53 protein-coding genes and 1 pseudogene (2 of these 54 only partly in view) are annotated in these 55,114 nt (G+C 67.8%); 29 read left to right on the top strand and 25 right to left on the bottom strand.

The features are described from left to right. From OEZ60_RS05385 to OEZ60_RS05360, 6 genes are all read left to right on the top strand, one after another. Window positions 1-183, top strand: the final stretch of a protein-coding gene (locus tag OEZ60_RS05385; RefSeq protein ID WP_263333964.1) for a DUF6638 family protein. It extends 1,194 nt beyond the left edge of the window; only the last 183 of its 1,377 coding nucleotides appear in the window; its start codon lies off the left edge, out of view; it ends in the stop codon at window positions 181-183. After that, entirely contained in the window at window positions 180-452 is a 273-nt protein-coding gene (locus OEZ60_RS05380; protein WP_263333962.1) for a hypothetical protein, read from the top strand. Before OEZ60_RS05385 ends, OEZ60_RS05380 begins: the two co-directional genes overlap by 4 nt. 7 nt (window positions 453-459) lie before the next feature. Further along, window positions 460-1,134, top strand: coding sequence for a DUF1523 family protein (locus OEZ60_RS05375; protein ID WP_263333960.1), 675 nt, complete (start codon window positions 460-462; stop codon window positions 1,132-1,134). 105 nt (window positions 1,135-1,239) lie between these two features. Beyond that, a complete protein-coding gene (deoC, locus tag OEZ60_RS05370; RefSeq protein WP_263333959.1) occupies window positions 1,240-2,208 on the top strand; it encodes a deoxyribose-phosphate aldolase in 969 nt (322 codons plus the stop codon). A 7-nt stretch (window positions 2,209-2,215) separates the two neighbouring features. Next, window positions 2,216-4,573, top strand: a complete 2,358-nt coding sequence (locus OEZ60_RS05365) for an aldehyde dehydrogenase family protein (RefSeq protein WP_263333957.1) — start codon at window positions 2,216-2,218, stop codon at window positions 4,571-4,573. Continuing rightward, window positions 4,570-5,268, top strand: coding sequence for a fumarylacetoacetate hydrolase family protein (locus OEZ60_RS05360; protein ID WP_263333955.1), 699 nt, complete (start codon window positions 4,570-4,572; stop codon window positions 5,266-5,268). Before OEZ60_RS05365 ends, OEZ60_RS05360 begins: the two co-directional genes overlap by 4 nt. Window position 5,269: 1 nt before the next feature. Here OEZ60_RS05360 and OEZ60_RS05355 read toward each other — a convergent pair whose 3' ends face one another. Further along, on the bottom strand, window positions 5,270-5,563 hold the full coding sequence (locus OEZ60_RS05355) for a hypothetical protein (protein ID WP_263333953.1): 294 nt from the start codon (window positions 5,561-5,563) through the stop codon (window positions 5,270-5,272). A 185-nt stretch (window positions 5,564-5,748) separates the two neighbouring features. Here OEZ60_RS05355 and OEZ60_RS05350 point away from each other — a divergent pair, with 185 nt between their 5' ends. The 12 genes and pseudogenes from OEZ60_RS05350 (at window position 5,749) to OEZ60_RS05295 (ending at window position 18,298) form a co-directional block, all read left to right on the top strand. After that, window positions 5,749-6,330 carry an amino acid synthesis family protein gene (locus OEZ60_RS05350; RefSeq protein WP_263333951.1) on the top strand — a complete coding sequence of 194 codons (582 nt, stop codon included), beginning with the start codon at window positions 5,749-5,751 and terminating at the stop codon, window positions 6,328-6,330. Then, window positions 6,330-7,688, top strand: coding sequence for a hypothetical protein (locus tag OEZ60_RS05345; RefSeq protein WP_263333950.1), 1,359 nt, complete (start codon window positions 6,330-6,332; stop codon window positions 7,686-7,688). The genes OEZ60_RS05350 and OEZ60_RS05345 overlap by 1 nt, the downstream gene beginning before the upstream one ends. A gap of 96 nt (window positions 7,689-7,784) precedes the next feature. Next, window positions 7,785-9,068, top strand: a pseudogene (locus OEZ60_RS05340) (ABC transporter substrate-binding protein). A 40-nt stretch (window positions 9,069-9,108) separates the two neighbouring features. Next, a complete protein-coding gene (locus OEZ60_RS05335; protein WP_263333948.1) occupies window positions 9,109-9,990 on the top strand; it encodes a branched-chain amino acid ABC transporter permease in 882 nt (293 codons plus the stop codon). Further along, a complete protein-coding gene (locus tag OEZ60_RS05330; RefSeq protein WP_263333946.1) occupies window positions 9,987-10,928 on the top strand; it encodes a branched-chain amino acid ABC transporter permease in 942 nt (313 codons plus the stop codon). Before OEZ60_RS05335 ends, OEZ60_RS05330 begins: the two co-directional genes overlap by 4 nt. Beyond that, the gene (locus OEZ60_RS05325; RefSeq protein ID WP_263334210.1) at window positions 10,925-11,641 is read left to right on the top strand and encodes an ABC transporter ATP-binding protein; all 717 of its coding nucleotides are present in this window, start codon (window positions 10,925-10,927) and stop codon (window positions 11,639-11,641) included. Before OEZ60_RS05330 ends, OEZ60_RS05325 begins: the two co-directional genes overlap by 4 nt. Then, window positions 11,628-12,323 (top strand): ABC transporter ATP-binding protein, encoded by a 696-nt coding sequence (locus OEZ60_RS05320; RefSeq protein ID WP_263333945.1) that lies wholly within the window; start codon window positions 11,628-11,630, stop codon window positions 12,321-12,323. Before OEZ60_RS05325 ends, OEZ60_RS05320 begins: the two co-directional genes overlap by 14 nt. A gap of 156 nt (window positions 12,324-12,479) precedes the next feature. Beyond that, window positions 12,480-13,505 carry a BMP family protein gene (locus OEZ60_RS05315; RefSeq protein WP_263333943.1) on the top strand — a complete coding sequence of 342 codons (1,026 nt, stop codon included), beginning with the start codon at window positions 12,480-12,482 and terminating at the stop codon, window positions 13,503-13,505. Continuing rightward, the gene (locus tag OEZ60_RS05310) at window positions 13,505-15,049 is read left to right on the top strand and encodes an ABC transporter ATP-binding protein (protein WP_263333941.1); all 1,545 of its coding nucleotides are present in this window, start codon (window positions 13,505-13,507) and stop codon (window positions 15,047-15,049) included. The genes OEZ60_RS05315 and OEZ60_RS05310 overlap by 1 nt, the downstream gene beginning before the upstream one ends. Further along, the gene (locus OEZ60_RS05305; RefSeq protein ID WP_263333939.1) at window positions 15,039-16,088 is read left to right on the top strand and encodes an ABC transporter permease; all 1,050 of its coding nucleotides are present in this window, start codon (window positions 15,039-15,041) and stop codon (window positions 16,086-16,088) included. Before OEZ60_RS05310 ends, OEZ60_RS05305 begins: the two co-directional genes overlap by 11 nt. Then, the gene (locus OEZ60_RS05300; protein ID WP_263333937.1) at window positions 16,088-17,032 is read left to right on the top strand and encodes an ABC transporter permease; all 945 of its coding nucleotides are present in this window, start codon (window positions 16,088-16,090) and stop codon (window positions 17,030-17,032) included. Before OEZ60_RS05305 ends, OEZ60_RS05300 begins: the two co-directional genes overlap by 1 nt. Then, window positions 17,033-18,298 (top strand): amidohydrolase family protein, encoded by a 1,266-nt coding sequence (locus OEZ60_RS05295; RefSeq protein ID WP_263333935.1) that lies wholly within the window; start codon window positions 17,033-17,035, stop codon window positions 18,296-18,298. It begins immediately after the preceding gene. Window positions 18,299-18,415: 117 nt separating this feature from the next. On the opposite strand, the gene OEZ60_RS05290 is transcribed toward OEZ60_RS05295, so the two are convergent. Continuing rightward, complete coding sequence (locus tag OEZ60_RS05290) at window positions 18,416-19,786, bottom strand: FAD-binding oxidoreductase (protein ID WP_263333934.1); 1,371 nt, start codon at window positions 19,784-19,786, stop codon at window positions 18,416-18,418. Window positions 19,787-20,092: 306 nt separating this feature from the next. Beyond that, on the bottom strand, window positions 20,093-20,722 hold the full coding sequence (locus OEZ60_RS05285; RefSeq protein WP_263333932.1) for a ribonuclease T2: 630 nt from the start codon (window positions 20,720-20,722) through the stop codon (window positions 20,093-20,095). 124 nt (window positions 20,723-20,846) lie between these two features. On the opposite strand from OEZ60_RS05285, the gene OEZ60_RS05280 reads away from it, so the two are divergent. Continuing rightward, complete coding sequence (locus tag OEZ60_RS05280) at window positions 20,847-21,605, top strand: DUF1013 domain-containing protein (protein WP_263333930.1); 759 nt, start codon at window positions 20,847-20,849, stop codon at window positions 21,603-21,605. 110 nt (window positions 21,606-21,715) lie between these two features. Here OEZ60_RS05280 and OEZ60_RS05275 read toward each other — a convergent pair whose 3' ends face one another. From OEZ60_RS05275 to OEZ60_RS05265, 3 genes are all read right to left on the bottom strand, one after another. Beyond that, on the bottom strand, window positions 21,716-22,108 hold the full coding sequence (locus tag OEZ60_RS05275; RefSeq protein ID WP_263333929.1) for a cupin domain-containing protein: 393 nt from the start codon (window positions 22,106-22,108) through the stop codon (window positions 21,716-21,718). A 204-nt stretch (window positions 22,109-22,312) separates the two neighbouring features. After that, the gene (locus tag OEZ60_RS05270) at window positions 22,313-22,636 is read right to left on the bottom strand and encodes a DUF1330 domain-containing protein (protein WP_263333927.1); all 324 of its coding nucleotides are present in this window, start codon (window positions 22,634-22,636) and stop codon (window positions 22,313-22,315) included. Window positions 22,637-22,758: 122 nt separating this feature from the next. Beyond that, a complete protein-coding gene (locus OEZ60_RS05265; RefSeq protein WP_263333925.1) occupies window positions 22,759-23,691 on the bottom strand; it encodes a zinc ABC transporter substrate-binding protein in 933 nt (310 codons plus the stop codon). 80 nt (window positions 23,692-23,771) lie between these two features. Between OEZ60_RS05265 and OEZ60_RS05260 the strand changes: the two genes are divergently transcribed. From OEZ60_RS05260 to OEZ60_RS05245, 4 genes are read left to right on the top strand one after another with little or no spacing between them, the layout of a single operon-like run. Next, window positions 23,772-24,275, top strand: a complete 504-nt coding sequence (locus OEZ60_RS05260; protein ID WP_263333924.1) for a transcriptional repressor — start codon at window positions 23,772-23,774, stop codon at window positions 24,273-24,275. Next, window positions 24,272-25,042 (top strand): metal ABC transporter ATP-binding protein, encoded by a 771-nt coding sequence (locus OEZ60_RS05255; RefSeq protein WP_263333922.1) that lies wholly within the window; start codon window positions 24,272-24,274, stop codon window positions 25,040-25,042. The genes OEZ60_RS05260 and OEZ60_RS05255 overlap by 4 nt, the downstream gene beginning before the upstream one ends. After that, a complete protein-coding gene (locus OEZ60_RS05250; RefSeq protein WP_411709785.1) occupies window positions 24,957-25,823 on the top strand; it encodes a metal ABC transporter permease in 867 nt (288 codons plus the stop codon). The genes OEZ60_RS05255 and OEZ60_RS05250 overlap by 86 nt, the downstream gene beginning before the upstream one ends. Before the next feature lie 54 nt (window positions 25,824-25,877). Further along, window positions 25,878-27,392, top strand: a complete 1,515-nt coding sequence (locus OEZ60_RS05245; protein WP_263334207.1) for a malonate--CoA ligase — start codon at window positions 25,878-25,880, stop codon at window positions 27,390-27,392. Window positions 27,393-27,407: 15 nt separating this feature from the next. On the opposite strand, the gene OEZ60_RS05240 is transcribed toward OEZ60_RS05245, so the two are convergent. After that, a complete protein-coding gene (locus OEZ60_RS05240; RefSeq protein WP_263333921.1) occupies window positions 27,408-28,814 on the bottom strand; it encodes an aminotransferase-like domain-containing protein in 1,407 nt (468 codons plus the stop codon). A 72-nt stretch (window positions 28,815-28,886) separates the two neighbouring features. Between OEZ60_RS05240 and OEZ60_RS05235 the strand changes: the two genes are divergently transcribed. Further along, window positions 28,887-29,537 (top strand): pyridoxamine 5'-phosphate oxidase family protein, encoded by a 651-nt coding sequence (locus OEZ60_RS05235; protein ID WP_263333919.1) that lies wholly within the window; start codon window positions 28,887-28,889, stop codon window positions 29,535-29,537. 9 nt (window positions 29,538-29,546) lie between these two features. Here OEZ60_RS05235 and OEZ60_RS05230 read toward each other — a convergent pair whose 3' ends face one another. The 8 genes from OEZ60_RS05230 to OEZ60_RS05195 form a co-directional block, all read right to left on the bottom strand. Continuing rightward, window positions 29,547-30,851: a UDP-glucose dehydrogenase family protein gene (locus OEZ60_RS05230; protein ID WP_263333917.1), complete on the bottom strand. Its 1,305-nt coding sequence runs from the start codon at window positions 30,849-30,851 to the stop codon at window positions 29,547-29,549. A gap of 239 nt (window positions 30,852-31,090) precedes the next feature. Beyond that, window positions 31,091-32,239 carry an iron-containing alcohol dehydrogenase gene (locus OEZ60_RS05225; protein WP_263333916.1) on the bottom strand — a complete coding sequence of 383 codons (1,149 nt, stop codon included), beginning with the start codon at window positions 32,237-32,239 and terminating at the stop codon, window positions 31,091-31,093. After that, window positions 32,236-33,624, bottom strand: coding sequence for an aldehyde dehydrogenase family protein (locus OEZ60_RS05220; protein WP_263333914.1), 1,389 nt, complete (start codon window positions 33,622-33,624; stop codon window positions 32,236-32,238). Before OEZ60_RS05220 ends, OEZ60_RS05225 begins: the two co-directional genes overlap by 4 nt. A 38-nt stretch (window positions 33,625-33,662) precedes the next feature. After that, window positions 33,663-35,027 (bottom strand): glutamine synthetase family protein, encoded by a 1,365-nt coding sequence (locus OEZ60_RS05215; protein ID WP_263333912.1) that lies wholly within the window; start codon window positions 35,025-35,027, stop codon window positions 33,663-33,665. A gap of 73 nt (window positions 35,028-35,100) precedes the next feature. Further along, window positions 35,101-36,135: a TRAP transporter substrate-binding protein gene (locus OEZ60_RS05210; RefSeq protein ID WP_263333910.1), complete on the bottom strand. Its 1,035-nt coding sequence runs from the start codon at window positions 36,133-36,135 to the stop codon at window positions 35,101-35,103. Window positions 36,136-36,181: 46 nt separating this feature from the next. Next, entirely contained in the window at window positions 36,182-37,510 is a 1,329-nt protein-coding gene (locus tag OEZ60_RS05205) for a TRAP transporter large permease (protein ID WP_263333907.1), read from the bottom strand. Then, window positions 37,507-38,016 (bottom strand): TRAP transporter small permease subunit, encoded by a 510-nt coding sequence (locus tag OEZ60_RS05200; protein WP_263333905.1) that lies wholly within the window; start codon window positions 38,014-38,016, stop codon window positions 37,507-37,509. Before OEZ60_RS05200 ends, OEZ60_RS05205 begins: the two co-directional genes overlap by 4 nt. Window position 38,017: 1 nt before the next feature. Then, on the bottom strand, window positions 38,018-38,806 hold the full coding sequence (locus OEZ60_RS05195; protein ID WP_263333904.1) for an N-formylglutamate amidohydrolase: 789 nt from the start codon (window positions 38,804-38,806) through the stop codon (window positions 38,018-38,020). 145 nt (window positions 38,807-38,951) lie between these two features. On the opposite strand from OEZ60_RS05195, the gene OEZ60_RS05190 reads away from it, so the two are divergent. After that, complete coding sequence (locus tag OEZ60_RS05190; protein ID WP_263333901.1) at window positions 38,952-39,824, top strand: MurR/RpiR family transcriptional regulator; 873 nt, start codon at window positions 38,952-38,954, stop codon at window positions 39,822-39,824. Between the two features lie 46 nt (window positions 39,825-39,870). Here the strand turns inward: OEZ60_RS05190 and OEZ60_RS05185 are convergent, their stop codons facing one another. The 4 genes from OEZ60_RS05185 to OEZ60_RS05170 form a co-directional block, all read right to left on the bottom strand. Beyond that, window positions 39,871-40,638 carry an SDR family NAD(P)-dependent oxidoreductase gene (locus OEZ60_RS05185; RefSeq protein ID WP_263333900.1) on the bottom strand — a complete coding sequence of 256 codons (768 nt, stop codon included), beginning with the start codon at window positions 40,636-40,638 and terminating at the stop codon, window positions 39,871-39,873. 141 nt (window positions 40,639-40,779) lie between these two features. Continuing rightward, complete coding sequence (locus OEZ60_RS05180) at window positions 40,780-41,673, bottom strand: DMT family transporter (RefSeq protein WP_263333899.1); 894 nt, start codon at window positions 41,671-41,673, stop codon at window positions 40,780-40,782. Window positions 41,674-41,763: 90 nt separating this feature from the next. Next, window positions 41,764-42,969, bottom strand: a complete 1,206-nt coding sequence (locus OEZ60_RS05175) for a winged helix-turn-helix domain-containing protein (RefSeq protein WP_263333897.1) — start codon at window positions 42,967-42,969, stop codon at window positions 41,764-41,766. After that, the gene (locus OEZ60_RS05170) at window positions 42,966-44,018 is read right to left on the bottom strand and encodes a dipeptidase (RefSeq protein WP_263333895.1); all 1,053 of its coding nucleotides are present in this window, start codon (window positions 44,016-44,018) and stop codon (window positions 42,966-42,968) included. Before OEZ60_RS05170 ends, OEZ60_RS05175 begins: the two co-directional genes overlap by 4 nt. Window positions 44,019-44,164: 146 nt before the next feature. On the opposite strand from OEZ60_RS05170, the gene OEZ60_RS05165 reads away from it, so the two are divergent. Together OEZ60_RS05165 and OEZ60_RS05160 are read left to right on the top strand one after the other, a co-directional pair. Further along, window positions 44,165-45,019, top strand: a complete 855-nt coding sequence (locus OEZ60_RS05165; protein ID WP_263333893.1) for a fumarylacetoacetate hydrolase family protein — start codon at window positions 44,165-44,167, stop codon at window positions 45,017-45,019. Window positions 45,020-45,134: 115 nt separating this feature from the next. Then, entirely contained in the window at window positions 45,135-46,457 is a 1,323-nt protein-coding gene (locus tag OEZ60_RS05160; protein WP_263333891.1) for a c-type cytochrome, read from the top strand. 18 nt (window positions 46,458-46,475) lie between these two features. On the opposite strand, the gene OEZ60_RS05155 is transcribed toward OEZ60_RS05160, so the two are convergent. From OEZ60_RS05155 to OEZ60_RS05135, 5 genes are all read right to left on the bottom strand, one after another. Continuing rightward, a complete protein-coding gene (locus OEZ60_RS05155; RefSeq protein ID WP_263333889.1) occupies window positions 46,476-47,489 on the bottom strand; it encodes an oligopeptide/dipeptide ABC transporter ATP-binding protein in 1,014 nt (337 codons plus the stop codon). Further along, window positions 47,486-48,454 (bottom strand): oligopeptide/dipeptide ABC transporter ATP-binding protein, encoded by a 969-nt coding sequence (locus OEZ60_RS05150; protein ID WP_263333887.1) that lies wholly within the window; start codon window positions 48,452-48,454, stop codon window positions 47,486-47,488. The genes OEZ60_RS05155 and OEZ60_RS05150 overlap by 4 nt, the downstream gene beginning before the upstream one ends. Before the next feature lies 1 nt (window position 48,455). Then, window positions 48,456-49,382: an ABC transporter permease subunit gene (locus tag OEZ60_RS05145; RefSeq protein WP_263333885.1), complete on the bottom strand. Its 927-nt coding sequence runs from the start codon at window positions 49,380-49,382 to the stop codon at window positions 48,456-48,458. Window positions 49,383-49,385: 3 nt separating this feature from the next. Beyond that, complete coding sequence (gene oppB, locus OEZ60_RS05140) at window positions 49,386-50,309, bottom strand: oligopeptide ABC transporter permease OppB (RefSeq protein ID WP_263333884.1); 924 nt, start codon at window positions 50,307-50,309, stop codon at window positions 49,386-49,388. Window positions 50,310-50,371: 62 nt separating this feature from the next. Then, window positions 50,372-51,982, bottom strand: coding sequence for a peptide ABC transporter substrate-binding protein (locus OEZ60_RS05135; RefSeq protein WP_263333882.1), 1,611 nt, complete (start codon window positions 51,980-51,982; stop codon window positions 50,372-50,374). Between the two features lie 335 nt (window positions 51,983-52,317). Between OEZ60_RS05135 and OEZ60_RS05130 the strand changes: the two genes are divergently transcribed. Beyond that, complete coding sequence (locus OEZ60_RS05130) at window positions 52,318-53,184, top strand: urea carboxylase-associated family protein (RefSeq protein ID WP_263333880.1); 867 nt, start codon at window positions 52,318-52,320, stop codon at window positions 53,182-53,184. An 86-nt stretch (window positions 53,185-53,270) separates the two neighbouring features. Here the strand turns inward: OEZ60_RS05130 and OEZ60_RS05125 are convergent, their stop codons facing one another. Then, window positions 53,271-54,590, bottom strand: a complete 1,320-nt coding sequence (locus OEZ60_RS05125) for a serine hydroxymethyltransferase (RefSeq protein ID WP_263333878.1) — start codon at window positions 54,588-54,590, stop codon at window positions 53,271-53,273. A gap of 97 nt (window positions 54,591-54,687) precedes the next feature. Here OEZ60_RS05125 and OEZ60_RS05120 point away from each other — a divergent pair, with 97 nt between their 5' ends. Next, a protein-coding gene (locus OEZ60_RS05120; RefSeq protein WP_263333877.1) for a LysR substrate-binding domain-containing protein crosses the window boundary here: on the top strand, window positions 54,688-55,114 show its start. The gene runs 452 nt beyond the window's last position; only the first 427 of its 879 coding nucleotides appear in the window; the start codon lies at window positions 54,688-54,690; its stop codon lies beyond the right edge, outside the window.

Here is a 55,114-nt window from a genome sequence, read left to right as displayed (position 1 = left end):
GCCGACTATCTCGAACGCGAATACCAGATCGACAAGGCCGGTGCGCGCGAGGCTCTGTTCGGCCCCGAGCCCGGCATGCACGAGCCGGGACCCTGGAGCCGCTCCGGTGCGCCCGAGAGCCGCAAACCCGACATTCTCGACATCGTCGGCCCCTGGGGCGCGGTGAGAAAGGAGCGCCGATGATCGCCTTCCTCCGCCTTGCCGTCTTCGGCTTCATCGCGATGACGGTGATGTATCTGCTCCTGTCGATCTATTCCCGCTCGGTCGAGCGCGAGCGGCTGGAGAAGGAATGGGACGGCGAGCACGACGGGGGTGAATCCCCGGCCCGAGACGCCTATATCGAGGCGGGCATGCGGGATTACGAGAAAAGCCTGAGGCGCAAGCTGATCTGGCTCGTCTACGTGATCCCGACGCTCGGCGTGCTGTTACTGATCTACCTGACCAATTACTGAGGCGAAGATGAAATACGCGAAATGGACCGTGCTGACGCTGATTGCGCTCATCGTCTTCGGCTTCTTCCACTACACGCTGCCGCAGCATGACATCGTGCGGGTGGTCAACACCTATCAGGAGCGGCAGGACCTCAACGACTGGACGCGGATCTTCTGGGCGAAGCCCGACGACCAGTCGACCGGGCTCATCAACCGCGACGTGCAGTTCATCCAGACGGTGAAGGCCAACAACAAGCCAATGGTCTATCGCAACGAGGATACCGGCTGGTCCTGGCCGCCCTATTTCAAGTTCGACACCGCGAACCTGCAGACCGAGGCGGAAGATGCGAAATCCACCGCCGCGGCGCCGGAATGGGTCTCGGTCACCCATTACGGCTGGCGGATCGAGTATTTCTCGGCCTTCCCGAACGCGATCTCGATCAAGCGGGTCGAGGGGCCGGACGTGACGATCATCCCCTGGTTCAACATCTTCTTCTTCGTCTTCCTCGGCTTCGTTCTCCTGATGCTGCGCCGGATGTGGCTGCAGTTCCGCGAACGCTCGATCGACCCGGTGCTCGCCGATGTCGAGGAGGCCTGGGACAGCGTCGACCAGCGCGCCGACGAGGCGGCGGAGCGGGCGCGCGGCGTCTGGGGCCGGTTCCGCGCCTGGCTCGGCACCTGGAAGGGCAAGCCGCGGCGGTGAACGTCTGAAATTTGACCCTGTGGTCAAAATTGGATTGCCGAGACCGGAGACAGGCGTTAGCGTCAGGCGCTATGATCGGTTGACGCCGCCAGCCAGGACAGTCCGATGCCCGAGATTCATGCCCTTCCCAACATCGCGCGGAATCCAGGCGTTCCCCTGCAGCTCGACTGGTTCGACCAGATCGCGGTGAACACGCCCGCGGCCGAGCGCCGGGCCGCGACGCTGACCACGCGTCGCACCGTTAAGAAGGAATGGCAGGCCGCCTGGCTCGTCAACGCGGTCCGCTGCATGGACCTCACCACGCTCGCCGGCGACGATACGCCCGAGCGGGTGCGCCGACTCTGCGCCAAGGCGCGGAGCCCCTTGGCCGACCACATCCTCGACGGGCTCGGGCTCGCCGGGCTGACGACCGGCGCGGTCTGCGTCTATCCGACGCTTGTATCGACCGCGGTCAAGGCGCTCGACGGCACCGGCGTCCCCGTCGCCTCGGTCGCCACCGGCTTCCCGGCGGGTCTCATGCCCCTCAACCTCCGCCTCGCCGAGATCCTCTACGCCGTCGACCACGGCGCGGATGAGATCGACATCGTCATCACCCGCGCCCATGTCCTCGACGGCAACTGGTCCGCGCTCTACGACGAGGTCGCGGAGATGCGCGAGGCCTGCGGGGCCGCGCATCTCAAGGCGATCCTCGCGACCGGTGACCTCAAGACGCTGCGCAACGTCTACAAGGCCTCGATGGTGGCGATGCAGGCGGGCGCGGATTTCATCAAGACCTCGACCGGCAAGGAGGGCGTGAACGCGACGCTGCCCGTGAGTCTCGTCATGGCCCGGGCACTCCGGGATTACGGCGCGCGCACCGGCCAGAAGATCGGCTTCAAGCCGGCGGGGGGCATGAAGACCGCGAAAGACGCGATCGCCTGGCAGATCCTGATGAAGGAGGAGCTCGGCGACGACTGGCTGAAACCCGATCTCTTCCGGCTCGGCGCCTCCTCGATGCTCGCCGATATCGAGCGCCAGCTCGAACACCACCTGACCGGACGCTATGCCGCGTCCTCGCGCCACGCCATTGCCTGAGGGACCGATGCCGACAGTGACCGAGATACTGGAGACGATGGACTACGGCCCGGCGCCTGAGGCCTCGGGCGAGGTCATGGGCTGGCTGAAGGCAAGGGGGACGTTCGGCCACTACATCGACGGCGCCTTCACGAAGCCCGCGAAGACCTTCCCGAGCGCCGATCCCGCGACCGGCGCGGAGCTCGCGAAGGTGGCGCAGGGCTCGGAAAAGGACGTGGCCGCGGCGGTGAAGGCCGCCCGCGCCGCCTTACCCGGCTGGTCGAAGCTGCCCGGCCACGAGCGCGCGAAATGGCTCTACGCCATCGCCCGCCACGTCCAGAAACGCGAACGCTTCCTTTCCGTGCTGGAGACGCTCGACAACGGCAAGCCGATCCGCGAGAGCCGCGACATCGACATCCCCCTCGTCGCGCGCCACTTCTACCACCACGCCGGCTGGGCCGAGATGCTGGAGGAGGAGTTTCCCGGCGCCGTGCCCGTCGGCGTCTGCGGCCAGATCATCCCGTGGAACTTTCCCCTCCTGATGCTCGCCTGGAAGATCGCGCCGGCGCTCGCCGCCGGCAACACCGTGGTCCTGAAACCTGCCGAATACACGCCGCTGACCGCGCTTGCCTTCGCCGAGATCTGCGCCGAGATCGGCCTGCCGAAGGGCGTCGTCAACATCGTCACCGGCGATGGCGAGACCGGGGCGGCGCTGGTCGGCGCGGAGGTCGACAAGGTCGCCTTCACCGGCTCGACCGAGGTCGGCCGCGCGATCCGCAAGGCGACGGCGGGCACGGGCAAGAAGCTGACGCTGGAACTGGGCGGCAAATCGCCCTTCGTGGTCTTCGCCGATGCCGATCTCGACGGCGCGGTCGAGGGCGTGGTCGATGCGATCTGGTTCAACCAGGGCCAGGTCTGCTGCGCGGGGAGCCGTATCCTCGTGCAGGAGGGCATCGCCGAGACCTTCGTGACACGCCTCCGCGCCCGGCTCGCCAAGCTCCGCACCGGCGACCCCCTCGACAAGTCCACCGATATCGGCGCCATCGTCGATCCGGTCCAGCTCGCCCGCATCCGCGACCTCGTCGCGAAGGGCGAGGCCGAGGGCGCGGTGCTGCACCAGGCCGAGGGTCAGCTTCCCGCGACGGGCTGCTTCTTTGCGCCCGGCTTCATGACCAATGTCGCCCCCGCCAACATCGTCTCCGAGGTGGAGATCTTCGGCCCGGTGGCCACGCTCACCACCTTCCGCACCCCCGACGAGGCGGTCGAGTTGGCCAACAACACCCGCTACGGGCTTGCCGCCTCGATCTGGTCGGAGAACATCAACCTCGCGCTCGACATCGCCGCGAAGGTCAAGGCCGGCGTCGTCTGGGTGAACGCGACCAACATCTTCGATGCCGGGGCGGGCTTCGGCGGCTACCGCGAGAGCGGCTTCGGTCGCGAGGGTGGCCGCGAGGGCATGCGCGAATACCTCTCGGGTCCGGTCCCTCGGGCGAAGCCCGAGACGGCACCGGCGCGGCTCGATGCCGCGCCGGTGCCGGGCGCGCCATCCACCGGCACGGCCCCCATCGACCGCACCGCGAAACTCTATATCGGCGGCGCCCAGAAACGCCCCGACGGCGGCTATTCCTACGCCGTCACCGGCAAGTCGGGCCAGATCGGCCTCGCCGGCCTCGGCAACCGCAAGGACATCCGCAACGCGGTCGAGGCCGCGCACAAGGCGGGCGGATGGGGCAGGGCGACCGGCCACAACCGCGCCCAGGTGCTCTACTACCTCGCCGAGAACCTCGCCGCGCGCGAGGCCGAGTTCACCCGGCGCCTGAAGTCCGCCGGCACCCCGAAACCGGCCGAGGAGGTGGCGGCCTCGATCCGCCGCGCCTTCTACTACGCCGCCCAGGCCGACAAGTTCGACGGCGCGGTGCATGCGACGAAATCGGCGCATGTCACGCTCGCGATGCCCGAACCCTTCGGCGTGATCGGCATCGCCTGCCCGAACGACGCGCCGCTCCTCGGCTTTCTCAGCCTCGTCCTGCCGGCGATCGCGATGGGCAACCGCGTCGTCGCGATCCCGGCGCAGGCGATGCCCTTGGCCGCGACCGACCTCTATCAGGTCTTCGACACGTCCGACCTCCCCGGCGGGGTGGTCAACATCGTCACCGGCGCCCGCGACGAACTGGCGAAGACCCTCGCCGGACACGACGACGTCGCCGCGATGTGGTATTGCGGCTCGGAGGAGGGCGCGAGGATGGTCGAGTCCGAAAGTGCGGGCAACCTCAAGCTCACCTGGTGCCCGCCGAACCGCGACTGGTCCGGGCCCGGCGGCCAGGGCCGCGACTTCCTGCTGCGCGCGACGCAGGTGAAGAACATCTGGGTCCCTTACGGCGAATGACCAGGCTCGTGTTCCCCGCCTCCGACCCCGTCACCGTGCCCCTGCACGGCGAGGACGCCGCCTTTCCGGTCACCCGGATCTTCTGCGTCGGGCGCAACTACGCCGACCACGCGAAGGAGATGGGCGCCGAGGTCGACCGCGAGGCGCCGTTCTACTTCACCAAGGCGCCCGCGCATCTGACCCTTTCAGGTGCCACGATCCCCTATCCGCCGGGCACCGCCGATTTCCACCACGAGATGGAATTCGTCGTCGCCCTCGGCGCCCCAGCCTTCCGGATCCCGCAGGAGAAGGCGCTCGACGCCATCTTCGGCTATGCCGCCGGGCTCGACATGACCCGCCGCGATCTTCAGGCCGCGGCCAAGGACAAGCGCCGGCCCTGGGACACCGGCAAGGATTTCGAGAACGCGGCCGTGATCGGCCCGATCACCCGCGCCGCGGCCTTCGGCGAGCCCGGCCCGCAGGGGATCTCGCTGCTCCTGAATGGCACGCCCGTCCAGCGCGCCCGTCTCGCCGACATGGTCTGGTCGGTGGCCGGGATCGTGGCCCATCTCTCGACGCTCTATCACCTGCGCGCGGGCGACCTTATCTTCACCGGCACGCCGGCCGGGGTAGGACCGGTTCGCCCTGGTGATATCCTGCACGGAGAGATCGACGGGCTTGCGCCCGTGGACCTCGAGATTGCGCCCGCCGATTGAGCTAGAACGAGTTCTCCCGGCTGTGACGTGCCTTGATCTGGCACGGATTGTGCCGGTGATGCGCGTCGAGATGGTTGAGCCGGTGGCAGGCCGGGCACAGCGCGATCGGCGTGAGTACGCGTTCCCCGCTCATGATGTCGGACGCAAATTCCTCGGCGCAGATTTCAAGATGCTCGCCGTTTTCCAGCAGTGCCGCCGCCGAGACCCGGCAATGCCGGCACTCAGCTTCCGACAAGGCAGTCGTCAGTTCGCGCGCAGTCATCTTGCGCTGATAATTGCACTCCGTTCCCGCCATTCCGGCCGCCGCCCCTCATTGCTTGCCCGGGCTGGTCGGATCCCGGGTCGGCGTCGGCAGGATAGCCTCAACCGGCCCGCGTAGCCAGTAACAGTCCCGCGCGCAGACCGACACATGGAACGCGGTCATTGCCGCCTCGCCCCGATTGCGGCATGGTTCCCCGAGCCGAGAAGGGAGCATCATCCGTGCCCGATTTCCGCCTGCGCAAGCTGAGCCTCATCACCGACGAGATCCACCACGACGGCGGCGCGGATGCCGCAACCCCGCGCCGCCGCGCGGCGGTGCTCGCGGTGGTGTCGAATCCCTTCGCGGGGCGCTTCGAGCCCGACCTGCAGCCGGCGATGGAGGATCTCAAGCCGCTCGCCCTGATGATGGGCGAACGGCTGATCGCCGCCCTCGGCGGGGCCGAGGGGATCGACGCCTATGGCAAGGGCGCGCTCGTCGGCCTGATGGGTGAGCTGGAACACGGCGCGCTCTGGCATGCGCCCGGCGGCTACGGCATGCGCGCGCTTCTTGGCGAGACCAAGGCCATCGTGCCCTCGGGCAAGAAGGTCGGCCCGGCAGGCTCGACGCTCGACCTGCCGCTCGCCCATGTCAACGCCGCCTATGTGCGCAGCCATTTCGACACGATGACAGTGATGGTGCCGGACGGGCCGAAACCCGACGAGATCGTCTTCGCGCTCTGCATGGCGAAGGGGCCGCGCATCCATTCCCGTATGGGCGGGCTCGAGGCGCACCAGATAAAGGGCGAGGATGGCCTGCGCTGATGCGCGGCCTCGCGGTCCTGCTGGCGCTCCTGCCGGGTCCGGCCCTCGCGCATGCCTCCGAGCGCATGGTGATCCTCACCCTGCCGACCGGCTGGTACATGGCCGGCGCCGCCGTCGCAGTCGTGCTGACCGCGCTCGCCGGGCTCGACGCGCGCCGGCTGCCCCGGTTCGCGGCGCACCAGCTCTTCGAGCGGCCACGCCTCGTGCCGCGCGCGCTAGCCGGATGGCTCGCCACGGCGGGCTTCTGGGGGCTCGTGGCCGTCGGCCTCTTCGGCACCCGTGACCCGCTGGAGAACCTGCTGCCGCTCATGCTCTGGACCGTGCTCTGGGTCGGCCTCACCCTCGCATCCGTCCTCTTCGGCAACCTTTGGCGCGACATCGAGCCGTGGTCGGCCCCGGCCCGCGCCCTTCGCCGCCTCTTCGGCATCAGCGGCAGCATCGGCCTCTCCCGGCTCGGCCACTGGCCGGCTGTCGCGGGCTATATCGGCTTTGCCTGGTTCGAGATCGTCTCGCTCGCCCCCGGAGATCCCGCCGTCCTCGCCCGCGTGGCGGCGGGCTACTACCTCGTCATCCTTCTTCTGGCCGTTGCCGAGGGCGAGGACTGGCTCGATCGGGGCGAGTTCCTGACCGTCTATTTCGGCTTCGTCGCCAAGATCGCGCCCTTCTGGGCCGAGCCGGCGGGCGACAGGCTCCGGGTCTTCGCCGGTCTGCCCGGCGCGCAGGTGCTGCGCCTCGCGCCGCTCTCGGCCTCGGCCGTCGCCTTCGTTACCCTCGTCCTCGCCTCGGTCAGCTTCGACGGCCTGACCGAGACCTTCTGGTGGCTCGTGCGCCTCGGCATCAATCCCCTCGAGTTTCCCGGCCGCTCGGCGGTGCTCGTCGCGAACAGCATCGCGCTGCCCCTCTTCTGGCTGCTCAGCGCCGCGCTCATCCTCGGCGCGATCCGTGCCGGCCTGCCCGCCGGGCGGTTTCGCGACGCGGCGGGGCCGATGATGCTCGCCTTCCTGCCGATCGCGGCGGGCTACCACGTCGCGCATTACCTCATCGCTCTCCTTACGAACGGCCAATATGCGATCGCGGCGCTGAACGACCCCTTCGCGCGGGGCTGGCAGCTTCTCGGCCTCTCAGAGCACTGGGTCTCCTTCGGTTTCCTCGCGACCCGCGCCGGGGTCCGCATGATCTGGATCGCCCAGTTCGCGACGATCCTCGGCGCGCATCTCCTCGCCGTCCTCATCGGCATGAAACTCTCCGAACGGATTGCCGGCGGGCACTCGTTTCGCGCCCACCTGCCGATGACGGCACTGATGGTCGGCTACACCGTCTTTGGCCTCTGGCTGCTCTCCGCCCCGGCGGTCGGATGAGAAATCCTTGCATTCGGGGCACTTCCCGTGTTCCGATCTCGCACGAGACCCGGGCGCGCGGCCAGAACGCGCCAGATCCAACAGCGGAGATGTCCCATGACCGGAAGACCGTTCACCACGACCCCGACCCGCCGCACGATCCTCAAGGGCATGGCCGGCGCCGGCGCGCTCGCCGCCGTCCCGCGCTTCGTCCTGGCGCAGTCCTCCGAGCCGATCCGCATCGGCTTCCAACTTCACCGCACCGGCATCGGCGCCTCCTACGGCCGCTGGTACGAGCGCACCGCCTCGGCCGCCCTGAAGGTGCTGAACGAGGCCGGCGGCATCAATGGCCGCCCGGTCGAGATCCTCTTCGAGGATGACGGCACCGACCCCAAGCGCGGCGCGGAAGTGGTGGAGAAACTCACCACCCAGTCGAACTGCGATCTGGTGATGTGAACGCTCTTTTCCCACGTCGTGATCGGCTCGGCCCCGCGCGCGGGCGAGCTGAAGGTGCCCTATCTCGTCTGCTCCGAGGGCCATCATGTGGCGAGCGGCATGCTCAACCGCTGGACGCTCCAGCCCGGCATCACCGACGTGAAGAGCCAGGTCCAGGGCATGGCGCCCTTCGTCTCCTCGAACCTCGGCAAGAAGGTCACGATGATCTTCCCCGACTTCGCCTTCGGCCACGATCACCGCGACTTCTTCACCGCCGCGATGGCCGCGCAGGGCGGCGAGGTGATCCAGCAGATCGCGATCCCGCCGACCGAGACCTCCTTCACCCGCTACTTCCCGCAGATCCCCTCCGAAACCGAGGTGATCTATCACGTCATGGTCGGCCCCGCCGTCCTGACCTTCGTGAAGGAACTGGGCGAATTCTACGGCTCGGGCGACCGGCCGCAGCTTTTCGGCTTCATCGACTCGCTTGAGGCCGTCGACATCAACTCCCCCGGCCTCGAATTCCTCGACGGTTCGCATTTCTGGGAAGGCCATCCGCGCTACAAGCAGGCCGATGCCTCCGAGCACGAGACCTTCTACCGCGAGGCGGTGGGCGTCGACGACAACGGCGCCTCGGTTTCCGACCCCGCCGATATCGCGACCTACGCCCACATGTTCTCGACCTGGGAGACCTTGTTCGTCATCAAGCATGCGATGGAGGCGGCGGGATACACCGGCCCCGCCGACCGGCAGAAGATCGTGGAAGCCATCGAGGCAATGACCGATTTCGCCGAAGGACAGGCGCATCCGCAGGGGCCGAAGGTCTTCAACGGCAAGACCCACCAGGCCTTCGGGCTCCAGTCCATCACCAAGGTCGAGGGCGGCAAGCTCGTGCGCGTCCACCAGACCTCGATGGAGGACGGGTTCTATCCCGACGAGGTCGACTACACGACGATGAGCTTCTGATACCGGGACGGGCGGGGCGTAATCCCCGCCCGATTTGTGCGTGGATTTCGGACCCTTCCTGCTTCTCGCCCTGATGGAGGGCCTCGTCACCGCCGCGGTCCTCGCGCTGACGGCCTCCGGCCTGTCATTGGTGTTCGGCATCATGCGGGTGGTGAACGTCGCCCATGGCGCCTTTTTCATGCTGGGCGCGGTGCTCGCGTGGTTCGTGTCGCAATGGGTGCCGGGGCCGGCGGCTCTGTCCTTCGCGGTGGCGATCGTCCTCTGCCCGCTGATCGTCGGCGCGATCGCGGCGGCCGCCGATACCGCCGTCCTGAAACGGCTGAACTACGAGCCCGAGGCGACCATCGTCGCGACGATCGGGCTCCTCTACATCCTCGAACAGGCGGCCTTGAGCTTTTTCGGCCCCGACGCGCGCCCGGTCCCGGCACCGCTGAACTTCCGCATCCAGCTGCCGTGGTTCGGCTATTCCGGCTACAAGCTCGCGGTTGTCGCCGCGGCGGCATTGGTGCTCTTGGCGGTCTGGCTGATCCTCAGGCACACGCGCGCCGGGCTGATCATGCGGGCCACCCAGATCGACCGCGACACCGCGCGGGCCTTCGGCATCAATGTCGACAGGGTCTATGCCGGGGTCTTCGCGATGGGGGCGGGGCTCGCCGCCATCGCCGCCGTCCTCATCGTGCCGATCCAGCAGGCGCATTACCTGATGGGCGGCGATCCTCTGCTCCTGTCCTTCATCGTCGTCATCATCGGCGGCTTGGGCAGCTTGCGCGGCACGCTTGTCGCGGCCCTTGTCATCGGGCTTTCGGACGGCGTCATCTCCACCTTCTTCGCGCCGACGCTCGCCAAGATCGTGGCCACGCTCGCCGTCGCGCTGATCCTCGTCCTGCGTCCGCAGGGCCTCTTCGGAAAGCGCGCGGCATGAAGCTCGACCGGGCGCTTCTCCTCCACCTCGGCCTCCTCGCCGCACTTCTCGCGTTCCATGTCGCGGCACCCGCCTATCACCACACCAACATCGCCCGGATCATGGTGCTCGCGATCTACGCGATGGGCTACAACATCGCCTTCGGCTACACCGGCCTCCTGAGCCTCGGCCACGCGCTCTTCTTCGGCGCCGGGCTCTATGCCGCCGGGCTTCTCGCCTATCATGCCGACGGGACGGCGGCGACGGGCCTGATCGCCGGGCTCGCCGCCGGGGGGCTCGTCGCCTTCGCGCTCGGCCTCTTCGCGCTCCGCACCGCCGGGGTCGCCTTCATGATCGTGACCCTGATGTTCGCGCAAGCGGGCTACCTGACGGTGCTCTACTTCGGCAGCTACACCCGCGGCGACGAGGGGATCGTGATCCCCAAGGCCGGCCGCATGCTCGGGAGCCTCGATCTCTCCGACGACAACACCCGCTACCTCGTGGCCTTCGCGCTCTTCGCGGCCGCCCTTCTCGTCAACCTCTGGCTCGCCCGCTCGCCGCGCGGCCGGATCATGGTGGCGATGCGCGAGAACGAGGAGCGAAGCCGCATGCTCGGCTACAACCCGTTCACGGTGAAGCTCGCGGCGCTGACGATCTCCGGCCTCTATTCCGGCCTCTCCGGCGCGGCCTACGCGCTGATGTTCGGCTATGCCGGGGCGAGCCTCGCCTCGGTGCAATACTCGATCCTGCCGCTTCTCTACGTCCTTCTCGGCGGCGCGGGCACGGTGATCGGCCCGTTCCTCGGCGCGCTCCTGATGTTCTACCTCATCGACTACGCCTCCTCGGTGACCGACGCCCACCAGTTCGTCACCGGCGCGGCTCTGGTCCTGCTCATCCTCTTCGCGCCGAAGGGCATCCTCGGCACGCTCCGCGAACGGGGGCTCAGATGGCTGCCGTGACGCTTCTGGAGGCGCGCGGGCTCACCCGCCATTTCGACGGGCTGAAGGCCGTCGACGGGGTGGATTTCGACCTTGAGGAGGGCGAGATCCACGCCCTCATTGGCCCGAACGGCGCCGGCAAGACCACCTTCGTGAGCCTCCTTTCGGGCCGCATCCCGGTCCAGTCCGGCACGATCCGCTTCGCCGGGCGCGACATCACCCGCACCCCCGCCCATGCCCGCGTCCGCGCGGGCATCGCCTATACGTTCCAGATCACCCAAGTCTACGGCGCGCTCACGGTCTTCGACAACGTCGCCCTCGCGGTCCAGAGCCGCCATTCCCGCCGTCTTGCCGAGGACACGACCGAGGCGCTGACCCGCGTCGGGCTCGAGGCGCGCGCCGACCAGATCGCGGGCACCCTCAGCTACGGCCACCAGCGGCTTCTCGAAGTGGCGATGGGCCTCGCGCTGAAGCCAAAGCTCCTGATCCTCGACGAGCCGACGCAGGGCCTCGCGCAAGGCGAGATCGAGACCTTCAAGGACATCGTGCGCGGCGTGGTGCCGGAGGCGACGGTGCTCCTCATCGAGCACAACATGGACGTGGTCATGGACCTCGCTCACCGTATCACTGTGCTGAACTTCGGCGAGGTCTTGGCGACCGGCACGCCGAAGACGATCCGCGCCGACAAGGCGGTGCAGGCGGCCTACCTGGGGGATCCTCATGCTGCGGCTTGAGGGGATCGAGGCGGGCTACGGCGCCGTCCAGGTGCTGCGCGGGCTTTCCCTCTCCGTCGCGGCGGGCGAGGTCCTCTGCCTGATGGGCCGGAACGGTGCGGGAAAGTCCACCACGCTCAAGACCATCATCGGTCAGCTCCGCGCCAGCGCCGGGACCATCGTGCTTGACGGCGCCCGGCTCGAAACCCTGCCCGCGCACGAGGTGCCGCGCCAGGGCGTCGGCTATGTGCCGCAGGGGCGGCGGCTCTTTGGCGACCTGACGGTGGCCGAGAACATCGAGATCGGCCTGATGACCCGCAAGCGCGACGCCCGCACCCGCGACCGGGTGCTGGCGCTCTTTCCCCGGCTCCGCGAGCGAATGGGGCAAGTCTCGCGCACGCTCTCGGGCGGCGAGCAGCAGATGCTCGCCATTGCCCGCGCGCTCTGCCTCGAGCCAAAGGTCCTCCTTCTCGACGAGCCGACCGAGGGGCTGCAGCCCTCGATGATCGCGCTGATCCGAGACACCGTGGTGGCGCTCAAGAAAACCGGCGTCGCGACGATCCTCGTCGAGCAGCGCGTCGATGCGGCCCTGTCGGTCGCCGACCGCATCGCCTTCATGACGGGCGGCAGCGTCGCCGAAACCGTCCCGGCGGCCGGCCTTCGCGCCGATGCGCCGCAATTCGCCGCCTATGTCGGCGTCTGAGCGGGCAGGCCGGTCGCGGCCCGGAATGCGCGGCCCAAGACCGGCATTCCCTTTTGCCGCCGCTGGCTTAGAATTTTCTTGCGCGAATCTGAAAAAACTTTACCAATTGATAAAAATTTTCGCGAGGGAGTGCAACAAACCGACAGGGAGTTGAACATGACTGGAAGGATCAAGCCGGCCGGGCTGAGCCGGCGGCACCTCATGGCGAGTGCGGGCGCCGTCGCCGCGACCGGGATCGTCGGACTGCCGAAACGACTTCTCGCCGCCGACCCGATCAAGGTCGCGGGCATCTACACCGTGCCGGTCGAACAGCAATGGGTGAGCCGCATCCATGTCGCCGCCGAGGCCGCCGTCGCGGCCGGTGGCGCCGAATACACCTTCACCGAGAACGTCACCAACACCGACTATCCCCGCGTCATGCGCGAATATGCCGAGCAGGGCGCAAAGCTCATCATCGGCGAGATTTTCGGCGTCGAGCAGGAGGCGCGCGAGGTCGTCGACGAATATCCCGAGACGGCGTTTCTCCTCGGCTCGTCGTTCCTCCATGACGAGGCGCATCCGAACCTCGCCGTCTTCGACAACTACATCCAGGATGCTTCCTATCTCTCCGGCATCATCGCCGGCGCGATGACGCAGTCGGGAAATATCGGCGTCGTCGGCGGCTTCCCGATCCCCGAGGTGAACCGGCTGATCCATGCCTTCATCGCCGGCGTGCGCGAGACGAAGCCCGACGCCACCTTCCAGGTGAGCTTCATCGGCTCGTGGTTCGACCCGCCGAAGGCCAAGGAGACCGCCTTCGCGATGATCGATAACGGCGCGGACCTCATGTATGCCGAACGCTTCGGCGTCTCGGACGCGGCTCAGGAACGCGGCATCCTCGCCGTTGGCAACGTGATCGACACCCAAGGGGACTACCCCGAGACCGTCGTCGCCTCCGCGCTCTGGCATTTCGAACCGACGCTGAACGCCGCCCTCGCCGCCGTCGCCGGCGGCAGCTTCAAGGCCGACAACTACGGCACCTATTCCTTCCTCAAGGAAGGCGGCTGCTCGCTCGCCCCCCTCGGCACGTTCGAGGGCAAGGTGCCCGCCGAGGCAATGGCGCTGGTGGCCGAGCGCGAGGCCGCGATCAGGGACGGCAGCTTCACCGTCGAGATCAACGACGAAGAGCCGAAGTCCTCCTGATGGCTGGGGGCGAGGGGGCGGAGGTCGTCCTCCGCCTCGACGGCATCACCAAAAGGTTCGGGGCGCTTCTCGCCAACGACGCGATCTCGTTCGAGCTGCGGAAGGGCGAGGTCGTCGCCCTTCTCGGCGAGAACGGCGCCGGCAAGACCACGCTGATGAACATCCTCTTCGGCCACTACACCGCCGATGCGGGAACCGTCGAGGTGTTCGGGCGGCGGTTGCCGCCCGGCCATCCCCGCGCCGCCCTCGCGGCGGGGGTGGGCATGGTGCACCAGCACTTCACGCTCGCCGACAATATGACGGTGCTGGAGAACATCCTCCTCGGCACCGGCTCGCTGCTCTCGCCTCGGCTCGACACCGGGGCGGCACGGGCGAAGGTCGCCAAGCTCTCCGCCGATTTCGGCCTCGCCGTCCACCCCGACGCCCGCGTCGGCGCGCTCTCGGTCGGCGAACGCCAGCGGGTGGAGATCCTCAAGGCGCTCTACCGCGATGCCCGCATCCTGATCCTCGACGAGCCCACAGCGGTGCTGACCCCGCAGGAGACGGCGGCGCTTTTCGAGACGCTGCGGAAAGCCGTTGAACTCGGCCTCTCGGTCATCTTCATCTCGCACAAGCTGAACGAGGTGATGGCGATCTCCTCGCGCGTCCTCGTGCTGCGCCACGGCCGCCTCGCGGGCGAGGTCGCGACCGCCGACACCGACCGCCACAGGTTGGCCGAGATGATGGTCGGCGCCGAGATCACCGCGCCGAAACTCGCAGAGCGTGACCCGGGCGCCCCGCTCCTGACGTTGCGGCGGGTGACGACGGCCCGGCGCGGCAATGCGCCGGGGCTCGCGGGCATCGACCTGACGCTCCGCGCGGGCCAGATCACCGGCCTCGCGGGCGTCTCCGGCAACGGTCAGGCCGCGCTTGCGGATCTCATCGGCGGGCTCGACGAACCCGCCAGCGGTACGATGGACCTGACCCCGCCGCATCATGGCGACTGGTCGCCGCGCGCCGCCCTTGCCGCCGGCATCGCCCGCATCCCCGAGGACCGCCACCGCACCGGCACCGTCGCCGATTTCTCGCTGACCGAGAACGCGGTTCTCGAAAGCTACGAGGCCGCCCCCTACAGCCGGAAGGGCTGGATGGACTGGGCCGCCGCCGAGGGCTTCGCGCGGAAGATCATCGACACCTACGACGTCCGCTGCCCCGGACCCTCGGCGCGGATCCGGCTCCTCTCCGGCGGCAACATGCAAAAGCTGATCCTCGGCCGCGCGCTCGAAGCGGGCCCGAAGATCATCCTCGCCAACCAGCCGGTCCGGGGCCTCGACATCGGTGCCGTCACCTTCGTCCACGGCCAGCTCATCGCCGCCCGCGACCGAGGGGCGGCGGTCCTCCTGATCTCCGAGGACCTCGACGAGATCATGGCGCTTTCCGACAGCATCCATGTGATCTACGAGGGCCGGCTCTCGCCCGCCTTCCCGCGCGGCACCAAGACCCCGGCCGAGCTCGGGATCTGGATGGCGGGGCAGGGCTTCGACGGAGGCGCCGATGCGGCTTGAGCCGATCGCCAATCCCACGGCGCTCCGCCGCTTCGGCCTGCCCGCCACCGCGCTGGCGCTCACCGTGCTGGTCGCCTCGCTCCTCGCGCTCCTTGCAGGTGCTAATCCTTTTGCAACATTGGGGCTGATCCTGAAGGGCGCTGCGGGGTCGAAATTTGCACTTCTCGAAACTTTGAGCCGCGCGACGCCGCTCATCTTCACCGGCCTCGCCGTCGCCGTGGCGTTCCGAGCGAAGCTCTGGAACATCGGCGCTGAGGCCCAGCTCTACGCGGGCGCCATCGTCACCGTGCTCCTCGGTACCGGGGCGCTGCCGCTGCCCTCGGCGCTCCTCCTCCCCGTTATCGCGCTCGCCGCGATGCTCGCAGGCGCGCTCGTCCTCCTCGGCCCGGTGCTCCTCAAGACCCGCCTCGGCGTCGACGAGGTCGTGACCACGCTCCTCTTCAACTTCATCATGCTCCTCTTCGTCTCCTACCTCCTCGAAGGGCCGATGAAGGACCCGATGGGCATGGGCTGGCCGAAATCCCCCGCGCTCGAGAAAGCCGCCCGCCTGCCGCGCATCGTCGACGGGCTGCGCCTGCACTGGGGCTTCGCGCTGGCGATCCTCGCGGCCATCGCGGTCTGGGTGATCCAGACCCGCACCACGCTCGGCTACGAGATCCGCGCCGTCGGCCTCAACGCCGAGGCCGCGCGCTTCGCCGGCATCCCGGTCGGCCGCGTCATGGTCAAGACCGCGCTCCTCTCCGGCGGGCTGGCGGCACTTGCGGGCTTCTCCGAGGTCGCGGGGCTGAAGGGCAACCTCACCTTGGACCTCTCGCCGGGCTTCGGCTACACCGGCATCATCGTCGCGATGCTGGCGCTCCTCAATCCGCTCGGGGTGGTGCTCTCCGCGCTCTTCGTCGCCGGCGTCTTCGTCGGCGCCGACAGCATGAGCCGCGCCGCAGGCGTGCCGACCTACATCGCCGACATCCTGACGGCGACCGCGCTCCTGACCATGGTGCTGGCGCTCCGCCTCACCCGCGCCCGGATCAGGTGGCGCTGATGGAGATCCTCGACATCCTCCTCACCGCGAGCTTCTGGGCCGCCGCCGTCCGCATCGCCTCGCCCTTGATCTTCGCCACGCTGGGCGAGCTGATCTGCGAGCGCGCCGGGGTGCTCAACCTCGGCATCGAGGGGATCATGGTGATCGGCGCCTTCGCCGGCTGGATGGCGGTCTATCTCGGCGCGGGGCTCTGGGCGGGCGTCCTCGTCGCGATGCTGGCGGGCATGCTCTTCGGCCTCCTCCACGCGACGCTCACCGTGCCCTTCGGCCTCAGCCAGCATGTCGTCGGCCTCGGCGTCACGCTTCTGGCCACCGCGAGCGCGAGCTTCGCCTACCGGATATCGCTTCCCGAAGTCACCTCGCCGCCGAAGATCACGCCCTTCCAGCCCTTCGCGATCCCCTACCTTTCGGAGATCCCGCTCATCGGCCCGGCCGTCTTCGCCCAGACCCCGCTCACCTACCTCGCCTTCGCCCTCATCGCCGTCGTCGCCTTCACCCTCTACCGCACGCCGCTCGGCCTCGCCCTGCGCGCCGCGGGCGAAAACCCGGCCTCGGTCGAGGCGCAGGGCCTCTCCGTCACCGCGATCCGCATGGGCGCGGTGATCGTCGGCTCCGGCCTGATGGCGGTGGGCGGCGCGTTCCTCACCATGTCGGCCTTCTCGTCCTTCTTCTTCGAGATGGTCAACGGCCGCGGCTGGATCTGCATCGCGCTCGTCGTCTTCGGCGCCTGGCGGCCCGGCAAGGCAGCCCTCGGCGCGCTCCTCTTCGCCGCCTTCGACGCGCTGCAGGTCAGGCTCCAGCAGACGCCGATGGGCGCGGTCGTGCCCTACCAGGTGTTCCTGATGGTGCCTTACGTCCTATCGATCCTCGCCCTCATCCTGATGTCGCGCCGCGCCGAGGTGCCGGCCGCGCTGATGGTCCCGTTCAACAAGGGGGAACGCTAGATGTTCGACCTTCTGATCAAGGGGGGCACGCTCCCCGACGGCACGGTCTCCGACATCGCCATCGCCGGCGACCGCATCGCCGCCACCGGCCGGGTGGAGGCCGGGGCGAAGGAGGTGATCGACGCCACCGGCGACCTCGTCTCACCGCCCTTCGTCGATCCGCATTTCCACATGGACGCGACGCTTTCCTACGGCATCCCGCGGGTGAACGCCTCCGGCACGCTCCTTGAGGGCATAGCACTCTGGGGCGAACTCCGCGCGATCGCGACGGTCGAGGAGATGGTCGCCCGCGCGCTCACCTATTGCGACTGGGCGGCCTCGATGGGGCTTCTCGCGATCCGCTCCCATGTCGACACCACGCCCGATCATCTGCGCGGCGTCGAGTCGCTCCTGGAGGTGAAGAAGAAGGTCGCCCCCTATATCGACCTCCAGCTCGTCGCCTTTCCCCAGGACGGGCTCTACCGCACCAAGACGGGCCGCGAGAACCTGATCCGCGCGCTCGGCCGCGGCGTCGACGTCGTCGGCGGCATCCCGCATTTCGAACGCACGATGGAGGAGGGCCGCGAGAGCGTCGCCGACCTCGCCCGCATCGCCGCCGAGCGCGGTCTTATGCTCGATCTCCACTGCGACGAGACCGACGACCCGATGAGCCGCCATGTCGAGACGCTGGCGCGCGAGGTCACCCGCCACGGGCTGAAGGGCAGGGCGGCCGGCTCGCATCTCACCTCGATGCATTCGATGGACAATTACTACGTCTCGAAGCTCCTGCCCCTGATGGCCGAAAGCGGCATGGCGGCGATCCCCAATCCGCTGATCAACATCACCCTTCAGGGCCGCCACGACACCTATCCGAAGCGCCGGGGCCTCACGCGGGTGAAGGAGATGCAGGCCCACGGCATCACCGTCGGCTGGGGTCAGGACTGCGTCATGGACCCATGGTATTCGCTCGGCACCGCCGACATGCTCGACGTCGCCTTCATGGGGCTCCACGTCACGCAGATGACCCATCCGGATGAGATGGCGCGCTGCTTCGACATGGTGACCAATGCCAACGCCCGGATCATGGGGCTTCAGGGCTACGGGCTGAAGAAGGGCGACGTCGCCTCGCTCGTCATCCTTGACGCCGCCAGCCCGACCGAGGCGCTGAGACTCCGCGCCGCCCGCCTCGCGGTGATCGCCAAGGGCAAGGTGATCGCCCGGAGCGCGCGCGGCGACGCCCGTTTGTCACTCCCCGGCCGCCCGGAAACCCTGCGCCGCCGCCACTGAGGCGAGCGGGGCGCCGACCGCGACAGTCGATGCCCTCGCGATCGAAAGAAACGCTTCCCTCCCGGGGCTCCGCGAACGGAGCTCCGGGGGCAGGGCGCGTACCGGAAGCGCCCCCGGTCAGGGCGCGATGTTCTGGTTGATCCGGAACAGGTTGTCGGGGTCGTAGCGGCGCTTGATCTGGACCAGCCGCTCGTAGTTGCCGCCATAGTTGTCCTGCACCCGCCCGCTGTCGTCGTCGTCCATGAAGTTGATATAGCCGCCGGGCTCGGAATGCGGCGCCACGGCGTCCGAGTAATCCCGCACCCACTTGGTATGCGCGGCATCATGCGCCGGATCGTCCGAGGCGGCGATGATGACCATGGAGAAGTTCGCGTCGCGGTGGCCGAAGGCCGTAGCATCGGCGGCCACATCCTGGCAGGCGCCGTCGATCGGGTAGAGGTGCATGGTCGAGCTGACGGTCGGCGCGTTCGGCCCGTGCTTCACATGGGCGGCGATCGCCTCGTCGGTCAACTCCTTGACGAAGTTGCCCTTCCAGTACTGGCGGATGCCGGTCGGGAACAGCCCGTCGAAGGCGCCGTTGATCGCCGGGTAGGGCAACGGGCCGACCATCTCGGCCTTGACCTCGGCGACTTCGTGGAACGCCTTGAACTGGCGCTCACCCTCCGCCGGGTCACCGGACCAGCAGGCCACGATGGCGGCGAACATGTCGCCGTGCCGGTTCTCCGGGATGAAGGGCAGCGGCGGCGCGATCTGGAACGCCGGGAAGCAGCCCATCTCGCGCGGGGCCGTCTTGATGTAGTCTCGGTAGAACTTGAAGATGTTCTCGGTCTCCTCGATCTCGTAGAACATCGGCCCCCAGTAGACGTTCTGGAGCGGCTGCAGCTTGTATTCGAGCGAGGTGCAGACCCCGAAGTTTCCGCCGCCGCCGCGCAGCGCCCAGAAGAGGTCGGCATTCTCGTTCTCGCTCGCGATCACCATCCTGCCATCGGCGGTCACCACGTCGGCGGAGATCAGGTTGTCGAGCGACAGCCCGTGCCCGCGCGACAGATAGCCGATGCCGCCTCCGAGCGTCAGCCCGGCGATGCCGGTTGTCGAGATCACGCCGCCGGTCGTGGCCAGCCCGAAGGCATGCGTCGCGGCGTTGAAATCGCCCCAGGTCGTGCCGCCCTCCGCCCGGACGGTCCGGGCGACCGGATCGACCCGGACCCCGCGCATGCGGGAAAAGTCCAGCACGACCCCGCCGTCATTGGTGCCGAACCCCGGTCCGCTGTGCCCGCCGCCGCGAACCGACAGGTCCAGGCGATTGTCGCGGGCAAAGTTGACGGTCGTCATCGCGTCGCCGGCATTCGCCACGCGCACGACGACCGCCGGACGCTTGTCGATCATGCCATTGTGAACCTTGCGGGCCGCTTCGAACTCCGCGTCGTCCGGAACGATCACGTCGCCCCTGATGAGTTCGCGCAGCTCGCTCGCTGTCCTAGCGGTCATGATATCCCCCCCGAGGATGAATCCTCTTATTCCTGCGCCGGGACCGTCCCGGAGCAATTTTCAATTTTACCATAAATACTTGGGTGAATGGGACGCTTCGACTCAACCCTAAGGCAGACATGTCGAACTCGACGGAGCAGCCTCTTGAGGGTGGCCCTGACGACACCCGCGCCCGTTACCGCAGGCCGATCGAAAGCGCCCTACGCTTCTGTCTCTCCTCATCGCTGCCATGAAGAATCGGAATCGGACCTCAGGTCTCTTGGGAGCCCCAGAGGTTCACATGAGCATCGTCCCGCACCAGATGCCTTAACGCACCGCCTCCAGCAGCGCGCCGGGCATCCGGCAGTCACGCGCCGCGTCGGCGCCACAGGGCCGGAAGCCGAGATCGCGCGTGAGACAGATCCGCGCCTCCTGGATCCGCCCGGCCTTGCAGGTGATCGTGATCATCGGCGGCGCGAGTCCGGGATTGGCCTCGATGAAGGCCTCCTCGACGACCTCCGCCGGCAGGCGCAGGTCGCGGTCGAGCCGGGCCAGCAGCTCTGGGATCCGGACCTGCCCGTAGGCCCGTCGCGCGGTGTCGAAGTAGGCGTCCGGGGCGAGGCCCGAGCAGCGGCCATGTTTCTTCCACTGATACCAGGCGAGCCCGGCCGAGCCCATGATGTCGGCCATCGCTCGCGTCTCGCGGCGCGAGGGATCGCGCTCGGCGGTGCGGCAGTAGCTCGGCCAGCCGCTCTCGAACTGCGGCCAGAGCCCGTGCAGGGTGAAGCTGAAAGCTTGGCCCGGATCACACTGCTTGTCGCCGCGCGCGTCACCCTCCAGCGCGCAATAGCCTGGCGACCAGGAGAGCGACAGGATGTAGTAGTCGAACGCGCCCGCCGGCTCGCCCTCGGCGAGGGCTGGTGCGGCCAGCAGGGCAAGGGCGGCAAGCCAGCGCATTTTCTCTTTCCTCCTTTGCCCGGAAGGACTATATAGCCGCTGAACTTCCCCGAAAACGAGGAAAGGCGGCCCGAGGGTCGCGGCCGTTTTCCCGGCGCGGGAGAGATTTGTAAAGGAGACGCCTATGACCAAACCGCTCATGGCCAAGGCCACGGCCGTCTGGCTGGTGGACAACACGACGCTGAGCTTCAAGCAGATCGCCGATTTCTGCGGCCTGCACGAGCTCGAGGTGCAGGGCATCGCCGATGGCGACGTGGCCGCGGGCGTCAAGGGATTCGACCCGATCGCCAACAGCCAGCTCGACGCGTCCGAGATCGAGAAGGGCGAGAAGAACCCGCTGCACAAGCTGAAGCTGAAGTTCAACCCCGCCTCGGTGGGCGAGGAGAAGCGTCGGGGTCCGCGCTACACGCCCTTGTCGAAGCGGCAGGACCGGCCGGCGGCGATCCTGTGGCTGGTGAAGTTCCACCCCGAGCTCGCGGATGCCCAGATCGGCAAGCTCGTCGGCACCACCAAGCCGACCATCGCCTCGATCCGCGACCGGACGCACTGGAACATCAACCACATCACGCCGATCGACCCGGTAGCGCTCGGCCTCTGCCGCCAGTCGGAACTGGACGCCGCCGTCCAGAAGGCCGCGAAGAAGCGCGCCGCCGAGGGCTCGGTGATGACCGACGACGAGCGTCGCAAGCTGGTATCGACCGAGCAGTCGCTCGGCATGTCGACCGAGCCGAAGATCCCCTCGTCGATCGCGGGGCTCGAGAACTTCTCGCTGTCAAAGTCCGAAGAGGACGACGAGGAGAAGAACCCGGCAGACTATTCCAATGCCGACAGCTTCTTCAACCTGCCGCATGGCGATGACGACGACGAAGACGACGACAAGTGATCCGCTGAAAACCCCGGCCCCGCGCCGGGGTTTGTCTTGGCCGTTCGGCGTATTGGTCCGCAATGGGACGCGTTCCGTCCCATTGTCCGCCCGGTCTCGGCTGGCGCGGCTTACACCTCGCTTCCCGGCATCCAGCGACGTGTGACCTCTGTGCTTCCATCAAATTGCGCTTCGAATATGGGCGAAGCGAGAACGGCCAACATGTGCAGTTCGCCGTCGCCGCAATTGCGGAACCCGTGGCGTCGTTTCGCAGGTATCAGCGCTGAGTAACCTGCATTCGCACGAACCCGTTCGCCGTCGATCCAGATCTCGGCCACGCCGGACAACACCGTCAGAACCTCTTCGGCCGGATGCCAATGGGTGGGGGCGCCGAGTCCTGGCTCACACCACTGTTCAAAGATTGAAAGCGCCGAGGCGTCCGTCAGCGCCGAGACGCGCATGCGCGTCAAAACGCCTGGACGCCATTCGCGGCGGGGCTGGCTGCAATGATTGATCAGCTCCATAGCAAGTCTCCCCTTTTCAGCGGTTGGTACATGCGGAAGACGACGTGGCCTTGAACGCGCTCGGCAATCTTGGACAGGTGATTGCCTCTGCAATGCCCCGCATGTCGTACACTGCGCGGCCTCGCACGAAGATCGGTTGCGCGTTGGTTCGAAGCCAGGCTTGACCGCTAGCGTTTCGATCCGCAGCCGTGTCGCACTTCCCGATCAGGCAACTGTACCGGCCGAACCGGCATCGAGCGCGACCAAAGTGCTTGTGGCCGAGCGGAAGCGAATGTCCCGAACCGGCGCGTAGTCGGCGCAGTTGTACCATTCCTTGAGCGCCGCCATGCTGGGAAACTCAATAATGACCATGCGATCGGGCGTCCAATCTCTCCCCGCCTCCAGTACTTCCAGATCTCCTCCACGAGAAAGGAAGCGCCCGCCGTATTTGCTGATCAAAGGCAAAACCGCCCGCTTATACTCTTCGAAGACGGCCGGGTCCGTGATTGTCTCGTCGGCGATAAGATATGCAGGCATGCGGTCACCCATTCCCGAACACATTCGCAAGCCAAGCGTAGCCTTGGGGTTCGCGCCGCGCAAATTCCGAATATCACAATGGGCAGAAGACCGAACGGCTAACTGCCCGGAGCCAACGACCCGTCCCAGCCGCCTCAGTCGGCATCCAGGCAGTCGGCGATGGCGGTGCCGAGGTTTTGCAGCAGCGCCGGGTAGAGTTCCGCCCCGGTCGCCTCGCCGCGCCCTTCGGGGTCGAGCGGTGCGCCGATCCGGACCGGCGTGCCCTCGGCGAGTGTCTCGACCGGGGCCGGGTCGCGCCCGATCTCGGCGAAGATGCAGTCCGCCACGCCGGCTTCGAGGTGGCCGCGCACCTCGGACAGATGCGCGGCGCCCGGTTCGTGCGCGTCGCCCGACGCGAGGCTCGCGGTGACCGTCAGCCCGTAGTGCTCGGCGAAGTAACCGTAGGCGTCATGGGCAACCACGAAGCCCGCGTCGCCATGCGGGGCGAGGCGCTTGGCGAGCGCCTGGTCGATGGTCTTGATCCGCATCAGCGCCAGCGAGGCATTGGCCCGGTACGCGACCGAATTGCCGGGATCACGGGCCACGAGCGCGTCTGTGATCAGACCGATCCAGAGCGCGGCGTTGTCGGGGTCGAGCCAGGCATGGGGGTCGATTCCCTCCGCGCCGTGCGCGTCTTCGCTGTGCGTCGATCCGTGATCCGCATGCGATACCTCGGTGGTCGGCTCTTCGCCGTAATGGTGCAGATGCGTGGACTTGTCGTGGAGGAGCGATACCGTGGTGACCTCGGGGGCGGCGGCGAGTGCCCGCTCGAGCCAGGGGGTCATCTCCGGCCCGACCCAGATCACGAGCTCTGCGCTCTGCAGCGCGCGAACTTGAGAAGGGCGAAGCTGGAAGTCATGCGGATCGGCCCCGGCCTCCAGAAGCAGCGCCGGCGTGCCGAGATCGCCCATCACCAGCGCGGTCAGCGACTGCACGACCGGGATGTCGGTCACGACCGCGAGCGGGCCGGCCTTGAGCGGCGTGGCCGCGAGCGTCAGGGCGGCGAGAAGGGGCACGGTCAGGCGCATCGGGGATCCATCGGGGATTGCGGCTCGGGTGGGTGTCTTGTATGTTATAGCATAACATGTCAACCCGAAAGTCCCCTCAGATGACCGATCCGCGCAGATTCTCCGACCCGGGCCTCGCCTTCGAGGCCCATGATCATGCGGATTGTGCTGGCGATGTCCTGCGCCGCGCCGAGGCGGTGAGCGCGGACCGCGGTGCCCGGCTGACGCCGGTCCGGCGGCGGGCGCTCGAGATCCTGCTCGAATCGCATCGCGCGATGGGGGCCTACGAGGTGCTGGAGCGGCTCGCCGAGGACGGGTTCGGCAACCAGCCCCCGGTGGCCTACCGGGCGCTCGATTTCCTCGTCGACCAGGGGCTCGCGCACCGGATCCGGCGGCTCAATGCCTTCGCCGCCTGCATGCATCCGGGCGAGGCGCACAGCCCGGCCTTCTTCATCTGCCGCTCCTGCAGTGCGGTCGCGGAAGCCCCGGCCGAGGCGGTGCGGGCGGCGATGGACAGCGCCGCCACGACGATCGGCTTTTCGGTCGAGCGGATGAACATCGAGGCGCTCGGCCTTTGCCCGGCCTGCCGGGAGACGGCGGCATGACCCTGATCGAGGCGCGCGGCCTCGCGGTCCGCCACGGGGCGCTCCCGGTGCTGCGGGATGTCGACATCGCCGTGCGGGCGGGCGAGATCGTGACGATCCTCGGGCCGAACGGCTCGGGCAAGTCGACGCTGGTCCGGGCGCTGATCGGGCTCGAGCCGGCGGCGGCGGGCGCGGTCGTGCGGCGGCCAGGGCTGCGGATCGGCTACGTGCCGCAGCGGCTGCAGATCGATCCGGTGCTGCCGCTGACGGTGCGCCGCTTCCTGTCGCTGCCGCGCCGCGTCGCCGATGCCGAGGCCGCGGCGGCACTGGAGCGGACCGGCGTCGGCGGGCTCGGGGCGCGGCAGATGTCGGCCCTGTCGGGCGGCCAGTTGCAGCGGGTGCTCCTGGCGAGGGCGTTGCTTGGCCGGCCCGAGATCCTGATCCTCGACGAGCCGACCCAGGGCCTCGACCAGATCGGCGAGGCCGCCTTCTACCGGCTTCTCGAGGAGGTGCGGCAGGAGAGCGGCGCGGCGGTGCTGATGGTCAGCCATGACCTGCATGTGGTGATGAGTACCTCGGACCGGGTGATCTGTCTCAATGGCCATGTCTGCTGCGAGGGTGCGCCGAAGGTCGTGTCGGCGGCGCCGGAGTACCGGGCGCTCTTCGGTCACGGCACCGGCGGGGCGTTGGCGCTCTATCGCCATGAGCATGACCATGACCATGACCACGGCGAAGGGCCGCACCATCATCACCACCACGATCACGCGCATGAGGCCGAGGATGCCTGACGATTTCCTGATCCGGGCGGCCCTGGCCGGGATCGGCCTGATGCTGGCCGCGGGACCCTTGGGAGCCTTCGTCGTCTGGCGGCGGATGGCCTATATGGGGGATGCGACCGCCCATGCCGCGGTGCTCGGCGTCGCGCTGGCGCTGGCGACCGAGCTGCCGGTGGCCTTCGGCACCGGCGTCGTGGCGCTCGCGATGGCGCTTGCGGTGGCGGGGCTGAGCGGGCGGGGCCGGACCGCCGATACTGCTCTCGGCGTACTCGCGCATTCAGCGCTCGCGCTCGGGCTGGTCGCTGTCTCGTTCCTCAAGGGAGTGCGGGTCGACCTCTCGGCCTATCTCTTCGGCGACGTCCTGTCGGTGACGCGGGGCGACCTGGTCTGGATCTGGGGTGGCGCGGCGGCTGTGCTGGCGCTCCTCGCTTGGCGCTGGAACCGGCTTCTGACCGCCACCGTGAACGAGGAACTGGCGCAGGCCGCCGGGCTCGATCCGCGGCGCGAGAAGCTGGTGCTGACGCTGGCGCTGGCGCTGGTGGTGGCAGTGGCGATCAAGATCGTCGGCGCGCTTCTCGTCGCGGCCATGCTGATCATCCCGGCGGCGAGCGCGCGCGCCTTTGCGCGTACGCCCGAGGCGATGGCGGCCTGGGCGGTCGGGCTTGGCATCGTCGCGGTCCTGGCGGGGCTCTGGGCCTCGCTCGGCTTCGACACGCCGGCCGGGCCGTCGATCGTCGCCGCGGCCGCCGCGATCTTCTGTCTCAGTCTGATCCCGGGGCGGTCGGCGCGCTAGATTCTTGCCTCCGGCGGGGATATTTGGAGCAAGATGAAGACGCGGGGGCGGGCGATGGGCAATCATCTCTACGATGCGCTGTTCGGGCGGCACGAGGGCAGCGGGGCAGATTTCCTGATCCTGCCGGACGGGGGGCGGGTCAGCCACGCGGCATTTGCCGCGCGTGCGGCGCGGTTCGCGGGCGCGCTGGTCGCGGCGGGGCTCGCGCCCGGCGACCGGGTGGCGCTGCAGCTGGAGAAAAGCCCCGACATGCTCGCCGTCATTGCCGGGGCGATCCGGGCGGGCGTGGTGTTCCTGCCGCTGAACCCGGCCTATACCGCGGCCGAGGTCTCGTATTTCGTCACCGATGCGGGGGCGAAGCTTCTTCTTTGCGACGGGGCGTCCGAGGCGGCTCTGGCGCCGGTCGCAGAGGCGGCGGGGGCGGCGCTCGCGGTACTGAACGCCGACGGCACCGGAAGTTTCGCCGAGGCCGCGATCCGCGCCGAGCCCCTGCCGGTGGTCCCGTGCGAGTCGGGCGACCTCGCGGCGCTTCTTTACACCTCCGGCACGACGGGGCGGTCGAAGGGCGCGATGATGAGCCACGCGAACCTCCTGTCGAATGCCGAGGTCCTCGTCGACTACTGGCGCTTCACCGCCGATGACGTGCTGCTTCACGCCCTGCCGATCTTCCACACCCACGGGCTTTTCGTCGCGACCAACGTGGCGCTTCTGGCGGGCGCGCGCATGATCTTCCTGCCGAAGTTCGATGCAGGCGAGGTGATCCGCCACCTGCCGCACGCGACGGCCATGATGGGGGTGCCGACCTTCTACACAAGGCTTCTCGACGATCCGCGCCTGACGCGCGATCTGGTCGCGGGGATGCGGCTCTTCATCTCCGGCTCGGCGCCCCTTTTGGCTGAGACCCACCGGCAATGGCAGGCGCGGACCGGGCACCGCATCCTCGAACGCTACGGCATGACCGAGACCAACATGAACACCTCGAACCCCTATGAGGGCGAGCGCAGGGCCGGCACCGTGGGGGTTCCGCTGCCGGGGGTGGAACTCAAGGTCTGCGACGGGACCGGGGCGGAGCTGCCGCAAGGCGAGATCGGCACGATCGAGGTCCGGGGGGCGAACGTCTTCCAAGGCTACTGGAACATGCCGGAAAAGACGGCCGAGGAGTTGCGGCCTGACGGCTTCTTCATTACCGGCGATCTCGGCTACCTCGATAAGGAGGGCTACGTGACCATCGTCGGGCGCGGCAAGGACCTGATCATCTCCGGCGGTTTCAACGTCTACCCGAAGGAGGTGGAACTGGCGCTCGACGCGCTGCCGGGGGTCCTGGAAAGTGCGGTGATCGGCGCGCCGCATCCCGATTTCGGCGAGGGCGTCGTGGCCGTGGTGGTGCCCGAGGCCGGGGCGGAGCTAGCGCCCGATACGCTCAGGGCGGCGCTCGGCGGGAGCCTCGCGAAGTTCAAGCAGCCGAAACATATCGCGATCCGCGACGGCTTGCCGCGCAACACCATGGGCAAGGTGCAGAAGGCCCTGCTCAGGGAGGAGTTTCGCGCTACGTTCGCGACCGGGCGTTGAAACGGGCGCGCGGCGTCAGCGGGCCGCGAGGACCCGTCCCAGCGTCGCGGTGAAGCGGGCGATGCGGTCTGGCGTCGCCTCGGCAAAGCCGGTGATCAACCCCTCCTGCGGCGGGCCGAGGCAGTAGTCCGAGAGCGCAGCCGTGCCAAAGCCCGCGGCGTGGAGCGCGGTCAGAGCCGAGGCCTCGTGCCCCTCGGGCAGGCGAAAGCCGATCTGCACCCCGCCCGAGGGGTCCGCGACCTCGATCCCCGGAAGGGACCGCAGGGCTGCGGCGAGCGCCCGGCCGCGTTCGCCATAGACCTTGGCGATGCGGCGCAGATGGGCGCGGTAGCGGCCCGTCTCCATGAACTCCGCCAGCGCCGCCTGGGCATGGACATTGGCGGCGAGGCCGAGATTGCGCTGGGCGGCGCGGAGCGGCCCGGCGAGCCCGGGCGGAGCGACGATCCAGCCGATCCGCAGCGCCGGCATCAGCGCCTTCGCGGCGGTGCCGAGCGCGATCACCCGCTCGGGTGCCGAGCCCTGAAGGGCGGCGATCTCGCGCCCGTGCCAGTGGAACTCGCTGTCGTAATCGTCCTCGACGAGAAAGCCGTCCGAGATGCGGGCATGGTCGAGTGCCTCGGCCCGGCGGCGGAGCGAGAGGCGATGACCCATCGGGTACTGGTTCGCCGGCGTGAGATAGGTGAGCCGGGCGCGGGGGGCTGCGCTGACATCGGCGCCCTCGGTGTCGACCGGCAGGGGCAGGGTGGACAGTCCCGCGCCGCGAAACGCCGCCCTTGTGCCGGGATAGCCCGGCTCCTCGACCAGCGCGGTGTCGCCCGGGTCGGCGAGCGCGAGCGCGAGGAGCGCGAGTGAGGCCTGGCTGCCGGGCGTGATCAGGATGTCATCGGGGGCGACCTGCATGCCCCGATCCGCCGCGAGGCGCCGGGCGAGGACCTCGCGCAAAGCCGGCAGGCCGGAATACTCCCCGTAGGCGAAGGCTCCGCCGAGCCGGCGGCGGGAGGCTCGGCGCAGATGCATCGCCCAGTCGTCGCGCGGAAAGAGCGGCTCGTCGGGATGGCCCGGCGCCATGATCCCGCCGCCGCTCCGGCGTCGCTCCTCGGCCCAGGCATGTCCGCGCGCACTGGGGCCGGGGCTTTGCTCGGCCGCGCCCATCGCGGGCCCCGCTTCCGCTGGCGGCAGGATCTCCGGCGCGGCGCCGGGGCGGATCACCACCGCGCCCTCGGCACGCAGAAGCTCGTAAGCCGCGTTCACCGTGTTGCGCGAGACCCCGAGTGCCGCGGCCGCCGCGCGGGAGGAGGGGAGTTGTCCGCGCGCCCGGCCGGTTCGGATCGCCTCCAGCAGGTCTCGGTAGAACTGCACCGTCAGCGGGGTTTCGGCGTTGCGGTCGGGCGTGGAGAGCGCGGTTAGGACAAGTGGTTCCATGAAACTTACAGATTCTGGCCCTTTGAGAGAACCATAAGTGCGGCTATCCCGGACCGCAAGACAGGAGAGCCCATGACCCGCCCCCCCGCCTATGCCCGCATCCGCAATCCCAACCGCAAGGTCGAGGACGAGGCCGTCGCCCATGCGATCCTCGACCAGGGCCTTGTCGCCCATGTCGGCTTCATCGCCGAGGACCGGCCGATGGTCATTCCCATGGCCTATGCTCGCGACGGCGACCGGCTCTATATCCACGGCGCCTCGAAGACGCGGGCGGTGGCCCGTACCGGAGGGCTGCCGATGTGTCTCACGGTGACGCTGCTCGACGGGATCGTCGCGGCGCGCTCGGCCTTCCATCACTCGGTCAACTACCGTTCCGTCGTCGTCCACGGCATGGCGCGCAAGGTGACCGGGCGCGAGGAGTTCGACCGGGCGCTCAGGCTCATCACCGAGCATCTCCTGCCGGGCCGGTATGACGAGATCCGCGCCAACACGGCGCAGGAGGAGAAGGCCACCGGCGTGCTGGCACTCGACATCGAGGTGATGACGGTGAAGGTCCGTTCCGGCCCGCCGGTGGATGACGAGGCCGACCACGCGCTCGACCTCTGGAGCGGAGTCCTGCCGGTGACGACGGCGATCGGGCGCGGCGTGCCGGACGGGTTCACCCGCGCGGATCGGCCCGAGCCGGCGAGCTTCGCGCGGGCCCGGACGAAGTTCCTGACCTGAACCGGCGCCTCAGCGCCCAACGCCGGTATAGGCCACGAACCCGGCCGCTTCGGCATCCTTCGGCGAATAGATGTTGCGCAGGTCGGCCATGCGCGCCGTCGCCATCGCGCCGGCCAGCCGCGCGAGGTCGAGCGCGCGGAACTCGTTCCACTCGGTCAGGAGCACGACGACATCGGCATCCTTCGCAGCGGCATAGGCGTCGTCCATCCAGCTCACGCCGGGCAGGAGGTGTTCACCCTCGCGCCGCCCCTGCGGGTCGACGACGCGGACCTTCGCCCCGCCGCCCACCAGCGCCGGCACGATCGTCAGCGCGGGCGCGTCGCGCATGTCATCGGTGTTGGGCTTGAAGGTCACGCCGAGCACGGCGACGGTCTTGCCGTTCGCCGAGCCATCGAGCAAGTCCAGCACCTTCTCGACCATGCGCCGCTTGACCTCCTCGTTGACCTTGATCACGGTCTCGACGATCTGCATGGGGGCGGCATGATCCTGCCCGATCCGGGCAAGCGCCGAGGTATCCTTGGGGAAGCACGAGCCGCCATAGCCCGGCCCGGCATGGAGGAACTTGTTGCCGATCCGCCCGTCGAGCCCGATCCCCTTCGAGACCTGCTTCACGTCGGCGCCGACCCGCTCGCAGAGCCGCGCCACCTCGTTGATGAAGGTGATCTTCGTGGCGAGGAAGGCGTTGGCCGCGTACTTGATCATCTCGGCGGTCTCGAGATCGGTGTAGAGGATCGGGAAGTCGCGCAGGAAGAGCGGCCGGTAGATCTCGCCCATCACCTTCTTCGCACGCTCCGAGGTGACGCCGACGACGACCCGGTCGGGGCGCATGAAGTCGTCGATCGCGGCGCCCTCGCGCAGGAACTCGGGATTGGAGGCGACGTCGAAATCGGCCTCGGACGCGGCCGCCTCGATCGCGGCGCGCACGGCGGCATTGGTGCCGACCGGCACGGTCGACTTGGTGACGATGACGGCATAGCCGGTGAGCGCGCGGCCGATCTCTTCGGCCGCCGCCATCACATAGGTCAGGTCGGCATGGCCGTCGCCGCGCCGCGTGGGCGTGCCGACGGCGATGAAGACCGCCTCGGCCCCGTTTACGGCGGCCTTCAGGTCGCCGGTGAAGGCGAGGCGGCCGGCAGCAACGTTGCGGGCCATGAGCGCCTGGAGACCGGGCTCGTAGATTGGCACCTCGCCGTTGGTCAGCATCTCGACCTTGCGCGGATCCTTGTCGACGCAGATGACCTCATGGCCGAAATCCGAAAAACAGACGCCCGAGACAAGGCCGACATATCCGGTGCCGATCATCGCGATTTTCATGTGGGCATCCCTGATAAAGCCTTTGTTCCGACATGAGGCCAACAGCTTCTAACTGTCAACGTCCGCGCTGGGAATGGGAGCAACCGGCCGGTGCACTGGTTCCGAAACGGCGACGGTCCAAGCGGCCGTCGCCCTTTTCGGATGCATGAAAAACGGCTCGGGGCGGCCCGGCGGCCCGCTCTTTCATCTTGCGAAAAGCATCCCCGCCGGAGGCCCGTCCGGCCCCCGGCCGGACACCCTCACATGCAGGCGTCGTAAAGCGCGCGGGTGTTCTCGCGCGTCATCTCGACCGGGTTGCCGCCGCAGGACGGATCCTCGAGCGCCATCTCGGTCAGCTCGTCGAGCCGAGCGGCCTCGACCCCCATCGCGGTGAGATTCGCCGGGATGCCGAGTTCGGAGCGGAGATCCATCACCCGCGCCCGGAACCCATCGAAACCGCCCTCGATGCCGAGATAGGCGGCGGCCTTTACAATCCGGTCCTCGATGGCGGCGCGGTTGAAGTCGAGAACCATCGGCATCACCACCGCATTCGTGGTGCCGTGGTGGGTGCCATAGACCGCGCCAACGGGATGCGAGAGGGAATGAATCGCGCCGAGACCCTTCTGGAAAGCGACCGCCCCCATCGCGGCGGCGCTCATCATGTGGGCGCGGGCCTCAAGGTCGTTGGGGTTGGCATAGACCTTGGGCAGGTTCTCGAGGACGAGCCGCATGCCTTCCAGCGCGATGCCCTGGCTCATCGGATGGTAGAACGGGCTGCAATAGGCCTCGAGGCAATGCGCGAGCGCGTCCATACCGGTGCCGGCGGTGATGAACTTCGGCATGCCCACGGTCAGTTCCGGGTCGCAGATCGTCACAGCGGGCAGGAGCTTCGGGTGGAAGATGATCTTCTTCTTGTGGGTAGCCGAGTTCGTGAGCACCCCGGCGCGGCCGACCTCCGACCCGGTGCCGGCGGTCGTCGGCACCGCGACGATCGGGGCAATGGTCGCGGGGTTCGCGCGGGTCCACCAGTCGCCGATATCCTCAAGCTCCCAGACGCTGATCTTCTGGTCGACCATCAGCGCGATCATCTTGCCGAGGTCCAAGGCCGAGCCGCCGCCGAAGCAGACCACCCCGTCGTGGCCGCCGGCGCGGTAGACCTTGAGCCCCGCCTCCATGTTGGCCTCGTTGGGATTCGGGTCGACCTCGGAAAAGACCGCGCGACCGAGGCCGGCTCCGTCGAGGATGTCGAGCGCCTCGGCCGTGATCGGCAGCGAGGCGAGCGCCTTGTCGGTGACGAGGAGCGGCTTCTTCATGCCGACCGCCTTGCAGTGGTCGGCAAGCTCCTTGATGCGGCCGGGGCCGAACTTGACGGCGGTCGGGTAGGACCAGTTGGCGGTGGGGGCGGTCATTTCGTCACTTTCTTCAGATGATAGGATTTCGGCCGCGTGACCGAGTGGAAGCCCAAGGGCGAGAGCGCCGCGCCGCGCCCGGTATCCTTGCAGCCGGTCCAGCAGAGCGCGGGGTCGAGATAGTCGCAGCGGTTCTGGAACACCGTTCCGGTCTCCAGCCGCCGGCCGATCCGTGCGGCGCGTGTGCTGTCGGCGGTCCAGAGCGAGACCGTCAGGCCATAGTCGCAGTCGTTCATCATCGCGATGGCGTGGTCGTCGTCCTTCACCGGCATGATGCCGACGACGGGGCCGAAGCTTTCCTCTCGCATCACCCGCATCTCGTGATTGACGCCGACGAGGATCTGCGGCGCGAGATAGGCGCCGCCGTCGTCCTCGGGGAAGAGCGCGGGGTCGATGAGCGCGGTGGCGCCGTCCGTCACGGCATCGGCGATCTGGCTGCGCACCGTGTCGGCAAAGCGTCGGTTCGCCATCGGCCCGAGCGTCGTCGTCTCCTCGAACGGGTTGCCGAGCTTGAGGTTCTTCACCCAGGCCACGGCCTTCTCGACGAAGGCGTCGTAGAGGCTCTCGTGGACATAGATCCGCTCGATCCCGCAGCAGCACTGGCCGGCATTGTACATCGCCCCGTCCATCAGGCTGTCGACGGCGGCGTCGAGATCGGCGTCGTCCATGACGTAGCCCGGATCCTTGCCGCCGAGCTCCAGCCCGAGCGCGGTGAAGGTGCCGGCGGCGGCCTTCTCCATCGCCGCGCCTCCACCGACCGAGCCGGTGAAGTTGACGAAGCCGAAGGCGCGGCTGCCGATCAGTTCCTCGGTGACGTGGTGATCGAGGACGACGTTCTGGAACACGTCCTCGGGGATACCGGCGGCGTGGAAGGCCTCGGCCAGCCGCTCGCCCACCAGAAGCGTCTGGGTCGCGTGTTTCAGGATCACCGCGTTGCCGGCGATGAGCGCAGGCGCCAGCGTGTTGATCGTGGTGAGATAGGGGTAGTTCCACGGCGCCACGATGAAGACGAGCCCGTGCGGCTCGCGCTCGATCCGGCGCTCGAAGAGGTTGGAGTTCTCCACCACCATCGGCGAAAGCGTCTCGGCCGCGATTTCCGACATGTAATTCGTCCGGTCGTTGACGCCGCCGAACTCTCCGCCATAGCGGGTGGGGCGGCCCATCTGCCAGGCAAGCTCCTCGACCACCTGCGGCTTCATCTCGTTGAGCCGCGCGACGCCCGCCTTGACGAGCGCGATACGCTCATCGAGCGGCCGCTCCGCCCATTCGGGCTGGGCGGCCTTGGCGCGCGCCACGGCGGCCTCGGCCTCGGCGAGCGTCAGGGCCGGACGCTCTGCATAGACCCGCCCGTTCACGGGTGAGATGCACTGGATCATCTTCGTCATGTTGTCCTCGCTTGGCGCCCATCGCGCCGGTTGCGGCGTCAGAGCCGCTCGAAACCCCGTTGCACTTCCCAATCCGTCACCACACGGTTCTGTTCCTCGATCTCCCAATGGGCGGCGCGCACATAGTGGTCCACCACCTCGTCGCCGAAGGCCGCGCGGAGCATCTTCGACTTCTGCATCAGCGCCGCCGCCTCGCCGAGCGTATGCGGGATCTCGCGCACGCGTTTCGCGTGGTAGATGTCGCCGGTGATCGCAGGTTCAAGTTCCAGCTTCCGCTCGATCCCGGCAAGTCCCGCCGCCAGCAACCCGGCGCAGGCCATGTAGGGGTTGAGATCGGCCCCGCCGATCCGGCATTCGACGCGGATCGCCCTGGTGTTCTCGCCACAGACGCGAAACCCGGCGGTGCGGTTGTCGAAGGACCAGACCGCCTTCGTGGGCGCGAACATGCCGACGACGAAGCGCTTGTAGGAGTTGATGTAGGGCGCGAGCAAGGCCGTGATCTCGCGGGCATGAGCGAGCTGCCCGGCAACGTAGTGGCGCATGAGATCGGACATGCCATGCGGGTCCTTCTCGTCGCGGAAGGCGGGCTTGCCGCCCTTCCACAGGGACTGGTGGACATGGCTCGATGAGCCCGCGCGTTCGTGGCTGTATTTCGCCATGAAGGTCGCGGCGCGGCCCTGTTGGTGGGCGATCTCCTTCACGCCGTTCTTGATGATCGCGTGCATGTCGCAGGTATCGAGCGCGTCGGAATACTTCGCGTTGATCTCCTCCTGACCGACCTCGGCCTCTCCCTTCGAGTTCTCGATCGGGATACCGGCGCCCCAGAGCCCGTTGCGGATCGCCCGCATCACGCTTTCTTCCTTGGTGGTGCCGAAGATCGAATAGTCGATGTTGTGGCGGCCGAGCGGCTGAAGGTTCTGGTAGTTCCGGTCATTTAGGGCGTCGTAGCTGTCCTGGAACAGGAAGAACTCCAGTTCCGTCGCCATCATCGCGTCGAAACCCATCGCCTTGGCGCGGGCGATCTGGCGCTTGAGGATCGCGCGGGGGCTGACGGCGACCTCTTCATGCGTGTGATGGTCGAGAAGGTCGCAGAGCACCATCGCGGTGCCGTCAAGCCAGGGAACGCGGCGGAGCGTGGAAAGGTCGGGCTTCAGGACGTAGTCACCGTAGCCCTTTTCCCAGCTTGCCGACTTGTAGCCCGGCACGGTGTACATCTCGACATCGACGGCGAGGAGGTAGTTGCAGCAATGCGTCTCCTCCCAGGCGCTCTCGACGAAATGCTGCGCGACGAAGCGCTTGCCCATCAGCCGCCCCTGCATGTCAGGGAAACAGGCGAGCACGGTGTCGATCTCGCCGGCGGCGACTGCCTTCTTGAGCGCGTCGAAAGTCAGATTGGCGGGCATTCGGTCTTCACTCCCTCTCGAACCTCATCGGGCGCGGCGTGTCCGCCGCGCCCCGTATCGTCACCTTAATGGATCAGGTGTAGCGGTAGGGCCGCCCGGCCTTGTCCATCGCCTCGTTATAGGCCTTGAAGATATTCACGATCTTGGCCTTGGTCTCGCTTTCGGCCGCGATCTCGTCCCAGAATGCGCGGGCTGCGGTCTCGACCTGGGCCCATTCCTCGTCGGGGATCGAGGTGAGTTGCAGCTTGGTGCCATCGACGCGCAGCTTCGCCTCGCCGGCCCAGTACCAGTGCTGGCGGTAGTAGTGGCTGGCGTCGAAGCAGACGCGCACCAGTTCCTGTAGATGCTCGGGCAGTTCGTTCCAGCGGTCCATGTTGGCGAAGAAATGGCCGATCCAGGCGCCGGAGATGTTGTTCGTCAGGAAGTAGTTCGTCACGTCGGCCCAGCCCACCGTATAGTCCTCGGTGATGCCCGACCAGGCGACGCCGTCGAGCTCGCCGGTCTGCACCGCGACCTCGATATCCTCCCAGGGCAGCGTCACCGGAACGACGCCGAACTGCGCGAGGAAACGGCCTGCGGTCGGGAAGGTGAAGACCCGCTTGCCCTTAAGGTCGGCGAGCGAGTTGATCGGGTCCTTGGTGGCGAAGTTGCAGGGGTCCCAGGAGCCGGCGGAGATATGCTTGACGCCGACCTTGGCGTATTCCTCGTCCCAGATCTCGTTGAGGCCCCAGTTGTGGAAGAGCGCGGGCACGTCGAGCGAGTAGCGCGAGGCGAAGGGGAAGTAGCCGCCGAAGACCGTGACCTCGGTCGGCGAGACCATCGAGTCGTCGTCCGATTGCACCGCGTCGATCGTGCCGCGCTGCATCGCCTGGAACAGCTCTCCGGTCGGCACCAGCTGGTCGGAGAAGTAGAGTTCGATCTCCATCTGACCCGCGGCGATCTTGTTGAAGCTGTCGATTGCCGGTTTCACCACATGTTCACCAAGCGCGGCGCCGGCATAGGTCTGAAGCCGCCACTTGATCGGCGATTGTCCGTGAACGGCGGGCGCGGCGAGCGTCGCGGCACCGGCGGCGGCGCCGGCCGTCAGAAACTTGCGTCTCGTTGTCATCGGTCGTTTCTCCTTGTTGCGGTTCGTTTCGGGCGGTTGACCCGCCTCATTGTTTGTAAAGCGTTTCGGGCAGCCAGAGCGCGATCTCGGGGAAGGCGATGACGATCGCGAGGGCGAGGATCATCACCCCGACGAAGGGGATGATCGAGCGGTAGATGTCGGCGAGCGAGATCTCCGGCGGCGCCATCGCGCGCATCAGGAAGAGGTTGTAGCCGAAGGGCGGCGTCATGTAGGCGACCTGCGTGGTGATCGTGTACAGAACACCATACCAGATCAGGTCGAAGCCGAGCGCGTCGACCAGCGGCACATAGAGCGGCGCGACGATCACGAGCATCGCGGTGTCATCGAGGAAGGTGCCCATCAGGAGGAACGTGAGTTGCATGATGATGAGCACGGTCCAGCGGTTGAGGTGCAGGTCCTCGAGGAAAAGCCCCTTCAGCGCATCGACGGCGCGGAGCCCGTCGAAGATCGCGCCAAAGGCGAGCGCGGCGAGAATGATCCAGAGGAACATGCAGGAGATCGCCAGCGTGTGGCGGGCGGAGGTCTCGAACACGGCCCAGGTCATGCGGCCCTTGGCGACTGCGGCGAGCACTGCGGCGAGAGCGCCGATGACGGAGCTTTCCACGAGCCGGACATAGCCCGTCACGAAGGGCACCATCATCGCGAGGAAGATGGCGAGCGGCATCAAGCCCGCGCCGAGCAGGCGGATCTTCTCGGCCCGCGTGACCTCGGCGCGCTCCTCGCGCGACAGGACGGGGCCGAGCGAGGGCGTGATCTTGCAGCGGATCCAGATGTAGAGGATGAAGAGGCCCGCCATCATCAGCCCCGGCAGCACGCCCGCTAGCCAGAGCTTGCCGACTGGCTGCCGCGCGATCATCGCGTAGAGGACGAGGACGACCGAGGGCGGAATGAGGATGCCCAAGCTGGAGCCCGCCTGGATCACGCCCGTCACCATCAGCTTGTCGTAGTTGCGGCGCAGAAGCTCGGGCAGCGCGATCGTCGCCCCGATGGCCATGCCCGCGACCGAGAGCCCGTTCATCGCCGAGATCAGCACCATGAGGAAGATCGTCCCGATCGCGAGCCCGCCGGGGACAGGACCGAACCAGACGTGGAACATCCGGTAGAGATCGTCGGCGAGGCGGCTTTCCGACAGCACATAGCCCATGAAGATGAACATCGGCAGCGTCATCAGGGGGAACCAGCCCATCAACTTGATCGACTGGGCGAAGGCGATGTCGTAACCGCCGCGGTCGCCCCAGAGCCAGAGTGCGGCCACGACGGCGACGAAGCCGATCATGCCGAACATGCGCTGGCCGGAGAACAGGAGGACCAGCATCGCGCCGAACATCGACATGGCAATCATGTTCGGGGTCATGACAGGTCCTCGCCGCGGAGTTTCGCCAGATCCTTGAAGAAGATCGAGGTGCATTGCAGGATCATCATCACGATGCCCACGCACATGACGGTCTTGACCGGCCACATGTAGGGCCGCCAGAGACCGCGCCGGGTCTCGCCTGTCTCGATCGCATAGGCGGTGCTCTCGACCGCGCCGTAGAGCAGGACCCCGAGGTAGAAGATCAGCCCGAGAATGGTGATCACGTCGACGAATGCCTTGGTACGGTCGCGCCAGCGGCTGTAGAAGAGGTCCATCCGGACCGCGCTGTCGAGTTGCAGCGAATAGGCGCCGCCGAGCATGAAATAACCCAGGAGCAGGAATTGCCCCATCTCGTCGGTCCAGATCGCCGGGGTGAATGCGGCGCGGGCGAAGGACGACCAGAGCATCACGCCCATCAGCACGAACAGGAGGTACATGGCAAAGCGCCCGACGCGGTAGTTGAAGGCGTCGACGTAGCGCACGAAGGTCCGGGTCCAACTCGGCATGTCAGATTGCTGCCTTCCTGTTCGTGCCGGCGCCGATCCGCGCCAGCGCCGCGGCGAGCACCGGGGCAAGCCCGTCGGTCATCGCCGCGACGGCGAGATCGTCGGCCAGAAGATCGTTGCGGATTTCGAGCATGACGTGGTGCAGCCCGTAGGGCGTCGCCTGGAGCCGCAGCGTATGGGTCACGCCGTCGGCGGCGGAATAGGGTTCGTTCATGCGGCAGTCGAGCCCGGTGAGCGCCTTTGCCTCGGCGAGCACGGCCGTGGCGAAGGTCGGGTCGGCGTCGTGGATGACGCCGAGCTCGACGTTGCGGTGCTGGCCGAAATACACCGGCGTGAAGCTGTGGACGGTGACGATCACCGGGGGCCGGCCGGTGGCGAGCCGCCGGGCGATCTCGGCATGAAGGGCGGCGTGGAAGGGCAGGTAGATGGCTTCCGTGCGCCTGAGCCGCTCGGCTTCGGCAAGGTCCGCATTGCCGGGAATGTCATAGACCTCGCTTCTTTCCGCCATGGCGCCCGCCGCGTGGGGCGGGCGGTTCAGGTCGTAGACGAGCCGGGAGAGGTTGGCCGCGACCAGGGGCGCGTCGAGGGCCTTCGACAGCCCGCGCGCGAGGTTGAACGCGCCCGGATCCCACGCGATATGCGCCGACCGCGCCTCGGGCGTGAGACCGAGCGTCCCGAACGCCGCCGGGAAGTGGTTCGAGGCATGTTCGCAAACGATGAGAAATGGCCCGCGCGCCTCGCGGTTCTCGGTCATCACGACCGGAAGGGTCTTGGCTGTCGCCCCCGTCATCGTCCCGGAATCCTCCCCGACTCCCTGTTCAAGGCTCCTCCGATGACCGCGTTTCTGTCAAGATATTTTCTTGACTGTGGTCTCTGTTACGATCTTTACTTTCTCTGCCGGCAAGCGCCCGGCGCTGAGGGGGGGAGAACCGACGATGCCCGGCGCCGCAAAGACCGTCGAACAGCAGATCAGGGCGCGTTTCGACGGGCTGACGCGGGCCGAGCGGCAGCTCGCCTCGCACATCACGCGGCACTATCCGGTGGCGGTGCTGGGCTCGATCACGGCGCTCGCCAAGGGGGCCGAAGTCTCGACGCCGACGGTGGTGCGGCTGGTGCAGAAGCTCGGCTACAAGGGCTATCCGGATTTCCAGACGGTGGTGCGGGCAGAGGTGGAGGAGCGGCTGATCTCGCCCATCGCCAAGCATGACCGCTGGGCCGGCGGCGTGCCCGACACCCACATCCTCAACCGCTTCGCCGATGCCGTCGTGGGCAACCTGCAGGCCACGCTCGGCCAGATCGACCATGCCGAGTTCGATGCCGTCGCGGGGCTTATGGCCGACAAGAACCGCAAGATCTTCGCGATGGGCGGGCGGATCACCCATGCGATGGCGGATTACTTCGTCACCCACATGAAGGTCATCCGCCGCGACGTGGCGCTGATCTCCGACACATCGAACGCCTGGCCGCCCGCCCTGATCGACATGGGCCCTGGCGATGTGCTCCTCGCCTTCGACATCAGGCGCTACGAAAACAACGTGCTCACCCTCGTCGAGATGGCCGCCGATCAGGGCGCCGAGGTGGTGCTGATCACCGACCAGTGGGTCTCCCCCGCCGCCGAGCGGGCACGCTATCGGCTCTCGGCCCATATCGAGGCGCCCTCGGCCTGGGATTCGACCGTGGCGATCCAGGTTCTGGTCGAGACGCTGATGGCCGCGATCCAGAGCCTGACCTGGGAGGAGACGCAGGCGCGGATGAAGCGGCTGGAGGAGCTATACGCAAGGGCCAGGTTCTTCCGCCGCTCCAAGTGAGCATGCCGCTGCGAAAGTCGGCGCCGGCGGATCATTCCGGTCTGGTTCACTGTCCCGCCGTTGATCCGCCATCGATCTGGAACGCGGCACCCGTCACGAAACGCGCGTCGTCCGACGCCATGTAGAGGATCGAGGTGGCGATTTCGCTGGGTGCCGCGATGCGCTTCAACGGCGCGTAGTCGATGAGCGCCCGTTCGGCCGCCAGCGGATCAGCGGCCCGGTCGATGCCATCACGGCGCACCATGTCGGTGTCGACGTAACCGGGGCAAACACAGTTCACCCGGACATCGGGCGCGAGTTCAAGCGCCATGGCGCGGGTCATGTTCACGACGCCGCCCTTCGACGCGCAATAGACGGTGCCACTCCCGACATCGCCCATGAGGCCGGCGTCCGAGGCGACATTGACGATATTGCCCTTGCTTTCGCGCAGCGCCCCGAGCGCCCAGCGTATGCAGAAGAACGTTCCCTTGAGGTTCACCGCGAGCATCTCGTCCCAAAAGGCCTCGTCGATCTCTTCGATGGGGCCTGAATCGCCGACACCCGCGCTGTTGACCAGCATGTCGAGCCCGCCAAGCCCCTCGATGGCCGCGTCGACGATCGCCTTGCATCCCGAGGCCGTCGCCACGTCTCCAGGAGCGGAGACGAGCCTCGCCCCGCTTCCCAACGCGGCAATCGCCGAGGACGTGGAGGCGGGCGTTCGGCCATTGACGGCAACCCTCGCGCCAGCTTCGAGGAACGCCTCGGCGGTCGCGCGGCCGATGCCCCGCGTTCCCCCGGTGACCAGCACGCGCTTGTCCGTGAAATCAAACCGCATCGCCGCCATCCCTATCTGAGGACCGGATGAGATTTTGTGACACGGTACGCCGCTCGCGACAACGTTGGAGCCGTGAGGCGGGGACGTGTCTCGACGCTTGCGGGTGTCGCGAAATGGCCAGCCGCGCCCAGATCCCGTCCCTCAGGTTGTCAGTGCGGGCGGGCGGTGGCGCATTCCGGTCGCGGCGTTGAAGGCGATGGCGGCGAGAAGGACGGCGCCGCCGATGAAGGTGCCAGAACTCGCGCTTTCGCCGAGGACGAGCCAGACCCAGACCGGCGCCAGCATCACCTCGGCCATCGTGAGAAGCCCGAGTTCGGCCGCCTCCACGACCCGGCTGCCGGTGGTGTAGATTGCGAGCCCGAAGCCGAGGAGCGCCGCCCCCATCAGCATCGCGATGGCGATGGAGCGGGGGGGCAGGGCGAAGCTTTCGCCGCGGAGCGCGATGACCGCGCCCGCGACGATCACCGACAGCACGCCGCCGATCAGCACCGAGGGCAGCATGTTGGCGACCCGGCCCCAGCGGAGCGCGATGGTGAAGGCGGAGAACCCCGCCGCCGAGAAGAGTGCCGCGACATTGCCCCAGCCGGCGCCGATGGCAAGGCCCTCGCGGACCATCACGAACATGCCGATCCCGGCGAGCGCGATCGCGCCCCAGGTCGCGCGGCGGACCGGCTCCTTCAGGATCAGCCAGGCCATGACCGCGGTGAAGAGCGGTGCCGCGGCGAAGAGGAAGACGGCGTTGGCGACCGTTGTCGACTGGATGGCGTAGATCGCGCCCGCGAAGGCGAAGACGAGACCGAAGCCACCGATGAAACCGGGCCATCCCGCGGCGCGGATGCGCTGGAACGGGCGCCCGCCGGAGCGGTAGGCGACGGTCAGAAAGAGCACCGGTGCCATGCCGAGCGAGCGGTAGAACAGCACCTGCCATGTCCCCGCATCGCCGAGCGAGCGGATCGCGAGCCCCATGAGCGACCACAGGACCGCCGCGAAGAGCACCAGCCCCACGCCCTTGCGATAGCTTACGACATGATCCATGTGCGCCTCCGTTTCCCCAAGTAAAGTGGGGAACGGCGGTGGCCATCGTCTGTTCCGATGCCGACGTACGGCGGCGTCGGTTTTCGCCCGTCAGGCCGCGCGCAGCCAGCCGGCGGAGAAGCGCACCTCCTGGCAGCCGGTGAAGCGTCCGAGCCGGGCAAGCTCGGCCTCGAGCCGGGCCAGCCGGCCCGCGCCCATGCTGATGCCCGCCTCGGGCCAGAAGGCGGTGACGGCAAGCACGCCCTCGGCGCGCAGGCATTTCGCGTCGATCCGGCCGATCAGCCGGTCGCGCTCCATCACCGGGAAGACATAGTAGCCAAAGCGGCGTTGCGGCTCGGGCACGAAGACCTCGATCCGGTAGTGAAAGCCGAAGAGCCGCTCGGCCCGTTTGCGGTCGCGCAGCGCGGGGTCGAAGGGCGAGAGGATGCGGATGCGGTTCGCCGGGGCGGGCAGCGCGGCGGCGGCGTCGTCGAGACCCGGCCGGGCGAGGCAGCGGCGCAGGCTGCCGTCGTGGTTCTCGATCCGGACCTCGGCGATCGCGCCCCGCGCCAGCGCGCGGTCGCACCAGTCCTTCGCCTCCTGCGGCGTCACCAGATCCCAGAACGCCCCGATCTCGCCCGAGGTGGCGAAGCCCAGCCGGTCGAGCGCGGCGCTGCAGGCCCAGTCCACGGTTGCGGCCTCGGCCGGTTCCGGCAGCCGGTGGGCGTCGGGCAGGACACGCTCGGTCAGGTCGTAGACCTTGGCGAAGTTGCGGCGGTGGCAGACGCAAAGCGCACCCGTCCGCCACAGGTATTCCAGAGCGGTCTTCGAGGGATGCCATTCCCACCAGCCGCCCTTGCCGCGCTGCTCGTCGGTTCCGACCTCACCCGAGCCGCAGGGGCCGCCCGAGCGGATATGGTCCAGCACGTCCTCGACCTTGTCGTGGAACTCGGCGCCCTGCCACGCGGTCCAGCGGGCGAGCATGCGCTCGGCGTCGCGGCGGAAGCGGAGCCTCCAGTAGGGGAAGAACTCCGCCGGAATGACCGAGGCATCGTGGGTCCAGTGCTCGAAGAGCGCCCGGTCGCGTTCCAGAAGGCGCTTGAGATCCGCCGGCCGGTAGCTATGGCGGCGCGACCACAGGATCATGTGATGGGCGCGTTCGACCGTGTTGATGCTGTCCACCTGCACGAAGCCGAGCCGGTGGATCAGCGCCATCAGGGCCTCGCCCCGCGCCGGTCCGGAGGGCGGCTCCAGAAGCGCGTGACGGTCGAGAAAGAGCCGCCGCGCGCGCTCGTTGTCGAGGACCGGGGCGGTCATCGACTCCAGGTCCGGTCCAGCACCGCCAGCCAGTTCTCATGCGCCAGCTTGCGGATCAGCGCCTCGCCATAGCCGTGTGCCGCGAGCGCCTCGAGAAGCCGCGGCAGGCCGCGCGCATCGCCGATCGCCTCCGGCACCATTGCGCCGTCGAAATCCGATCCGAAGCCGACGTGGTCTTCGCCGAGATGCTCGATCAGGTGGTCGAGATGGCGCAGGACCGGGTCCCAGCCGTCGAAGGACGCGCGGCGGCCGTCGGGACGCAGGAACACGGTTGCGAAGTTGAGCCCGACCATGCCGCCGGAGGCACGGATCGCGGCGAGCTGGCGGTCGGTGAGGTTGCGGGTCGAGGGGGTGACCGCATGGGCGTTGGAATGGGTGGCGACGAGCGGCGCGCCGGAAAGCGCCGCGACATCGTCGAAGCCCTTCGCGTTCAGGTGGCTGAGGTCGATCAGGATGCGAAGCCGGTCGCATTCGGCCACGAGGCGCTTTCCAGCCTCGGTCAGGCCGGGACCGGTGTCGGGCTCGCCGGGGAAGCGGAACGGGACGCCGTGGCCGAAGGCGGTGGGGCGCGACCAGACCGGGCCGAGCGATCTGAGCCCGGCGGCGTGCCAGAGATGCAGGGCGTCGAGATCCTCGCCGATCGGTTCGGCGCCCTCGAAATGCAGGATCGAGGCGATCCTTCCCGCCGCCATCGCGGCGCGGATATCATCGACCGAGCGGCAGATCGTGAGCGTTCCGGTGCGCTCCATCCACATCAAATGCCCGACCATCGCCGCCGCAACAGGCTGCGCGGCATCCGCGCCGACGGGTCCGGGCAGGGGCAGGTCGTAGGGCGGGGCATCCATCAGCGCGTCGAGGTCGAGCGAGGCCTCGGCGTCGGGCGAGGGGACATAGACCGCGAAGAAGCCCCCGGCGAGGCCGCCGGCCCGCATTCGCGGCAGGTCGAGATGGCCCTTGCCGTTTCCGGTGAGCCAGATCGCCTCGCGGTCGCCGGGCTCGCGCAGGAGCCTGAGGAGGAAATCGTTGTGGCCGTCGAAAACCGGAATCATGCTGCCTCGGCGCTGGGATGGATCCGGCCGCTCCGAGGCCGGACCCCGAGCCTCGCGCGAAGCGCGGCGAAGCGCAAGGCCGGCCGATCCGGACTTGACCGTACCGGGCGCGCCGGTCAGCCTGCGCCGAAACAGGGGGGGCTCGCATGAAACTGGTGCGCTACGGGGCGAAGGGCGCGGAGAAGCCCGGTCTGATCGACGGCGAGGGCCGGGTGCGCGACCTCTCCGGTATTATCGCCGATGTCGCGGGAGAGGCGCTTTTGCCCGAAAACCTCGCGCGGCTCGCGGCACTCGATCCCGCGGCGCTGCCGCTGGTCGAGGGCGTTCCACAGGCGGGGCTCCGGCTCGGTCCCTGCGTCGGCAGCACCGGCAAGTTCATCGCCATCGGGCTCAACTATGCCGACCATGCCGCCGAGGCCGGGATGAAGGTGCCGGAGGAACCGGTTATCTTCAACAAATGGACCTCGTGCATCAACGGGCCGGATGACGACGTGATCCTGCCGCGCGGCTCGCAGAAGACCGACTGGGAGGTCGAGCTTGGCGTCGTGATCGGCAAGGGCGGCGCCTATATCGATGAGGCCGATGCGCTTTCGCATGTCGCGGGTTATTGCGTCGTCAACGACGTGAGCGAGCGCGAATACCAGATCGAGCGCGGCGGCACCTGGGACAAGGGCAAGGGCTGCGACACGTTCGGGCCGATCGGGCCCTGGCTGGTGACGCCGGACCAGGCGGGCGATGTCGGCAATCTGAGGATGTGGCTGGAGATCGACGGGCAGCGCTGCCAGAACGGCGCGACGGCGACGATGGTGTTCAAGGTGCCGTTCCTCGTCGCCTATGTCAGCCGCTTCATGTCGCTCCAGCCGGGCGACGTGATCGCGACCGGGACACCGCCAGGTGTGGGCATGGGCCGCAAGCCGCCCGCCTATCTGAAGGGCGGCGAGGTGATGCGGCTGTCCGTCGAGGGGCTCGGCGTGCAGACCCAGCGGGTGGTGCGGGGCTGAGGTCACGCCGCCGCTTGTGGCCCGATCAATGGACCCGAAGGCCTGTCCCGGCCTATAGTGTCGCGGCCCGGCCGGGTGCTGCGCGCATCGGCGGGGCGAACGCCGGGGGGCGGTGATGCCGACGACCGTGGACCGATGGATGCCCGCACGGGCCGCGCTCTGCGCGGCCGCTTTCTGGGGTCTGGCCTCTGGTGTGCAGGCGCAGGAGTTCTTCACGCTCAAAGGTCACGGTGGTCCAGTCATGGGCATCGCGACCGGCACGGACGGGACGATCCTGACCGCGAGTTTCGACAATTCCGTCGGGCTCTGGCACGACGGTGCGCCGCGCTGGCTGGAAGGGCACATGGCGGCCGTCAACACGGTCGCCGATCTCGGCGGCGGGCGCATCGCCTCGGCGGGCGACGACTTCACGGTCCGGGTCTGGGATACAGCGACCGGGGCGGGGCGCGAGCTCGACCGGCACGCGGGAAAGGTCGTGCGGCTCGCGGTGGCGCCGGACGGGCGGCGGATCGCCTCGGCAAGCTGGGACGGCACCGCGCGGATCTGGGATGTCTCGGGCGCGAGCGATCCCGTCGTGATCGACGGGCACCGAAGCAGCGTCACCGATGTCGCTTTCTCGTCCGACGGCGCGCGGCTCTACACCGCCTCGGCGGACGGCACGCTGCGGCTCTGGGACGCGGCGAGCGGCGCCGCGCTCGGCCAGCTCGTTGCGCACGGGTTCGGCATCAACACACTCGTGGTGAACAAGGATGAGACCTGGCTCGCCTACGGTGCGGTCGATGGCGGCACCCGCATCCTGAAGCTGCCCGGGGGCGAGGAACTGGCCGATTTCACGCTCGACCGGCGGCCGATCCTGGCGATGGCCTATCATGCAGGCTCGCAGCGGCTCGCCGCGGGCGATGCGCAGGGCTACATCATGGTCGTGGACACCGCCGCGTGGCGCATCGCCGACGACTTCCGCGCGACGCTGAAAGGTCCGGTCTGGGCGCTGGCCTTCGCGCCGGACGGAACGAACATCCATGCCGGCGGGCTCGACAGCGCGATGTACAGCTGGCCGCTTGACGATCTCGACGGGGTGCGGATCGAGGATTCCGGGCAGAGCTTTCTCACCCCGCCAGAGGAGATGCCGAACGGCGAGCGCCAGTTCCAGCGCAAGTGCTCGATCTGCCACGCGCTCGGCCCCGAGGGCGGGCGCCGCGCCGGGCCGACGCTTCACGGCCTCTTTGGCCGGCCCGCCGGGACGGTCGCGGGCTATGGCTATTCCGCGACGCTTGAAGGCTCCGACATCGTCTGGAGCGATGGCACGATCGACCGGCTCTTCGACCTCGGGCCCGATCGCTTCATCCCCGGATCGAAGATGCCGATGCAGAGGATCGCGGCCCCGGAAGACCGCGCCGACCTGATCGCGTTCCTGAAAGCGGCGACGGCGCCCGACTAGACGCGCCGCGCGCAGTCGTCAGGCCGGTTCCACAGCCCTGCGCGCGCCGATCATCGGGCCGGGGAAGTGGCAGGCCACCCCGTGGTCGCCGAGCGTCAGTTCCGGCACCTTGTCCGCGCAGCGGGCCTCGGCGCGCGGGCAGCGGGTGCGGAAGACGCAGCCCGACGGCGGCGAGAGCGGCGAGGGCAGGTCGCCTTCGAGCGGGATCATCACCTTCGCCCGCTCGGCGACCGGATCGGGGATCGGCACGGCCGAGAGAAGCGCCTGGGTATAGGGGTGCTGCGGCTCGGCATAGAGATCGCGGCTCGTCGCCACCTCCATCTCGCGGCCGAGATAAAGCACCATGACCCGGTCGGAGATATGCTTCACCACCGACAGGTCATGCGCGATGAAGATCATCGCGAGGCCGAGGTCGCGTTGCAGTTCCGCGAGAAGGTTGATCACCTGCGCCTGGATCGAGACGTCGAGGGCCGAGACCGGCTCGTCGCAGATGAGAAGTTTCGGCTCGACGATCAGCGCGCGGGCGATGCCGATCCGCTGGCACTGGCCGCCGGAGAATTCGTGCGGGTAGCGGTTGATCTGGTTCGGGAGAAGCCCCACCCGGTCCATCATCTTCTTGACGCGGGTCTTGACCTCCTCGCGGTCGAGGTCGGGCTTGTGGACCTTGAGCGGCTCGGCGATGATCTGGCCCACGGTCATGCGCGGATTGAGGCTCGCGAGCGGATCCTGGAACACCATCTGGATATCGGCGCGGTATTTCAGCATCTCGCGCCGCGAGAGCGACAGGAGGTCGGTTTTGCCCTGCCAGACCGCCCTGCCGGTCGCCGGCACCATCTGGATCAGCGCGCGGGCGAGCGTGGACTTGCCGCAGCCCGACTCGCCGACGACGCCGAGGGTTTCGCCGGGGAAAAGCTCGAAATTCACGCCCGAGACGGCATGGAGAAGCCGGGGCTTCGTCCAGGGCATGTCGCCCGCGCGTTTCAGTTCGAAGGTGACGCGCAGGTCTTCGACGCGAAGCAGCGGTTCGGTCATGCAAGCTCCTCCAGCGTGCGGTTGCAGGCGCGCCAGCGGTCGGGCGCGAACTCGGTGAGGGCGGCAAGGTGGTCGCGGCAGTCGTCGGCCGCGAAGTCGCAGCGCGGCGCGAAGGGGCAGCCTCTCGGCGCGTTCGTCATGTTGGGCGGGCTGCCGGGGATCGAGTCGAGATCCTCGCCCTCGTGGTCGACCCGCGGGATCGCCCGGAGGAGGCCGCGCGTATAGGGGTGGGTCGGGGTCTGGAACAAGGGATCGACCGGGCTTTGCTCCATCACCTGGCCACCATAGAGCACCAGCACGTCCTCGCAGAACCCTGCCACCACGCCGAGGTCGTGGGTGATGAGGATTGTCGCCATGCCGAAATCGCGCTGGAGATCGGCGAGCAGCGTCATGATCTGCGCCTGCACGGTCACGTCGAGCGCGGTCGTCGGTTCGTCCGCGATCAGCAGTTCCGGCCGGCAAAGGAGCGACATCGCGATCATCACCCGCTGCCGCATCCCGCCCGAAAACTCGTGCGGATAGAGGCCGACGCGGCCCTTGGCGTCGGGAATCTTCACCGCATCGAGCATGTGCACGGCTTCCTGGACCGCTTCGGACTTGCCCATGCCCTTGTGGTGGATCAGCACCTCGGCCATCTGGTCGGCGACCCGCATGTAGGGGTTGAGCGAGGTCATCGGGTCCTGGAAGACCATCGCGATCTTGTTGGCGCGGATCGGGTTGATGACATGGGGCGGCGCGTTCAGGATTTCCCGCCCGTCGAACATCACCGATCCCGTCGCCCGGCCGTTCTTCGCGAGAAGCCCCATGATCGCGAACGAGAGCTGGCTCTTGCCGGAGCCGCTTTCGCCGACGATGCCGAGCGTCTCGCCCTTGTCGAGGGTGAAGTTCACCCCGTTCACCGCGTTCACGGTGCCATCGGGCGTCGCGAAACTGACGCCGAGGTCGCGGACTTCGAGTAGTGCCATGTCAGCGGTCCTTCGGGTCGAGCGCGTCGCGCAGGCCGTCGCCGACGAAGAAGAAGGCGAAGAGCGTGATGATGAAGAAGAAGAGCGGGAAGGCGAGCTGCCAGAGCGTGCCGTAGTTGATCGTGCCCGCGCCCTCGGAGATCAGCGCACCCCAACTTGTGAGCGGTTCCTGCACGCCGAGGCCGAGGAAAGAGATGAAGCTCTCGGTCAGGATCATCAGCGGCACGAGGAGCGTCGCGTAGACCGCAACGACGCCAAGGAGGTTCGGCACGATGTGGCGCCAGATGATGGTGAAGCTCGGAACCCCGGTGGCCTGCGCGGCCTCGATGAATTCCTTGTGCTTGAGGCTGAGCGTCTGGCCACGGACGATCCGGCTCATGTCGAGCCAGGAGATGAGGCCGATGCCGATGAAGAGCATGGCGATCGAACGGCCGAACATCACGAGGAGCAGGATCAGCACGAACATGTAGGGAATCGACATCAGGATATCGACGGTGCGCATCATGATATTGTCGACGCGGCCGCCGACATAGCCCGCCGTGGCGCCGTAGAGGGTGCCGACGACGACCGCGATCAGCGAGCCGACGATGCCGACCATGAGCGAGATCCGCGTGCCCTGTACCGTGCGCGCGAAGAGGTCGCGGCCAAGGTCGTCGGTGCCGAAATAATGGCCGTTCGAGAGCGACGGCCCGCCGAGATCGGCCACCTGGCCCATCACCGTGAAGTCGAGCTCCTCGTTCGACCAGGCGGCGACGTAATTGCCGAAGATCGCGAAGAGGCCGATCAGGAACAGGATGACCAGCCCCACGACGGCGGCCTTGTTGCGCAGGAACCGGTGGCGGGCATCGGCCCAGAGCGAGCGGCCCTTGACCTCTTCGGCCGCGAGCCGGTCGCTCAGGCTCTTCATCTTGATTGTGTCTACGACCATGGCTCAGTACCGGATCTTCGGGTCGATCCAGGCGTAGAGGATGTCGACCACGAGGTTGAAGAGGATGGTGAGCGCGCCGACGAGGATCGTGACCCCCATCATCACCGCGTAGTCGCGGTTGAGCGCGCTGTCGACGAAGGCCTTCCCGATGCCGCCGGTGGAGAAGTAGATGTCCACGACGACCGACCCGGTGATCATCGTCACGAAGGCCGGTCCGAGATAGGAGATCACCGGCAGCATCGCCGGCTTCAGCGCATGGCGCAGGATCACCTTGCGTTCGGGCAGGCCCTTTGCGCGGGCGGTGCGGATGTGATTGGAGTTCAGCACTTCCAGCATCGACGACCGGGTGATCCGCGCGATCGAGGCCATGAATGAGGTCGAGAGCGCGACGACGGGCATGATGATGTATTGCCATTCGCCGCCTTCCCAGCCGCCGCCCGGAAGCCAGCGCAGCCAGAGCGTGAAGACGAGAACGAGGATCGGCGCCATGACGAAGTTCGGCAGCACCTGCGCCCCGATCGAGACGCCGACGGCGAGGTAGTCGAGCCAGGTATTGTGCCGGATCGCGGCGGCGACGCCGAGCGAGACGCCGACGAGGACCGCTAGGGCGAAGGACAGAGAGCCGTAGGTCAGCGTGACCGGGAAGCCCTGCGCGATGATCTCGTTCACGGTACGGTCCTTGTAGATGAAGGACGGGCCGAAATCGAAATGCGCGACGATGCCCCAGACATAGTTCGCCATCTGACGCCAGAGCGGCTGGTCGAGCCCGTACTTGGCCTCGAGATTGGCCAGCACCTGCGGCGGCAGCGCGCGTTCCTGCGTGAACGGGCCGCCGGGCGCGGCGTGCATCAGGAGGAACGAGATGATGATGAGCAACAGAAGCGTCGGCACCGCGATGGCCAGGCGCTTGGCGATATAGGAAAGCATGGGTCCGGATCCCGCCGAAAGGTGAGGGCGCGCCCGGTCAGGACGCGCCCCGGATGCCGCCTTTAGTTGGCGACGCGGTACATGTCCTTGACGTACCAGTTCTGCATCAGGTTGTTGAGGCTCATGCCGCGCATGTCGGGCTTGATCATCTCAACCTCGGTGTACTGGTAGATCGGCGCGAAGGGCATTTCGGCGGCGAGGATCTGCTCGGCCTCCTTGTAGAGCGGGGCCGGGTTCTCGGCCGTCTTGGAGTCCTTCAGCAGCTTGTCGTAGTCCGCAGACAGGAACTTGCCGTTGTTGTGACCGGAGTACGAGGTGAAGAGGTCGAGATAGGTCGAGGCTTCGTTGTAGTCACCGCACCAGGCGTAGCGTGCGATCTCGAAGTCCTGGTTCTGCATCTTGTCGGTGTGAACCTTCCACTCCATGTTGTTGAGCGTGAGGTTGACGCCGATCCCCTTCCAGAACTGCTGCACCGCGATCGCGATCTTCTTGTGCGCTTCCGAGGTGTTGTAGTTCAGCGTCAGGTCGAGCGGGTTGTCCGGGCCGTAGCCGGCCTCGGCGAGAAGCTCCTTCGCCTTGGCGAGACGGTCGGCCTGGCTCCAGGACGCATAGTCGATCTCCGGCATCTCGAAGCCGTCGGTCGAGGCATGGGTCCAGTTGTAGGACGGCGCCTGCCCGCCCTGCAGGACGTTGTTGACGATGATGTCGCGGTCGATGGCGTAGGACAGCGCCTTGCGGACGTTGACATCCTTCAGCGCCTCCGGCCCCTTCGCCTCGTCGAGGTTGAACATGTAGATGTAGGAGCAGGACTGCGGGACCGAATTGGCCTCGTCCGGAAGCTCCGCCTCGAGCCGCGGATACTGGCCGGCCGGGACGTCGGTGCGGTCAAGCTCACCGGCGAGATAGCGCGTGAGCGCCGCGTTCTCGTCGTTGATGGTGAGCGCGGTGGCCTTGGTGATGATGGTCTTGGCGTCGTCCCAGTACATCGGGTTGCGCTCCATCACGACCTTCTCGCCGAGGATGTGCTCCTTCAGCACGTAGGCGCCATTGCCGACCAGATTGCCGGCATCCGTCCACTTGTCGCCATGGGCCTCGACGACCTTCTGGTTGACGGGGAAGGTCGAGGCGTGGGTCAGCATCTTCGGGAAAAACGGGAGCGGCGCGGTGATCTTCACCTCGAGGGTGTGATCGTCCACGGCCTTGACGCCGAGCTCGTCAACCGGCTTCTCGCCGGCGACGACCTCGGAGGCGTTCACGACCTGCATGAGCTCCATGTACCAGGCGTATTCCGAAGCGGTCGCGGGATCCGCGAGGCGCTTCCAGGCATAGACGAAGTCGTTCGCGGTGACCGGATCGCCGTTCGACCACTTGGCGTTGTCGCGCAGGTGGAAGGTGTAAGTTGTCTTGTCGTCGGAAAGCTCGTGGGACGTGGCCACGCCCGGCACGAGACCGCCGACCTGATCCTCGTTGTAGAGGCCTTCGAAGAGCGAGCGCATGATGCCCGCGCCATCGACATCGGTGTTGATCTGCGGATCCATCGACTTGATCGCGTCGAGGACCCGGTAGGTGTATTCCTGGTTCTCTGCGAGGGTGTCGCCGGGCTGGACCTCGGCGGCGAAGGCCGGAAGGGCGAGGCTGAGGCCGAGGGCGGTGGTGAGAAGCAACTTGTTCATCTTGTGAACGCCTCCTGCTGTTGGTCGTTTGTTTTTCTGCGCTTTGCGCGCAAGGTGGCAAAAGCCTAGTCGGCGCGTACAGCCGCACAAGATCAATGCGCCGGTACGAAACAGGTACGTTGCGTCAACTTGCCGGAGCTTCCGGTCACTTCGCCGGAACGGCCCTGCATCCGGTAGGGCGCCGCCCAAGAAATGCCTTGTGTGACCGAACAATAGTAATGCTCAGGCGCCGCACCGGCAAACATTATTGCGCCGCCTCGCCCGGCCGAATCGCGGCTCGACCCGCTTGACCGGAGGCACCGACACGCTCAGGGTCGGCCCGACTGGAGGACCTTATGAAGCCAGAGCACCCCGAGACCACCGCCCCCGAGGACGCCGAAGCCCGCCGCGCCGTCCGCCCGGTGATCTGCTATCCGCCCGACACCTTGCCCGTCCCCGACATGGCGCGCTTTCGCGCCCTGCGTGCCGGGCTCGCGCCCATCGGAGAGGTTTTGGTCCCGCCGCGCGAAGCGGCCTGTTTTCGCGTCCCGGCCGGGCATGTCTTCCGCATCCAGTCGGTGGAGGGGCCGCAGGTCGGCGACCTCAATCTCTGGAACGCGGGCGACCTCTCGGAACGCTTCTATTCCGGCAAGACGCGGGCGCTCCACGGCACGCACCTGTCCACCGGCGACCGCATGTGGTCCTCCTTCCCTCATCTCAGGCCGATGGCGACGATCATCCATGACACGCTCGACTGGTACGGATTCGACGACTTCGGCGGCGCGGTCCATGACGTGATCGGAACGCGCTGTGATCCCTATACTCACAACCTCCTCAGCCACGGCGGCCAGTACCACCATTGCTGCCACTCGAACCTCACCCGCGCGCTGGCCGCCGAGACCGGCCTGTCGCTCCGCGAGGCCGAGGCGCATGTCCACGATGTCCTCAATGTCTTCATGTGCACCGGCTTCACCCGCGATACCGGCCAGTATTTCATGAAGGCCTCGCCCGTGCGCCCCGGCGACTACATCGAGTTCTTCGCCGAGATCGACCTTCTCGGGGCCCTCTCGGCCTGTCCGGGCGGCGACTGCTCGGCCCAGCATTCCTCCGATGCCGCCGCCTGTCATCCGCTCCGGGTGGAGATCCTCCGGCCCGACCCGGCGGCGCTGGCAGGATGGGCCGGGCCAGAGCCCAATGGCTACGACCGCAGCCACGGCCTCTGACTTCATCTTGCCGAAAATATCCCGGGGTCGTCCATTGGTGCGCCATTGGTTCGAGCACCGTTGGATGACGGGCGGCGCCCCGGTCCTTACGTCGTCACATAGTGCAGCCCGGTAAATCCGCGCCGCAACGCCGCCACCTCGCCTGCGAGCGTCGACGGATCATTCGCCCGAAGCCCCGCCGCGATCAGCCGCGCAAGCTCGCCCGCATCGGCCTCGGTCACGCCGCGGCGCACCAGTTCCGGCGTGCCGATCCGGAGCCCGTTCAGGTCGCCCGGCACGTCGGCGAGCGGCAGGCCGATGCCGCAGGCGAGGAACCCGGCCTTCCGCAACAGCTTCGACGCCGCCTGGCCGCCGCCGAAGGCGGCCGCCTCGACCGCGAACTGGTGCGAAGTGGTGTGGCCGCGCGCCGCGGCGAATACCGGCAGCCCCTCCGCGGCAAGAGCTTCGGCCAGCGCCCGCGCGACAGCGATCATCTTCGCCGCATAGGCGGAGCCGAAGTCGCGCCAGTCCAGTAGCGTCAGCGCCAGCGCCGCCACCCTCCCGGCGTCGAAATTCGCGGTCATGCCGGGAAAGGCGATCGCGTCGAGCCGCTCGGCGATCTCCGCAGCGTTCGTCACGATCAGCCCTCCCGCCGGGCCGCCGAGGCTCTTGTAGGTCGACATCGTCATCAGATGCGCGCCCTCCGCGAGCGGGTTCTTCCAGGCGCGGCCGGCGATGATCCCGCATTGATGCGCGGCATCGAACATGACCTTCGCGCCGACCTCGTCGGCGATGGCGCGAACCTCGGCCACGGGATGCTCGAAGAGGTTGAGCGAGCCGCCCACCGTGATGAGCTTTGGCTTCACCTGCCGCGCCAGCGCGCGGAGCCCGTCGAGATCGAGCGTGTAGCCGTCCGCGTCGACCGGCGCGGCATGGGTGACGAGACCGTAGAGCCCGGCGCAGCCGGCACCGTGATGGGTGACATGTCCACCGACGGACGCGGGCGGCGCGATGATCGCGTCGCCGGGCTTCGTCAGCGCCATGAAGCCGTAGAGGTTGGCCATCGCGCCCGAGAACACCCGGATCTCGGCGTAGCGCGCTCCGAAGACCTCGGCGGCAAGCTCGGCGCAGATGACCTCGATCTCCTCGATCGCCTCCAGCCCCATCTCGTACTTGTCGCCGGGATAGCCGAGCGAGGGGCGGGTGCCGAGCCCCCGCGCCAGCACCGCCTCGGCGGCCGGGTTCATGACATTGGTCGCGGGGTTGAGGTTGAAGCAGTCGCGGTCGTGGATCTCGGTATTGCGCGCGATCAGCCCGTCGATCCGGGCCGCGACCTCGGCCGACGGCGCGGCGGTCGCCTCGGCATGGCGCTGGATCAGCGCCTCGCAGGCGGCGGGAACCCAGGGTCGATGGGCGAGATGGGCCATGATGTGTCTCCTTGTGACTGAAGCCAGTCGAGCAGAGCGGCCTTGCCCGCGCAAACCAGATTTGCGAGAATTTAGGCGTAGATAAAATGAGTCTCAGATGCCGGTCGCGCCGCCCCGCCCGAACGCCCCGCCGCTCAACGCGCTCCGCGCCTTCGAGGCGGCGGCACGGCTCGGCGGCTTCGCGGCGGCGGCCGAGGAACTGGGCGTCACGCCGGGTGCGGTCGCCGCCCATGTGAAGGCGCTGGAGGACGGGCTTGGCGCGGCGCTCTTCGAACGCCATGCGAAGGGCGTGCGGCTCTCGGCACTTGGGCACCGGGTGCTGCCGGAGTTCACCGAGGCTTTCGACCGTCTCGGCCTCGCGGTGCAGGCGCTCCGGGCCGAGGCGGCGCCAGGCACCGTCCATATCGCGACCCTGCCGGCGATCGCGCAGCTCTGGCTCTCGCCGCGGCTGCCGGCGCTCCGCGCCGCGGCGCCCGCGATCACCATCTCCATCACCGCGATGGAGGAGCCGCCGGACCTGAAGC

This window comes from Albidovulum salinarum, assembly GCF_025673475.1.
Lineage (GTDB): Bacteria > Pseudomonadota > Alphaproteobacteria > Rhodobacterales > Rhodobacteraceae > Albidovulum > Albidovulum salinarum.
The sequence above is the reverse complement of the archived record's forward strand: the minus strand, read 5'-3'. Positions and strand labels throughout refer to the sequence as shown.

What these genes read in the sequence shown, in the direction of transcription:
- OEZ60_RS05380 (WP_263333962.1), top strand. Translation starts at nt 180, where the DNA reads ATGATCGCCTTCCTCCGCCTTGCCGTCTTCGGCTTCATCGCGATGACG.
- OEZ60_RS05375 (WP_263333960.1), top strand. Translation starts at nt 460, where the DNA reads ATGAAATACGCGAAATGGACCGTGCTGACGCTGATTGCGCTCATCGTC.
- deoC (WP_263333959.1), top strand. Translation starts at nt 1,240, where the DNA reads ATGCCCGAGATTCATGCCCTTCCCAACATCGCGCGGAATCCAGGCGTT.
- OEZ60_RS05365 (WP_263333957.1), top strand. Translation starts at nt 2,216, where the DNA reads ATGCCGACAGTGACCGAGATACTGGAGACGATGGACTACGGCCCGGCG.
- OEZ60_RS05360 (WP_263333955.1), top strand. Translation starts at nt 4,570, where the DNA reads ATGACCAGGCTCGTGTTCCCCGCCTCCGACCCCGTCACCGTGCCCCTG.
- OEZ60_RS05355 (WP_263333953.1), bottom strand. Translation starts at nt 5,563, where the DNA reads ATGGCGGGAACGGAGTGCAATTATCAGCGCAAGATGACTGCGCGCGAA.
- OEZ60_RS05345 (WP_263333950.1), top strand. Translation starts at nt 6,330, where the DNA reads ATGCGCGGCCTCGCGGTCCTGCTGGCGCTCCTGCCGGGTCCGGCCCTC.
- OEZ60_RS05330 (WP_263333946.1), top strand. Translation starts at nt 9,987, where the DNA reads ATGAAGCTCGACCGGGCGCTTCTCCTCCACCTCGGCCTCCTCGCCGCA.
- OEZ60_RS05320 (WP_263333945.1), top strand. Translation starts at nt 11,628, where the DNA reads ATGCTGCGGCTTGAGGGGATCGAGGCGGGCTACGGCGCCGTCCAGGTG.
- OEZ60_RS05315 (WP_263333943.1), top strand. Translation starts at nt 12,480, where the DNA reads ATGACTGGAAGGATCAAGCCGGCCGGGCTGAGCCGGCGGCACCTCATG.
- OEZ60_RS05310 (WP_263333941.1), top strand. Translation starts at nt 13,505, where the DNA reads ATGGCTGGGGGCGAGGGGGCGGAGGTCGTCCTCCGCCTCGACGGCATC.
- OEZ60_RS05305 (WP_263333939.1), top strand. Translation starts at nt 15,039, where the DNA reads ATGCGGCTTGAGCCGATCGCCAATCCCACGGCGCTCCGCCGCTTCGGC.
- OEZ60_RS05300 (WP_263333937.1), top strand. Translation starts at nt 16,088, where the DNA reads ATGGAGATCCTCGACATCCTCCTCACCGCGAGCTTCTGGGCCGCCGCC.
- OEZ60_RS05295 (WP_263333935.1), top strand. Translation starts at nt 17,033, where the DNA reads ATGTTCGACCTTCTGATCAAGGGGGGCACGCTCCCCGACGGCACGGTC.
- OEZ60_RS05290 (WP_263333934.1), bottom strand. Translation starts at nt 19,786, where the DNA reads ATGACCGCTAGGACAGCGAGCGAGCTGCGCGAACTCATCAGGGGCGAC.
- OEZ60_RS05285 (WP_263333932.1), bottom strand. Translation starts at nt 20,722, where the DNA reads ATGCGCTGGCTTGCCGCCCTTGCCCTGCTGGCCGCACCAGCCCTCGCC.
- OEZ60_RS05280 (WP_263333930.1), top strand. Translation starts at nt 20,847, where the DNA reads ATGACCAAACCGCTCATGGCCAAGGCCACGGCCGTCTGGCTGGTGGAC.
- OEZ60_RS05275 (WP_263333929.1), bottom strand. Translation starts at nt 22,108, where the DNA reads ATGGAGCTGATCAATCATTGCAGCCAGCCCCGCCGCGAATGGCGTCCA.
- OEZ60_RS05270 (WP_263333927.1), bottom strand. Translation starts at nt 22,636, where the DNA reads ATGGGTGACCGCATGCCTGCATATCTTATCGCCGACGAGACAATCACG.
- OEZ60_RS05265 (WP_263333925.1), bottom strand. Translation starts at nt 23,691, where the DNA reads ATGCGCCTGACCGTGCCCCTTCTCGCCGCCCTGACGCTCGCGGCCACG.
- OEZ60_RS05260 (WP_263333924.1), top strand. Translation starts at nt 23,772, where the DNA reads ATGACCGATCCGCGCAGATTCTCCGACCCGGGCCTCGCCTTCGAGGCC.
- OEZ60_RS05255 (WP_263333922.1), top strand. Translation starts at nt 24,272, where the DNA reads ATGACCCTGATCGAGGCGCGCGGCCTCGCGGTCCGCCACGGGGCGCTC.
- OEZ60_RS05250 (WP_411709785.1), top strand. Translation starts at nt 24,957, where the DNA reads ATGAGCATGACCATGACCATGACCACGGCGAAGGGCCGCACCATCATC.
- OEZ60_RS05245 (WP_263334207.1), top strand. Translation starts at nt 25,878, where the DNA reads ATGGGCAATCATCTCTACGATGCGCTGTTCGGGCGGCACGAGGGCAGC.
- OEZ60_RS05240 (WP_263333921.1), bottom strand. Translation starts at nt 28,814, where the DNA reads ATGGAACCACTTGTCCTAACCGCGCTCTCCACGCCCGACCGCAACGCC.
- OEZ60_RS05235 (WP_263333919.1), top strand. Translation starts at nt 28,887, where the DNA reads ATGACCCGCCCCCCCGCCTATGCCCGCATCCGCAATCCCAACCGCAAG.
- OEZ60_RS05230 (WP_263333917.1), bottom strand. Translation starts at nt 30,851, where the DNA reads ATGAAAATCGCGATGATCGGCACCGGATATGTCGGCCTTGTCTCGGGC.
- OEZ60_RS05225 (WP_263333916.1), bottom strand. Translation starts at nt 32,239, where the DNA reads ATGACCGCCCCCACCGCCAACTGGTCCTACCCGACCGCCGTCAAGTTC.
- OEZ60_RS05220 (WP_263333914.1), bottom strand. Translation starts at nt 33,624, where the DNA reads ATGACGAAGATGATCCAGTGCATCTCACCCGTGAACGGGCGGGTCTAT.
- OEZ60_RS05215 (WP_263333912.1), bottom strand. Translation starts at nt 35,027, where the DNA reads ATGCCCGCCAATCTGACTTTCGACGCGCTCAAGAAGGCAGTCGCCGCC.
- OEZ60_RS05210 (WP_263333910.1), bottom strand. Translation starts at nt 36,135, where the DNA reads ATGACAACGAGACGCAAGTTTCTGACGGCCGGCGCCGCCGCCGGTGCC.
- OEZ60_RS05205 (WP_263333907.1), bottom strand. Translation starts at nt 37,510, where the DNA reads ATGACCCCGAACATGATTGCCATGTCGATGTTCGGCGCGATGCTGGTC.
- OEZ60_RS05200 (WP_263333905.1), bottom strand. Translation starts at nt 38,016, where the DNA reads ATGCCGAGTTGGACCCGGACCTTCGTGCGCTACGTCGACGCCTTCAAC.
- OEZ60_RS05195 (WP_263333904.1), bottom strand. Translation starts at nt 38,806, where the DNA reads ATGACGGGGGCGACAGCCAAGACCCTTCCGGTCGTGATGACCGAGAAC.
- OEZ60_RS05190 (WP_263333901.1), top strand. Translation starts at nt 38,952, where the DNA reads ATGCCCGGCGCCGCAAAGACCGTCGAACAGCAGATCAGGGCGCGTTTC.
- OEZ60_RS05185 (WP_263333900.1), bottom strand. Translation starts at nt 40,638, where the DNA reads ATGCGGTTTGATTTCACGGACAAGCGCGTGCTGGTCACCGGGGGAACG.
- OEZ60_RS05180 (WP_263333899.1), bottom strand. Translation starts at nt 41,673, where the DNA reads ATGGATCATGTCGTAAGCTATCGCAAGGGCGTGGGGCTGGTGCTCTTC.
- OEZ60_RS05175 (WP_263333897.1), bottom strand. Translation starts at nt 42,969, where the DNA reads ATGACCGCCCCGGTCCTCGACAACGAGCGCGCGCGGCGGCTCTTTCTC.
- OEZ60_RS05170 (WP_263333895.1), bottom strand. Translation starts at nt 44,018, where the DNA reads ATGATTCCGGTTTTCGACGGCCACAACGATTTCCTCCTCAGGCTCCTG.
- OEZ60_RS05165 (WP_263333893.1), top strand. Translation starts at nt 44,165, where the DNA reads ATGAAACTGGTGCGCTACGGGGCGAAGGGCGCGGAGAAGCCCGGTCTG.
- OEZ60_RS05160 (WP_263333891.1), top strand. Translation starts at nt 45,135, where the DNA reads ATGCCGACGACCGTGGACCGATGGATGCCCGCACGGGCCGCGCTCTGC.
- OEZ60_RS05155 (WP_263333889.1), bottom strand. Translation starts at nt 47,489, where the DNA reads ATGACCGAACCGCTGCTTCGCGTCGAAGACCTGCGCGTCACCTTCGAA.
- OEZ60_RS05150 (WP_263333887.1), bottom strand. Translation starts at nt 48,454, where the DNA reads ATGGCACTACTCGAAGTCCGCGACCTCGGCGTCAGTTTCGCGACGCCC.
- OEZ60_RS05145 (WP_263333885.1), bottom strand. Translation starts at nt 49,382, where the DNA reads ATGGTCGTAGACACAATCAAGATGAAGAGCCTGAGCGACCGGCTCGCG.
- oppB (WP_263333884.1), bottom strand. Translation starts at nt 50,309, where the DNA reads ATGCTTTCCTATATCGCCAAGCGCCTGGCCATCGCGGTGCCGACGCTT.
- OEZ60_RS05135 (WP_263333882.1), bottom strand. Translation starts at nt 51,982, where the DNA reads ATGAACAAGTTGCTTCTCACCACCGCCCTCGGCCTCAGCCTCGCCCTT.
- OEZ60_RS05130 (WP_263333880.1), top strand. Translation starts at nt 52,318, where the DNA reads ATGAAGCCAGAGCACCCCGAGACCACCGCCCCCGAGGACGCCGAAGCC.
- OEZ60_RS05125 (WP_263333878.1), bottom strand. Translation starts at nt 54,590, where the DNA reads ATGGCCCATCTCGCCCATCGACCCTGGGTTCCCGCCGCCTGCGAGGCG.